The following is a 57671-nucleotide window of genomic DNA, read 5'->3' as shown; positions in this document are numbered from 1 at the left end:
GCGTTAACCCAACACGCGTTCCAGGCGTGCGCCATAGGCCGCTAGGCGAATCCTCCTCAGTTTGCTCCGTGGAGCAGGATCCAGCATATCTAAATTCTCGCTCAATCACGAATCGGACGTTTCCACGTTGCTTCCCAGCTCATTCTTGAGGCGTCAAACCCCTGAAATTCGGTCATTTTGCACCTTTTCACCATCCCGATCTTTTCTCCAAAGGCTGCCGTTTGAACAGATCAATACTGTAAACATGAGTAAAAGAGAGGTATTTCACAGCCAAGACGACCCTCGCCGACTGCCTATCAGCCCGCCCGGGACAAGGAGTATCCCCGGAATCGATGGTCTTTGGGCCGCGAACCTGGACAAAGACAATCTCTTTACCCAGATCGCCGCTACCGCCATAAACCTTTATGACCAGTCGCCGGTCACTGCATCCGCCCAGGGCCTGGAGCGGCTGAAGACCATTGCCCGGCTGCACAGCATGCTGGATGCTGCCGAGGCAGCGGTGTTGGCCGATAGCTACGAGTATTCGGTCGCCGAGACGATCAGCCACGGAACCCAAGAGCCGCTGCTGGATGACCCCGGCACAACGGAAGAAACAGCTGAAACTCATTCTGCCTACTTCTACGGTGTCAATCGCTCCGACGAGTCGCTGATCCGTTCTTCCTTTGTTGCCGAGGCATCGGTGGCAATGCGCTCCTCGGAAAAGAAAGTCCAGGACAAGTTGTTCTTCGCCGAAGGACTGCGCCATCTTTGCGCAGACACTTTGGATGCCCTGAGCGTCGGTGAGATCACGACCAGATCCGCGCAGGAGATCGTCAAGCACTCTCAGGATCTGGCACCCGAGGACGTGGCACTAATGCAACGAACCTTGCTGCCGATAGCGCGGCAGGCCGCTGACTCCGCGATAGCCCTACGTGCCAGGAAAATGCGTGAGCGATTGCATCCAAAGCCCATTGAAGAACGCCACAAGAAAGGTGCGGAGGACCGCAAGATCACCTATTGGCACGAGGCCAATGGAATGAGCGTGATTCAGCTGCATCTGCCGGTGGAAAAGGCGTTGGGCATTATCAATACGGTCAATTGGCATGCCGTACGCAATGTTGATCCAGCTGATAATCGGACCGAACAGCAACGACGGCTGGACATTGTTTGCGATGCGTTGCTCGATGGTTGGCCCGCAACCGAAGGGACCCCGCTCAAAGCTCGTGTAGCTGTCACGATTCCTGCGCTGGAAATGCTGGCCAACCCTAAACGCGCACTAGCTGACCTTGAGGGCTACGGGCCGATCCCAGTAGGGACAGCGCTGCTGATCGCAAAAGACGCCCCGTCTTTCATCAAGGTGCTCACCGATCCTTGGTCAGGGGCAGCTATAGACGTGGGCCGCGAAAAGTACCGTCCGTCCAAGGCGCTGCGTGATCTGCTGCGAAATCGGGATATCGTCTGCCGCTTCCCCGGGTGCAATCGGCCCGCCGAAGCATCCGAGATTGACCACATCGATGCATGGGCAAAGGGCGGGCACACCACGCGCAGCAATACGCATTTATTGTGCAAGCGGCATCAGATGTTCAAGCACGTGCTGGGATGGCAAGCCACCTATCTTCCGGACGGTTCAGTGAACTGGCGCTCCCCCAACGGCATGATCTGTGTTGAGCTTCCCGGCAGCGTCACCAGCGTCCAGAACTTCGACTTCGAGAAGGAGCAGACGCCCATGTTGCCTACCGTCCAGCTCAATGACCGCGTTCGACGCGTACTTGGGTGGCTAGAACCGCCTGAAGAAGCGACCGGCTGAGGACGAACAGCATTTTTGGTCAAGCTCTCTGAGCCATGATTTGCAAGCTGAGAGCAAGCGCACGCCTGCCGATTTTCATCCAAGCGCCAACCTCGGGTAGTATTTTTGGTGACCCCTCGTGTGGTGTCATCCTGTTGAACTCCCCCAGGACCGGAAGGTAGCAAGGGTAGATGGGCTCTGGCAGGTGCATGAGGGGTCTTTTACTTTCTTACGCAAGCCGAATGGAGTCCACGTGGGCGCTGGCCGTTTCGCCCCTAGCCCCTCGGGGCCACTCCACCTTGGCAATTTGCGCACGGCCATCCTCGCTTGGCTTTTCGCCCGCTCCTCGCAACGCAAATTCCTACTGCGCATTGAAGACTTGGATCGTGTTCGTTCCGGCGCCGAAGCCACCCAAATTGCTGAATTATCGTCCTTGGGCCTTGATTTCGACGGCGAAATCCTCCGACAGTCCGACCGCCTTCCGATTTATCTCCAGGCCGTTGAGCGGCTCAAGGCCCGCGGCTTGGTCTATGAATGCTTCTGCTCGCGCAAGGACATCGCCGAAGCCGGAAGTGCTCCGCATGCTGCGCCCGGCGCCTACCCGGGAACCTGCCGCGATCTGAGCGCCAGCGAACGCTCGGCTAAAGCGCAGAACCGTCCAGCCGCCTTGCGACTGCGTTCAGAAGTGAACGAATTTTCTGTTCATGACGAACTATTCGGCGATTACACCGGTGCGGTAGATGATTTCGTCCTGGTCCGCAACGATGGAGCTCCCGCCTACAACCTTGCGGTTGTCGTCGACGATGCGTTCTCAGGCATCGACCAGGTCGTGCGCGGAGATGATTTGCTCTCTTCTGCGCCGCGGCAGGCCTATCTGGCAACGCTACTGGGCTACACGGTCCCGGCCTACGCGCACGTACCGCTGGCACTGAACACCAAGGGCCAGCGCTTGGCTAAACGCGACGGTGCAGTAACACTCGAAGAGATCACCGAACAAGGTGTGCATCCAGCCAACGTTGTGGCGATTTTGCTAGAGTCATTGGGCTTGCCCAGCACAAGTTTGCAGGCAGCTCTGGAAGCTTTCGATCCGGCGAATCTGCCACGTGAACCGTGGACCGTCGAACCATTGAATATTGTCCAACAGCTGATGCCTAAAGCATCAGGCAACTGATAGGGAACCGGTGTGAGTACAGCGCTATATCGCAGATATCGTCCCGATACGTTTGGCGACGTTATCGGCCAGGAGCACGTTACCGCGCCCTTGATGACGGCGCTGGAGAAGAACCGCGTCAACCACGCCTACCTATTCTCCGGTCCGCGCGGTTGCGGCAAGACGACTTCTGCCCGCATTTTGGCCCGTTGCTTGAACTGCGAGCAGGGCCCTACGCCCGTTCCTTGCGGCACCTGCCCAAGCTGCGTGGACCTTGCCAATGGTGGCCCGGGTTCGCTGGACGTCATCGAGATTGACGCGGCCAGCCATGGTGGCGTCGATGATGCCCGCGATCTGCGCGAGCGCGCAACCTTCGCGCCAACTCGCGACCGCTACAAGATCTTCATCATCGATGAGGCCCACATGGTCACGGCGGCAGGCTTCAATGCCTTGCTGAAGATCGTTGAAGAGCCACCGGCGCACATCAAATTCATCTTCGCGACTACCGAGCCGGAAAAGGTCATCGGCACCATCCGCTCGCGTACCCACCACTACCCATTCCGCCTGGTTCCGCCAGAGGCATTGCTGGCGTACCTGCAAGTGCTCTGCGAACGCGAAAGCGTCGCGGTAGCCGAAGGTGTACTGCCACTGGTGATCCGTGCTGGCGGCGGTTCGGTCCGCGACACTCTTTCGGTGCTGGATCAGCTGATCGCTGGTGCCCGCGATGGCAACCTGGATTACGAGACGGCCATTGCACTGCTGGGCTACACCCACTCGACACTGCTCGATGAGGTCACCTTGTCGCTGCACGAATCCGATGGCGCTGGTCTGTTCGGTGCGATTGACCGCATCATCCAGACCGGTCTGGATCCCCGGCGCTTCGTTGAAGACGTGCTGGAGCGCTTCCGCGATCTGATCATCGCCAAGGCCATGCCAGAAGGCCTTGAGAAGATCTTGCGCGGCGTACCCGAAGACCAGCTTGAATCCCTTCGCTTGCAGGCTGGCCTGGTCGGCGCAGGCGAACTATCGCGCTGGGCCGATGTCACCAACAAGGCCCTGAGCGAGATGACCGGCGCAACCTCGCCTCGTCTGCACCTGGAATTGCTGGCCGCGCGCTTGATGCTGCCCGGTTCGCAGAATTCCGACAGCGCTTTTGCCGCTCGGCTGGATCGGTTGGAGCGCCATGCGATGACCGGTGGAGCGCTGCCTGCGCTTGATGAGAACGACGCTGCAAGTGCTGGTGCCTCAATGAACGCCACTCCTAACCCGGGCGCCGCGCGTCAGGGTGCTGCCGCAGTACGCGAAGCCCTGGCCGCCGCCAAATCCCGTCGTGACGGTGCACCCGAACCGGCTGAAGCGCAGGGCGAACCAGTGGCTGGCGAACAGGCCCCACAGGTTCAGCCAAATCATGCCCAGCCTCAACCGCAGGCTCCAGAGGCTCCAGCGCAAATGCAGCAGCCCGTGCAGCACGCAGAACCAGTTCTAGCTCAGCGCACCGAGCAGCCTCAAGAGACTCCGCAGCCAGTACCTGCCGAGCAGGAAACGCATCCTCAGCAGTCCGCGCCATCACAGCCACAGCCACAGCCACAGCCACAGCCACAGCCACAGCCACAGCCACAGCCACATGATGATGATCCAAATGCTCCGCTGGATCCAGGCGCGGCAGCGTCGCTGAACACTGGTGAAGCCGCTGACTGGGGCGCAACTTGGGGTCCAAAGGGCGAAAACTACTCGGTGACCACCGAGGTGCAGCCTGGTCCGAGTATTCCGGCAGCTCGTCCGGAAGGCGTGGCACCATTCAGCTTGGTTCCCGATCCTTCCAGCGGTGAAGACCTGTCATTCGGCACCGGGGTCTCCATTGATGACGTGAAGCAAAATCCTGCCATGGCCGAATTCGCACGTCGTGCAGCTGCCAACCGAACACCACAAGCACCGCAGTCGGCACAGCCACAACAGGCGCCGCAGTCGGCACAGCCGCAACAGGCACCAGAAGCTAGCCAGGCTGGCGTGGGTGCTCAGCGCCATGCTGCCCACCAGGCGCAAGAACAAGCCCAACGCGAACAAGCTGAACGCGAAGCACAACAGCGCGCCGCACAAGAACAAGCCCAACGCGAACAAGCTGAACGCGAAGCACAACAGCGCGCCGCACAAGAACAAGCCCAACGCGCTCAAACACCGCAACAGCAACAGCAACAGCAACAGCAACAGCAACAACAGGGTGCTCAGCAACCTCAACATGGTGCCCCTAGCGGGATGCCGCAGAGCCAGCCAGCACCACAGGACACCGGCTCACCGGTGGCGATGTTCCAGCAAGCGTGGCCAACGATCTTGCAGCAGTTGCAGGGCAGCTCGCGCGTCCTGCATTCCATGGTTGCCACCTATGGCTCTGTGGCAGGCTTCGATGGCCGCACCCTCACCTTGGCGTTCAGCAATACTGGCCCAATCGTGAATCTGCGCAACCGGCCGGATCTGATGAATACGCTGACCGGGGTTCTGTCCCAGGTCACCGGTGCACCGATCGAAGTGGTCCTCACCGAAGGCGGCTCCAACCCCAACGGTGGTGGTTCCCCAAAAGGTGAGCGCCGGCCAATCCCGGCGCCAACCCCAGCACCAACTAAGTTCACCAAGGCTGTAAGTTCTGCTGGGGCGGCTGCGCGCGCTGCGGCACGGGCCCAAGCTGCCGCTCCGGCACCGCAGCAGCGTCCGGTATCCGCTGTGCCAAGCTCGGCACCAGTCGCGCCTGCACCACGCGCCCATGACGGGTACGACAGCTCCTACGATGACGTCCCGCCTCCAGCGGATGAACCCTACTTCGACGAGCCACCGTTCCCGGATGACCCGTACTACGTGCCAGCTGGTTCTGTTCCGGAAGCGCAGCAGGTTCAGCCGCAGCAACAGGCTCCGGTCCCGGCCGTGGCTCCGCAGCCGACCCCGGCAGCGCCAGCACCGGCGCCGGCGGCTAGTGCACCACGGAGTTTCGGTGGACCTCCGGTGGCTCCCAAGCCCCGGATGACTGCCGGAATGACGGCGCGCCAGGCTGAGGGCGGCGTTCCGAACATTGCACGTCCGGTTTCTTCGACCCCGTTGCACCCGGAAAGCACCACCGATTCCTTCGGGAATCTAGCGGTTGGCGAATCCGGGCAGCAGGCTCCACAAGCTATGGCGCCATCAGCTCCATCGGTTCCGGAAACCCCGGCGCCGCGGGCTGCCCAAACGCAGCCGCAGGTCCGCCCCCAGCACCAGGAACAGCCTCGCCAGGAACCGGCCGCACCGCTGCAACCCCCGGCAGCCCCGCAGCCGGCCCCTGAATCCGCTCCGGGATGGGGCGCTCCACAGGCTGAACCGGCACCGGATCCTGCGGATTCGGCACGGGCGGTCTCAGGCCGCATGAGCCGATACCAGCAGCTGATGGACCAGGCGAAGAACGCACCCAGTGCGCCGGCGCCTGCCCAGGCGGCGCGCGGCTGGGGCGGTCCTGCTTCGGCTCCCGCGCCTGCTCCGGTGCAAGAGCCCGAGGAATTTGTCCCGAGCGACGATGATATCGAGGTCGAGGATTCGGCACTGATCGGTGTTCAAGCCGTGGAACGCCTGCTCGGCGGCATGGTCATCGAGCAGCGCGACGTCAACGGGAATGTAGTGGAAATCAAACGAAGCTTATAGCCGGCACCACGGCGAACTGTCGGAGTGAGACACTAGGGTGTACCACGGAACAATTTCACAGTATTGAAGCAAGCTAGAAAGTAGGCGCACGTGTACGAAGGTGCTGTACAGGAACTGATCGACGAGCTCGGTCGCTTGCCTGGCATCGGCCCGAAGTCGGCTCAGCGCATTGCTTTCCACATTCTTGACGCCGATGCCGAGGACATGACCCGGCTCGCCGCCTCGATCCAGCTGGTCAAGGAAAAGGTGAAGTTCTGCGAGATCTGCTTCAACATCTCGGAGCAGGAAACCTGCGCCATTTGCCGCGATGAACGCCGTGATGGCACCAAGATCTGCATCGTGGAGGAGTCCAAGGACGTCCTGGCCATTGAGCGCACCCGGGCGTTCTCCGGCAAGTACCACGTGCTCGGCGGTTCCATTAATCCGCTGGCAGGCATTGGCCCGGAACAGCTGCACATCCGCGAGCTGGTAACCCGCTTGGCCGATGACTCGATCACCGAACTGATTCTGGCCACCGACCCGAATCTCGAGGGCGAAGCCACCGCCGTGTACCTGGTGCGCGCGCTAGCCCCTTTGGGCATCCACATCACCCGGTTGGCCTCCGGCCTGCCGGTGGGCGGCGATCTGGAATACGCCGATGAAGTGACCCTGGCCCGCGCCTTCGAGGGACGTCGCGCTGCCGGCCGCACCGCGCCGGGTCCGGCCCGCGCCAAGGCCCAGAAGCAGGGATCCGAGGAGCAGGCGCCGCAAGATCAGTCCGGAGAAGCTGCAGAGAAGCCGAAAGCCCAGCTATCCGAACCTCGCCTGCTGCACGTTGGCGGTGCGCCGGTTTCTTCCAGCAACGCTGGCGAAGGGCCTTCGCATCCGGTAGTCCCCGAGATGGATAGCCGTCGCAGCCAGTAGTTCTGGTTGCCTTGGAACGCTCTGCACTCTTCCGGTTCGCCGGCTTGAGCGCAGGGCGTTTTTCTATGCCAGCACGGTGATGTGGGGTGAAACACGCTTAGTTGATAATAGTCAACTATCGCCTTATAGTTGATATCAATCAACCATTCAGGCCCTCTATGCCTGACCCTAAATTTTTGGAGCTTCCATGACCGCAACCGCACCGGTCGCCAAGCCCAAGATGACTCACCGCGAAATCCTCACTGCCCTCACGGGCATTTTGATGGGCATGTTCGTCTCCATCTTGGCCAGCACCGTCGTTTCCAGCTCGCTGCCAGTGATCGTCTCCGATCTCAACGGCAGCCAGACCGCCTACACCTGGGTGGTCACCGCCACCTTGTTGGCGACCACCATCTCCACTCCGATCTGGGGCAAGCTCGCCGACCTGGGCAACCGCAAACTGCTGCTGCAGATCTCGCTCGGCATCTTCGTGCTGGCCTCGGCCGCCGCAGGTTTCTCGCAGGACACCAGCTTCCTGATCACCATGCGCGTCGTCCAGGGCCTGGCCGGTGGCGGCGTAGGCGCCTTGGCGCAGATCGTCATGGCCGATTTCCTCTCCCCCCGCGAACGCGGCAAGTACATGGGCCTGTTCGGCGCGGTCATGGCCGTTGGCACCGTGGGCGGCCCGCTGATCGGCGGCTTCGTTACTGACACCATCAACTGGCGCTGGAACTTCTTCATCGCCCTGCCTTTCGCCATCGCTGCGGTCATCCTGATCCAGCGCACCTTGCACCTTCCGGCCATGGCCAAGCGCAAGGTCAAGATCGACTACTGGGGCATCGTCCTGCTTTCCTCCGGCGTCTCGCTGCTGCTGATCTGGATGTCGCTGGGCGGCTCGCAGTTCGAGTGGGCCTCGACGACCAGCTACCTGATGATTGCCGGTGCGGTAATCCTGCTGGCGCTGTTCATTCTGGTCGAAGCCAAGTCCTCCGAGCCGCTGCTGAGCCTGGGCCTGTTCAAGAACCGCACCTTCACCTTCGCGGTCATCGCATCGCTGGCCGTTGGCGTTTCGATGTTCGGCACCTCGGTGTTCCTCAGCCAGTACATGATCATGGCCCGTGGCGCATCAGCCACCATGGCCGGCCTGATGACCTTCCCGCTGATGGGCGGCCTGCTGGTCATCTCCACCATCGGCGGTGCGATGATCTCGCGCACCGGCAAGTGGAAGGCACTGGTTGTCACCGGTTCGGTGCTGATCGTCGTTGGGCTGTTCCTGCTGGGAACCATCCACTACGACACCAACTACGCGTTGGTCGCCGCCTACATGTTCATCCTCGGCGCCGGCATGGGCCTTGTCATGCAGAACATGGTGCTGGTGGTGCAGAACTCGGTCCACGTCAAGGAACTGGGTGTAGCCTCCTCGGCCGTGAACTTCTTCCGCACCTTGGGCGGCACTGCGGGTACCGCAGGCCTGGGCGCCATACTGGCGACCACTGTGCCGAACATGATCGCCGACCGGCAATCCGATTTGGCTGCAGCCCTGGCTTCCCTGGGCGACCAAGCCAAGGAGCTGACCGCAGCATTGGGATCGGGCACCCTGCCTTCAGTTGCAGCGATGCCTGAACCGGTCCGCGTGATCTTCGAGTCCATCTACGGCGACGCAGTGCCTTCGCTGTTCACCATTGCCGCTCCGCTGTCGCTGCTCATCGTCGTGGCTGTCTGCCTGATCCCCAACCAGTCGCTGAAGACCCAGACTGCAAGTGAACGCATGCAGGAGCTGGCTGCTGAGGACCAGGACGCAGCCAAGGCAGAAACGCCAGCTGGCAACTAGGAGATCCGGTGCAGGTTTCAAGCAAAGCCGAAGACGTTCCCGCCGCTCAACGTCCCGATCTCTATGCCTCAGCCGAACAGGAGTTATTTTCACTGATCGCGCTGACGGCGCGTGCCAAGCGGGAACTGGCCACTCGGCTCGACAGCCGGCTCACCCCGGGATACCTGCCCGTGCTCGGGATGATTCTGCGCAGCCAACGCATCACCCAGTCTGAAATCTGCGAACACTTGCTGGTCGATAAAGCTGCGCTATCGCGCATGATCACCAAGCTGGAACAGCTGGCGCTGGTCAAGCGTGAAGTCGACCCGGAAGACCGGAGGGTGTTCCACATCCTGCCTACCGAGCTTGCGGTTGAAAGGTGGCATGAATGCTTCCAAGGGTGGCGTACAGAGCTCCGCTCGCGCATGACCAATTGGGACAATGAGGATCTGTCGGCACTCATCGACCTCCTGAGCCGATTGAATTTGGAAATCAAGTCCCTCTAGAGCGGTCCAATCCCAGGCCGGTCTTCTCGGAATTACCGAGAAGACCGGCCAGGGGCTTTTAAAGCCCACTACATGCACCGGCAGTTCACGGCTTCGCACAGCGCCCTCGCTCAAGGCCCATTCCCCGGCGCCAGACAGCGGCGCCGCGGCCACCTTGTTGTTGGAGCGCGTCAGGTTTCGGCACATGAGCACTTCACTGGGCAGATCAGGGAAAATCGAAATCCGCACTGGTTCAAGCGTGGAGGATTGGGCAGGCATCATGGATGCCGCGGGCCTGCGCGACATGACGCAGAACGAACGGGTTCAGAGGCTGCTTCCGCTGCTGCAGGACCGCAGAAAAGCGGCAGGCTCCTGCGGGCCCGGCGCATCGCTTCGGAGTACCGACAGCTCTAAGTCCGCCATAGACTGTCCTCATGGCAATAAAAAGCAGCAACCTCCCGGCCATCGCCAAGGCCACCGGCATTGAATGGGATCAGTGGTGCGCCAAACTGCGCGCTGGCGGAGCCGATCAACTTACGCACAAGCAGATAGCCGAACTGGCTTTCACCCACATGCCCCCAACCGTGGATACTCCGGGCTGGTGGGCTCAATCCGTGGCTGTTGCCTATGAGCAGCATATTGGCCGACGCCTGCCCGGCCAATCCCAAGACGGCACCTTCCAAGGTTCGGTGAGCAGCACCATCGATGCTGATTTGGATACCACGCTGGAACGCTGGATCGCCTGCGTCCAGGGGCTCCAGGAGTTCAACGGCCACCAGCTTTCCGAACCTGCACGCACCAGCGGCTCAGAGCGATGGCGCTATTGGCGAGCTGATTTCAGCGACGGAACCAAGACACAGGTAGACATTGGCCTCAAAGGTGGAAAATCCTCGGTTGCCATAAACATTACTAAGGCTGAAACACCTGAACAGGTGTCTGGATGGAAGAGCTTTTGGCGACAAATTTTGGCTGAATTCAAGGGGTAGCCAGTGTTTTTCAACAACCTGCATTGAGGTTCCTAGGCAATATGACCAATGGTTACCTTCACAACTAGGACATGTCGCCCCGTAGCTGTCACAATATTTATCTGGTAGATGTCTCGCGCCACAGTTCCATCAAAAACCACCGGCGGCGAGGCACAGCTTTCAACAGGTGGAGTGAGTGCCCATGGGCCTAATTGTTCAAAAGTTTGGCGGTTCTTCCGTTTCAGATGCCGAAGGCATCAAGCGTGTAGCGCGCCGAATTATTGATACTAAGTCCAAGGGCCATGACGTCGTTGTCGTTGTTTCCGCAATGGGCGACACCACCGATGACTTGCTGGACCTGGCAGGCCAGCTTACCGATGATGCACCAGCCCGCGAGATGGACATGCTGCTCTCCGCTGGCGAACGCATCTCGATGTCGCTGCTGGCGATGGCGATCAACCAGCTCGGCGAGCAGGCTGCTTCATTCACCGGCTCGCAGGCAGGCTTGATCACCGACTCCACCCACGGCAAAGCCCGCATCATGGAGGTCTCCCCGCAGCGCGTACGCCGTGCCATCGACCGCGGATTCATCGCCATCGTCGCCGGTTTCCAGGGCATGAGCAAGGAATCCAAGAACATCACCACCATGGGCCGTGGCGGCTCGGACACCACCGCCGTCGCGCTGGCCGCAGCGCTGGGCGCCGATGTCTGCGAAATCTACACCGACGTGGACGGCATCTACACCGCCGACCCGCGCGTGGTCGCCTCGGCCAAGAAGATCGAGAAGATCACCAGTGAAGAAATGCTGGAAATGGCCGCCAGCGGCTCGAAGATCTTGCACCTGCGTTGCGTGGAATACGCCCGCCGGTTCGGCGTGCCGCTGCACGTGCGCTCTTCATTCAGCACCAACGAGGGCACCTGGGTGCTCCCGGATCCCGAAGACAAAATCAAAATTCAAGAGGGAGAACCCTTGGAACAGCCAATCATCTCAGGTGTCGCCCACGACCACTCCGAAGCCAAGGTCACCATCATTGGCGTTCCGGACATCCCCGGCAAAGCAGCACAGATTTTCGGGGTTATCGCCGCTGCGCAGGCCAATATCGACATGATTGTGCAGAACATCTCGACCCGCGGTTCGGGTGCCACCGATATCTCCTTCACCCTGCCGATGACCGAGACCAAGCATGTGCTTGAAGCACTGAACACCGCGAAGCCGGAGATCGGTTTCGAGGAAATCGAGCACAATGACGAGGTTGGCAAGCTCTCGCTGATCGGTGCCGGAATGCGCTCGAATCCAGGAGTCTCCTTCACCTTCTTCGAGGCATTGCACCGCGCGGGCGTGAACGTGGACATGATCTCCACTTCAGAGATCCGCATCTCCGTGGTCACCGACGCCGACAAGCTCAACGATGCAGTACGCGCTATCCACACCGCGTTCGATCTGGATACCGACGTGGAAGCCACCGTCTACGGCGGCACCGGCCGCTAAGCGCCGACAAGCTGAAAAGGAGAACGCCTGCGAAACAATTACTGTTTCGCAGGCGTTCTCCCAATTAACTGCTATTTATTCGGTTCCAGCGTCTTGGTGTAGACGATTTCGCCCAAGCCATTGCGCAGCGTGACGGTGAACAGGTCCTGCTCATCGAGGTCGACGTGGCCGAAGAACTGGCCCTTGCCATCGCGCGGCGACTGGTTGGTGCTGCCAGACAGCGAGAAGTCCACGCGTGGTCCGAAAGTGCCATCCATTTGGTTCGGCCCGAAGGAACCGGCATTGACTGGACCGGCCACGAATTCCCAGAACTCATTGAACTCGCTGAAGGCTGCACGCTCTGGAGAGTAGTGGTGCGCCGCGCAATAGTGCACATCCGCGGTCAGGAAGACGACATTCTTGATGCCGCGGTCCTTAATGGCCTTGAGCAGGCGGGCAAGTTCCAGCTCGCGGCCTAGTGGTGCGCCGTGGTCTGCGTTGGAAATTGATTCCTGCGCCTTGCCGTCCGGAACAATGATGCCCAGCGGCAGGTCGTTGAGAATGACTTTCCAGGTTGCCTTGGACTTGGCCAAGGAATCGACTAGCCAATTCAGCTGCTCTTCGCCGAGAATTGAAGTGGACTTCTCTTCCATTCCGGCGGTGTTCTCGGACTTGTAGCTGCGCATGTCCAATGCGAACAGGTCCATTGCTGGACCACGCGAGATTTTGCGGTAGATGCGTGCTGCCTCGAATCCGGTGCCTGCGCGCATGGCGCGCGGGTCGGCGATCGGCTGGTATTCCTGCCAGGCCTGGCGGCCGCGGGCGGCAAGGGTGTTGATATCGCGCACCGTGTAGCGCTCATCTTCGATGACCTCACCCGGCCACCAGTTATTATGGGTCTCGTGGTCATCCCACTGGGCAATCACCGGAACCTCGGAATACATGGCACGCACGTTGCGGTCCATCAGGTTGTAGCGGTGCCGCCCACGGTACTCGGCCAGGGTTTCGGCCACCTTGGAGACTTCCTCGGTGACCAAGTTGCGCCAGATCTGGCCGTCCGGTTCCACAACTTCTGCGGCAATCGGGCCGTCGGCGTAGATGGTGTCGCCGCTGTGCACGAAGAAGTCCGGCTTGGTTGCATGCATGGCCGCGTAGGCGCGCATGCCACCGATTTCTTCGTTGATGCCCCAGCCCTGGCCAGCGGTGTCGCCGGACCACACAAAACTCTGGGCACGGGAGGCGTCGTGGTTGCGGCGACCGGTCAACGCCGGTGCGGTGCTGAACCAGCCGTTCTGAGTCTCGCCAAGGGTGCCGTTATCGTCCTCGAAACCGATGCTGACCGCGAAACGGGTACCGGCAGGCAGATGCTCGGCATTGATCTTTGCAGTGAAGTCAGTGGCCTCGCGGGCGTAGGCACCGCGCAAAGTCTTGGCGAAGGATCCACGGCCGCGGATGATTTCCCCCGCTTCGTCCACCGCACGCAGCTGCGCGCGCAAGCGGCCTTCCCCGGAGCTGCGAGCCCAGAGTACGGCATTGCTGGCAGAGACATCCCCCATGGAAAATCCGCTGGTCAATCCCAGGCGGGAACGCACGAGTCGGGGACTGCTGGAAGCCAGCGCTGTTCCAGTGGGCCCAACCAAGGTCAAAGCACCTGCGCCAATGGCGCCGGTGAGCAATTTGCGTCGCGAAATATTATTCATGGGATTCAGTGTTCACGACTTGATCAGCCATTTCCTTGAGCCCAGATGAACACCAAGAGAAATCGTTCGTGTCCAGTCCACACCACGAATCCAGAGATCCTGAACTCCAAAGCACGCCCATTACTGGCAGACTAGAAAAATGAGTTCACCTCAAGTCATTTCTGGCCCGCCGTCGGCTGGCCACCCAGTTCCTCCAGCTGTGCGCACTGCAGCCGGCCAGGCGGAAATCGAGGGTATCTGGCAGAACGCATTTGGCGGGATAACATACCGGCTTGGGCAGGGCGAGCCGATGCGCTTCGCCAAGTGGTCGCCGGGATGCCCTCCCGAAGAGGACGGCGATCTCCTGGCTGAAGCCCTGCGCATGCGGTGGGCGGGAGAATTCATCAGAGTCCCCGAAGTGCTCAGCTGCGGACAGCATGCTGGCGGCCAGCTGCTCGTCACGGCAGCATTGCCCGGGCACAGTGCAGTCAGCGAGCTTGGCAAAAGCGATCCGGCGCGATCCGCGTTTGCAGTGGGCGCCGGTCTGCGCCACCTGCACGATCGGCTGCCGGTCGACCAGTGCCCCTTCAGCTGGGATCTGGAATCCCGCATCCAGCACCTGCCTGCCCGGGAGCAAGCTGCTTTGCTGGCTGAAGTCCCGGAGCTTGATCTCGTGGTCTGCCATGGCGATGCTTGCCTGCCCAACACGATCATCACCGACAGCCATGATTTCAGCGCGCATGTGGATATGGGGAAATTGGGTCTTGGAGACCGCTGGGCGGATCTCGCCGTTGCCGCATGGAGCACCGAGTGGAATTACGGGCCTGGTTTCGAACAACATGTCTACGCCGGGTACGGAATCGAACCCGATGAGCGGAAGGCGTCGTTCTACCGAAAGGTCTGGGACGCAACCTAGGAGGCCGAGCCGCTAGCGTGCCACGTAACGGTGCTCGGGACGGCCACGAGTTCCGTATCCAAGCTGCAGCTCCAGGGATTCATTGGCCACCAGCGCCGCCAAATACCGTTGCGCTGTCGCACGGGCAACCCCAATTGCCTCCGCGACCTCGGCGACGCTCATGGGTTCGGTAGCATCCTTGACGCAGGAAAGAACTGCCTGTTCGGTGGGGGCGGCACCCACCGATGCGTTGGTTTCTTCGCCCCCTTGGAGCGCCCGGTACAACCGGTCCACGCCCTGCTGGTTGAACTCCGCGGTCCCGGTCAATTGGCGACGATAGCGAGCCCAGCCTTTGAGCTTGGCGGCCAGGGTCTTGGCCTCAAAGGGCTTGATGATGAACGCCAGTGCGCCCGAGCGCAACGCTTTGTCAATGTTCTTCGGTTCAATCGCCGCGGAAATCATGATCGCATCAACATCGAGTTCTCTCAGCAGCTCGATTCCACTGACATGCGGCAGGTAGAGATCCAGCAATACCAAATCAGGTTTCAGGCTCTGCACCATTTTGGGCACAACACGCGGATCCTGCACAGGCTCCAGGGCCTGGAACCCGGGAATGGCGTTGACCATCTCAGCGTGCAGCTCTCCTACCCGGAAATCGTCATCGACAATTAGCACCCGGTAGTTGCCGCTGGAATTCTCGCTCAATGTTGCGCTCCTTCAATCTCGTCGTTTTCCGTATTGGCTGGCTCGACCAGTACGGCCGGCAATCTTGCTGCGATAACTGCCCCGGAACCATCCGTCCCGCGGTCCGCTATCCAGACGTCCCCGCTGCGGGCTTGGGCGAGCCGTCTGATCAGCGGCAATCCGACGCCATGGCCATGATCACCGCCCAGATGGGATCCGGTGCTGACGTCCCGGGTGAAGATATCCTCGTCGGTGGTAATGCCGGGTCCAGAATCGGCCACGGCTATGTGCAAGGTGTTCCCTTCGGAGAGCAAGTCGATTTCCACCCAGGGTTCTGCATCTGTGCAAAGAGCTGCAGTGAAGGCGTTATCCAGCAGATTCCCCAGGACTGCGGTGGCGTCTTGGGCATCGTGGGCCGAGGCGATGTGTCCGAAAAGCATGGATTGGGCAGACACTCTCAGTTCTATGCCTTGTTCGTGGGCGCGCACCGCCTTCGCCGAAATAAACGCCGAGAGGTAAGCGTCCTGGATGGCCTCCAGCCCGGGAACCTGAGCGATCTTCGGCCCGGATTCCATCACCTCACGCAGGTAGTCTTCTGCCTGTTCGATCTTGCCCAAGTTGATCAGCCCGAGGACTGCGTGCATCCGGTTGGCGAATTCATGGCGCTGGGCGCGCAGCGCATCGGCCATGTCCTGGACTGCATCGAGTTTGGTGCCCAGCGCTTCAAGGGTGGTGACATCATGGAGCAGCACGACCAGTCCGAGGTCCACTCCGTCACGGTCGACCTTGGTCACGCGGGCTATGAGCGAGTTGCCATTGGCCGCAAAGCGCACCGGTGCCGGGTCGCATTCCTTGATCGCCCTGACCAGCCGGTGATCCAAACCAGCGGATTCAAAGTGGCGGCCGACCACGTCTTCCAATTCGGTGCGGTGCGGCAGTCCCAGCAATTGCCTGGCGGCCCTGTTGCGCACGGTAATCCGGCTATCGGCGCCAATGCCCATGACACCTTCGGTAACACCGTAGAGCACGGCCTGCTGGTCCCTGACAAGCTGGGCAATTTCGGCCGGTTCCAGCCCAAGGGTCTGGCGCTTCAAACGGCGTACGGTGACTCGTCCGGCAAGCACTGCCAAGGCTGCGCAAATCACCGCAAGCAATACAATCCAGGCGAAGGACCCAAGCAGTGCCCCGGTCAAGGAGTCAGTGGTCACGCCCACGGAAACCTCTCCGATGACCGCACCCGCGTTACTGTAGACCGGGACCTTGGCGCGCACCGATTCACCAAGGGTTCCGTGTTCCCGGGAGACCGCTTCAATGCCTTCCAGCGCCACCGGGTCAGTAGAAACCATTTGGCCCAGTTCCTCGGGGTTCGGATGGCTCAAGCGCAGTCCGCGGTCCTCGGTAATCACCACGAAATACGCTTGCTCTTGCCCAATGACAGCGCCTGCCAGTTGCTGCAGTTTTCCATCGGCGAGCGCCTTGGCATCCAGCTCGTCCAGCTTTGCATAGTGCGAGACCTGCTCAACTACTTCCGGCAAGACGGCCACCGAACGAGCTATGGTCAGCGAGGTATCTTCGGCCTTTGAATAGACGCGGTCATAGCTGGCGAAAAGCGTTCCGGCGGTAACGAGAACAATCAGAACACCTACGACCAGAAATTGAAGCCGCATGATGCGTGATGCGAAATGCCGGGTGCCGGCGCCAGAACGGAACATGCCACCCAGCATAAACCCATCTTTCCACTCTCGTGATTTTAATGAGCAAAAAGTTGGCAAAGAACTTAAGCCTTCAACAATAAGCACAAGACGCGCAAAGTGAGCACCGACACGTACCTTGAATGGGTGCCCCTCCTAGCTTGTGGGGACTAAGGATTCACTCACACTGAAATGGAGGTCGGGTCAATGCTCGTTGTACTCGGATTCCTCATGGTCGCCACCTTCATGGTGCTGATCATGACAAAACGCATGACGCCGCTGCTGGCATTGATTCTGGTTCCAACCATCTTCGGCTTGTTCACCGGTGCTGGATTCGGCCTTGGCGACATGGTCATGGACGCGGTCAAGGACATGTCCAGTACCGCAGCCCTGCTGATGTTCGCCATCATGTACTTCGGCATCATGATCGACGTCGGCTTGTTCGACCGATTGGTCTCCGGCATCCAGAAGCTAGTGGGCAACGACCCCGCCAAGGTCGTCATGGGCACTTCGCTGCTCACCGGCGTAATTTCCCTCGATGGCGATGGCTCGACCACCTTCATTGTGGTTACCGCGGCTCTGCTGCCGATCTACCAGCGCCTGGGCATGAGCCCTGTGGTCCTGACCTGTGTTGCAGGCCTGACCAATGGCACGCTGAACATCGTTCCCTGGGGCGGCCCAACGGCCCGCGCGGCAGCGGCACTTGGCGTTGACGCCTCGGAAATCTTCGTGCCGATGCTCCCTGCGCTGGGAATTTCCCTCATTGTCATTGCCCTGTTCGCATGGCAGATGGGCGTATCCGAACGCCGCCGCTTGCAGCGCGAGCGTCCGGAAATCTGGGGCACCGAACTCGGTGGCGGCAACGTTTCCACCCCAACCGGAGGAAAGAGCCCTGCTGGCACTTCCCCTGCCGGAGGCAACCTGGCCGTACTGGAATCCGTGGCTCGCAAGGGCGATGGCACCGAAGCTTCCACCTTGGACGGCACCGTCCTGGATCCGGATCGCGAGACCCTGCGCCCCAAGACCTTCTACTTCAACCTGGCACTGACCGTCGCCATCATGGTGCTGCTGGTAGTCGATGTCACTCCGTTGCCCTACCTGTTCATGGTGGGTACCGCGATCGCCTTGATCGTCAACTTCCCCAAGGTCTCCGACCAGGTGAAGATGATCGCCGCGCACTCCAGCGAAATCATTGCCGTGGTCTCCATGGTGCTCGCCGCGGCAGTGCTCACCGGCGTGCTCTCCGGCACCGGCATGGTTGATGCCATGAGCCAGTGGCTGGTGGATGTCATTCCTACCTCCATGGGTCCATACATGGCAGTACTGACCGGGCTGATTTCGATTCCAGCTACCTTCCTGATGAGCAATGACGCCTTCTACTTCGGTGTCTTGCCAGTTCTCGCCGAAGCCGGCGCGCATTTCGGTGTACCAGCGGTGGATATGGCTCGCGCCTCCATCACCGGACAGCCAGTGCACATGCAGTCTCCGCTCGTTCCAGCCATCTTGCTGCTGGTGTCGCTCTCTCGTGTGGACTTGGGCGATCACCACAAAAAGGTGCTGTGGCGTGCGTTGGTGGTCTCCTTGGTCATGCTCGCTTCGGGCATGCTCCTTGGTGTCATCCACATGGGCTAACGCCCCAGGACCAAAGGTCCGTCGTCAGCCAGGCTCCGTGCCACCCGGACATTTCCAAGCGGGTGGCACGGAGTCCGGTGTTTAACCCGGGCTGACCCTGTTGGCAGCCCGCCGGAGGCTGCCGCATGCAGCTATTCGAGCACCCAGTTGCTTCTTCCCGCCAGCCATTGACGGTCTGCACAGGGCGCCGGTTCAGCAAGCACAGTTTCCCGTGAAAAACTGGAGGCAGGGCAAGACGTGCACAGCGCGTGCTTCCCCTGGACCGGATGGACACGCCACTGGGCCACACCGCGAATTCGACCGTCTTCTCCCGACGCAAAGGAAGGCTCCAGCGCATGGAAAGAGAACCTCTGGACAACAGCATCTCCCTGGCCCAGCTCGAAGCGGTTGTCATGATTGTGGACTATGGTTCCTTCACCGCCGCCGCGGATATCCTTGGTATCTCCCAGCCCTCCTTGTCCCGGCGCATTAGTGCGTTGGAGCGCACTCTTGGCATGCCCGTGTTCCGGGCCGCTGGAAGGGACATGGTGCTGACCGAGGTTGGCCGGAGCATCATTCCTGCCGGCCGCCGCGCACTGCGTGAAGTCGCCGCGATCGGAACCATTGCCTCTTCCACGCGTGCATTGGCCACCGGATCCCTGCGCATCGCGGGGTTGCCTTCCCTGGTTGGAGGAATCATGCCCGAATACATCGGCCCCTTCCATCGCCAGCACCCCGGTGTCCGGATAGAGATCCTGAGCGTGGAGGACGACGAGCAGCTTGCCGATGCGCTTCGCCTGAATCGCGCCGATGTGGCTTTTGGCGTGAACGAGCGCATCCCCGCGGACCTCATCGGCAAATCCCTGCGCGATCAGCAATTCTCGGCGGTCGTATCCGAGGATACCGAGGTGGACCCGGACACTGGGCTAAGCACTGAATTGCTCAATTCCCTGACTCTGGCCACCCTCCCCCAGGGCACGTCGATTCGCAAGATCACCGACGAAGTTTACCGGAGCTTGAAGGCCACCGCTCCGCGGCTCATCACCACAACGCAACGCGACGCATTGGTCCATCTGGGCATCGCCGCCGGCGGCATCACCTTGGTTCCACGGATCATGGCCAGCACCGCAGTGATCTTCGGCGGCAAGCAGGTCCCGCTGAGCTTGCCAGCCAGCAGGCCCCTGGGCGTCATCTACCGCCGCGAAGAATACCGCAATCCGGCGCTGGGCGAATTCCTCGAATACCTCTGAGACAGAGATCTCCAGGCGGTTTCCGCTCTCCTGAACCTGCGCGCGAAATCGGCCTTTCATGCGCTGCATGCATGGCTCTAATCAATCATGCTATTGGTTCCAGCGGCGTTCCACGTGGTCAGCTTGATGGGTAATCCGGCCATGGTCCTACCAAGGAGAGCAAGATCGTGAATTCCCAACGAACACCTTCCTCTGCCAGGCGTAGTTCCAAACGGCCGCGGCGCCGGGTAGCTGCCATCATTGCAGCGGCGCTGGTGCTAGCAGTAGTTGTGCCGACCAGCATTGCCTTCCTGCGCCTGCAGGGAAATATTTCCGTCTCGGCGCTCAGGGCGTCTGAAGCGGATGTCCCGGACTCCAGCGAAGGCCTGAATCTGCTGGTGCTCGGTTCCGATAGCCGGGATTTCAGCTCCACCGGCTTCGGCACGGATAACGGTTCCCGACGCAGCGATTCCATGCTGCTTGTCCACTTGTCGCCAGGCAACGAGCGCATCGAGGCGGTCCAGATCCCACGCGATACCGTATTGCAGCGCCCGGCCTGCGCGGATACCGGGTCCGGCGCCTATGCCGGAGGATACGGCATGATCAATTCTGCGCTGAATTACGGTCCCGCATGCTCTGTCGCCGCGGTGGAAACGCTCACCGGAGTTCACCTGAACCACTTCATTGAGGTGGATTTCGAGGGATTCATTTCAATCATCGACGCACTCGACGGAGTCAGCGTGTGCCTGGCCCAGCCAATGACCGATCCGAAAGCGAACCTGGATCTTCCAGCCGGGCTGCAGGAGCTGGACGGAACCGATGCGCTTGCCCTGGCCAGGACCCGCCATGCCGTTGGCGATGGAAGCGACCTCGCTCGGCTCGGAAACCAGCAGAAGGTCATGTCCGCAATAGTCCAGCGTGCCACCAGCAAGGAAGTTCTCGCACGCCCGGACCGGCTCTACTCTTTCCTTGACGCGATTACCTCCTCGATGACCGTTGACCCGGAACTGAGTTCGCTACCGGAACTTGCAGGATTGGCTGCGCGGGTCAAGGACGTTCCCACGGACAAGATCACCTTCATGACCATGCCGACCCAGCCTGCACCATCAAACGCCAACCGGGTTGTCCCGGCTCCCGACGCGACCCTCATCTTTGAACGCATCAAGCAAGACATCCCGGTGAATCCGGATTCCGAGTCCGAATCCGGCTCCGAATCCGATGCAGGAGAAACTGCCACGGCGAAAACCTCCGCCCGGCAGCTTCCTGTCAGCATAGCCAACGCAGCGCGAGTGAGCGGACTGGCCGGCAAATTCGCCAACGAAGCCACGGAGCAAGGCTTCACCGTCACTTCAATCACTACCGCGGCGTCCTTGCAGGCGCAAACACGGCTGCTGATTCCGGATACTGATGCAGCCAGGAAAACAGCCGACGCATTCGCCAAGGCAGTCGATCTCGACATCGAGGCAACAGTCGCCGATGTCGAAAGCATCGAATTGATCCTGGGCCAGGATTACCCAAACCTGGGGCGGCCAGAAAAGCAGCCCGTCAAGGTGAACAGCCGCAAAGCAGACCAGAAACTCTGCGGCTGAGCCGGCCCCAAGGGCAGGCCGCGCCACCGGAAAATCCTGCCATGCCGCGATGGCTGCCAGGCGAATCTCCGTTTGCCCGCGGCTGTTGGCCTTCGTATTCCGGCTGGGCTGCACCTGCCAATTCCGTTTGACCGCGTCCCTTGCAGCGAGGTGATTCACAGTGAGCATTGCAGGCATCAATGGCAATGAATTCATCGTGCTGGCCATTTTGGCGGCCGTGCTGCTCGGACCTGAAAAATTGCCGGACTACGCAAGGAAACTAGCCACGCTGATTCGCGAGTTGCGCCGACTCGCCTCTGGTGCCCAGGAACAACTCCGCGAGGAGCTTGGCGAGGATTTCGCGGACATGGATCTGAAGAAGTTCGATCCGCGGCAATATGATCCTCGAAGGATCATCAGCGAAGCGCTGCGAGATCAACTCGAAGAGCCGCCTGCCCAAGGATTCCCGGATTCTGCCCGCTCAAGGGGACCCGAGACCAGGAGTTCATCATCACCGCCAGAACCCTCCGGTCCGGCCCCTTTTGACGACGAAAGCACTTAGGACGCCACTGCTCCTTGCCGCAAGTGTCCGCTGGCCGCGCGAGCAGTGAATACGGATCCGGTGGACAGGATTCATTCATCGCAGTCCCCAAAGCTCCACCCGGTTCCTTCATCCGGATCGCACGGATTCCGGCATCTATCCGCAACCGGTCCAGCTTCGCTGATTCGCCGGCCAACCGTGATGGCCGGCGAAAAAGGATTCCCGGGATCGGCCACCAGCCTGCTGCCGGCCTAGCTTGCAGGCATGCCGGCGCTCCAATTCGGAACGGTATTTTTCCTAGTAGTGCCTTCACAGCAATTCAGGGAGCAGGCGCCACTGCCCGGGCCCAGCGCTTTGCTTCCGGCGATGGTCGATGACTCCGGCTGCTCGCCACGCACTTGCGCTGCCCGTTCCAGGACCAGATCGACCAAGCCGCTGACAAACGACGGTGAGGTGCCAACACTGCCGGCACGGAGAAACGCCATCCCCAACTCGCGCGCGGTATCTGCCGCTTCGGTATCCAGATCGAATTTGACCTCCATGTGGTCCGAAACGAATCCGAGGGGTACAACCAGAACGCCCTCAGTTCCAGTTTCCGCAAGCTCGCGCATGCGGTCATTGATGTCCGGTTCCAACCAGGGAGTGTGCATGGATCCAGAACGGGAGCAGTACACCAGTTCGGCATCCAGCTGCTCCTCACCAGCTAGTTCCCCGCCAATCCAGGCCATGAGCTCCTCATGCTGCCGCTGGTAGCCGGCGGTGAACTTCTGCGATGATTCTTGCATCGCAGTAGGGATCGAATGGGTGACATATAGGATCTTGTGCCGGTTGCCGTCCAGGCCGCCGACGAGCTGCTTGAATTCCTTCAATCCCTTCCGCACGCAGTCCAACTGCGCATGAGCGAATCCCGGATGATTGTAGTACTGCCGGACTTTATCGATCACCACCTCGAGGCCCTCTTCTTGCAGTGCCGCCACAGTTCCGGCGAAATCCTCACGGTATTGCCGGCACGAGGAATATGAGGAGTAGGCCGACGTATCGATGGCCAGGAACCTTCTCGAGCCGTGCCTGCGCGCATGGTTTCCGACCACTTCGGTGAGGTACGGTTCCCAATTCCGGTTCCCCCAGAGCAGTGGCGTATCGATGCCGCGGGCTGCGAATTCCTCTTGAACGGCTTGCTGCAAAGCCTGGTTCTGCTCATTGATCGGAGATTTTCCGCCGAACATGTAGTAGTGCTCGCCCACCTCTTCAAGGCGCTCGTCCGGAATCCCTCGTCCCCGGGTAACGTTTTGCAGGAAGGGCAGAACATCTTCGGGCTTTTCCGGCCCGCCAAAGGACATCAGCACAACTGCATCAAACGGCGCTACCTGCATGTTTCCCATCGGGATCGTCCACGCTTTCTTCTCGGGCAACTGCCGCCATGGGCAAAATTCCCCGGAGCTGGCAGTCGCAAGCAATTACCTAGATTAGCTTTTATCTAGCCAAGCTAACAATAATTGCTTTGCCTCCTAATCGCCAGCGGGCGTCGCCGACCCCTAACGACTGCCCAGGCTATGAGCCAGTTCCAGCTCAATGCGCTCATTGCGGAACTGATGACCGGCATCGAGCAATTTGCGCGGGACAATTTTCTGATCGGCCATGGCCAGAAGGTGGGACCCTTCGGCTCCCAGCAGCAATTTGGGAGCCGCGGCAGGAACCGGAATGATGGCAGGCCGCCGCACTGCGCGCGCCAAGGCCCTGGTGAATTCGGCGTTGCTCACCGGCTGCGGTGCCACCGCATTGACCGGACCTGCCAATTGCGAATCCCAGAGCGCGCGATGGTAGATGTCCAGCAGGTCATCAAGCCCGATCCACGAAAGCATCTGCTTTCCCCCTGCAAGGGGACCGCCCAGGCCTGCGGAGAATACAGGACGCAAAACGGCGAGCATCCCGCCTTTGGGGCTCAGCACGATACCGGTCCTGATCTGCACCCGGCGCATGCCGCTGTCCCCGGCATTCGCCGCACGTTCCCAGCGGTCCACCACGTCAGCCAGGAAATCCGGAGTCCCGGCCCGCGGGGAATCGGTCTCGTCCAATGGGTGCGGTCCGGCTGAAGCACCGTAGAATCCGATGGCCGAAGCGCTGATGAAGGTCCGGACACCTGAACGTGACGCCAGCAGGGCAAGGGATCGGGTCGGTTCGATGCGGCTGGAGAGAATTGCCTGCCGATGCGCTTGGCTGAACCGGCCGAAGATGCTGGCTCCGGCCAAATGGATGACCGCGTCGCAGCCATCGAGCAGGCCCGGGTCAGGATCCAGCGGATTCCAGCGCCGTTCGCTTGCCGATTCCGGCTCGTGCCGCACGAGCTTGACGACCCGGTGCCCGCCGGTGGACAAGAAGGCGCACAAAGCCTGTCCGACTAATCCGCTTGAACCGGTCAGCGCTATCACCAGCGGCTTCAACCCGGCCTGCGCCGCCCGCTGGTGTGCGGCAAAATCGTCTGCCAGCTGGCGGTGGCGGTATGCAAGCATCGATTCGATCTGCCGTCCTGGCATATTCGACTGGATGCAGTCACCCACGGTCGTGCACTGCGCGCCCGCGGGCTCGAAGTAATGCTCATGCCGCCACTGCACCACCCGGGCAGGAAGGCCGCGAACCCCTTCGGGTTCAAGCTGGTCGACGAAACTGCGGTTCTCCGCGAACCCCTCAGGCTGGTGCTTGGCATTCCACAGCACTCCGCCGGGAAGGCCCAGCACGGCCGTCCCGTCCTTCAGCGAACCGGCTTCTTCAATGACCTTCAGCGGAAGCCACGGTGGCAAGAGCCGCTGCATGGCCCCGGGTCGCGAGAACCAGTCAAAGACAACGGATGCAGATGCCGGAAGTTGGCTGGAGCGCTCAGTGTTCATGGCCCCATCCTAGAGGCTTCAGGCAGGCCGGTTCCCGAGGATGGGAAATTGCTGGATTCCGTCGCAATGTCTGGTCCGGCGCCGCAATGAATCCCTCGGTTTCCTGCAGCACGCTATCCCGGCAGACTTGGAGCAGGAACAAGAACTTCTGGACAGAGCTTGATTGCGGACAACTAACGGACCGGCTGTTGCCCGAAGCGGCTGCCAATGCAACCAGAAAGCTAGGCATACCATGCAGGAAGATAGTCGAAGGGAGGATCCTCGCCCACCCGCCCGTCGATGGCTTCACGCAAGAGATCCGCATGCCCTGCATGCCGCCCATACTCTTCAATCAGGTCGCAGATGATTCTGCGTATCGACGCATGCTTGCCTTCGAAGGCCAACCCCGAGCCCGTGTCCAGCTTCCTTTCCTCGATAACGGACTGCTGGATTCCTCGGCTTTTGGCCACGGCCCGGTCGTAGCGTTGATAAAGATTCTCCGGATCCTCTTCCAGATCAACCACGAAGTGCTCGCGCCCGTTGGCAGTGAACCCAAGGAGGACTTCAGGTCGTTGCCCGGCAATGAAGTAGGTGAATTTCTCATCTTCGACAAGGGCAAGATGCTGGAGCAATCCGCCCAGGCTGAGCTGGCTGCTGGGCAACTTGGTTGCCAGCTGTTCGATGTCCAGCCCGTCGGCCTTGTATCTGAAAGTGGCGCGCAGCCTGTCAAGCATCCCGAACAGATGCTGCTGGTCGGAGCCGCTCATTGGCGGTTCCCAGGGAGGCAGGATTTCCATGGCGTACCCCTTTGCGAGAAGTGTGAGTTGGCGTACCAAACTGGTTTCATCGGCCCATGAATTGAATAATTAGAAGTATGCCTCTGACCGCCGCCATTTTGGAACCCTCGCAGTGGATGCCGCATGCCGCTGAGCATGAAGCACGGGCTCGGGCCTTTGGCGAACCTTTCGTGGAACGGCGGATGAAGGGCAAGAAGCATCCCATCGAGGACTTCCTGTTCACCTATTACACGCAAAAGCCGGGCCAGCTCTACCGCTGGCATCCAGGGATGAACGTGGTTCTAGCCGGAGACGCGGCCCAAGAACGCGGCGAGTGGAAGTTCTACCGCAGAGTCCAAACCGGCCACGGTACGGGATACCACTTCGATGCGGAGGCATTCGGCAAGGCGCGTGCCCGGGCCATCGAGTTCGCCCGCATCATTCTGGCCGGCACCGCGCAGCGGCCAGGAAACTTCTCCTGCTTCGGCCTGCATGAATGGGCGATGGCCTACAAATCCGAGGCCAACGGCATCCGCCATGAATACCTCCCGCTGCGCTTGGGTGCGCAGGGAACCGACGAAGTGGTGGAAACACACAAGATCCGTTGCACCCACTTCGATGCATTCCGCTTCTACACTCCCCAGGCGATCGAGCTCAACGAGCTGCAGCCGACCAGGGAAACCCAGCGCGACCTGGAACAGCCCGGTTGCCTGCACGCCAACATGGATCTGTACAAGTGGGCCTATAAGCTCTCCCCTGCGGTGCCAAGCGACTTGGTCATGGACTGCTTCGAGCTCGCCTGGGACATTCGCACCATGGATATGCAGGCGTCCCCCTATGATCTGGGCGATTGGGGCCATGAACCCATCCGCATTGAAACTCCCGAGGGCAAGGCCGCGTACGTGAGATTGCAAAAGGAATTTGCCCAGCGTGCCGACTCGCTGCGCAATCAATTGCTGGAAGTCGCCAACAACCTGCCAATCTTCCCGGAAGACTAGAACTTATTCGCGGCCGCAGGCAAGATTGATCCATGGTTACTGCACGGGGCCTTCGCCTGATTCCGGCCGGTATCGCGCTCGGCTGCGTGAGCCTCTCGCTGGCTTCCTGCGCCACCAGCATCGGACAGGGGCCGCAGACCCAATTGGAAATCACCATTCGCGATGACGGCAGCGAAATTTCACAGCAGTACTCCCTGGAATGCACCGGCGAACAAGCCGCTGAATCCAGCACATTGCCGAACGCATCCAAAGCTTGCTTGCAGCTCGAGCTTGAACCCGGTGCCATTGCCGGAGAAGTTGATCCCCAGGAAATCTGCACCGAAATATACGGTGGACCGCAACGGGCCGAAATAAGCGGAACCCTGCACGGCGAGACGGTGAATACGAGCTTTTCCCGGCATAACGGCTGCGCCATCGATCGTTGGGATGCCGCCTCGTTTCTACTCGGTTCCGTGAAAACATGAGTCGATAACCCCTGAATAACTGCGCGGAGAAACTAGAATAGTAAGACTATGGAGTTTTTCCTGCTGGTTATCGCGCTGCTATTCGCCACGATCCTGATTGTCGGCATCGGGGAACGCATTAAATTGCCCTACCCGATCTTGATGCTGATTTTCGCGACGCTGGCAGGTTTCTTGCCGTTCATGCCCGAAATGCATATTGAGCCCGAGCTGATCCTGCCGATCTTCTTGCCGCCTTTGCTTTTCGCTACGGCCCAGCGCAGCAGTTGGTCGGTGTTCCGCTTCCGCTGGAAGGCCCTGATCCGGCTGGCCGTGGTGCTCATCGTGGTGACAGCAGGCACCGTGGCCGCTACCGCGCTGGCCTTCTCCCCCATCGCTTCCATTCCGCTGGCATTGGCGTTGGGCGCAGTAGTGGCCCCGCCTGACCCGGTCGCGGTGGATGCAATTGCCACCAAGGTGAAAATGCCGCGGCGCCTGACGTCCCTGCTGGAAACCGAGGGCCTGTTCAACGACGCAATGGCCATCGTGATCTTCCAGTTGGCCGTCCAGGCAACCCTGAATGGCTCGGAAGTCGGACTCGAAATCATTCCGCAGTTCCTGCTCGGTGCCGCAGGGGCGGTAGTCCTGGGTCTGGCCATGGGCTGGGCCATCGGCGCCTTGAACCGCTTCGTTCCCAACCTGGCAGCGCGTTGCGCGGCCACCTTGGTGGCACCTTATGCGGTCTACATGATTGCGGAGGAGCTGCATATTTCAGGGGTCATCGCAGTGGTGGTGACGGCCCTTGAAATGGTGCGGCGGGACCGCCCCCAGGACTCTGCCGAACGCCTAACCCGGCAATCCTTCTGGGAAGTGCTCGAGCTGCTGGCCACCGGCCTGGCTTTCGGCTTGATGGGCATCGAGATGAACCAGGTGATCCAGGAGGAAGGCAGCAACCTGATCGGCTTCATCCCGGGCATCGCCGCGATCTGCTTCGTGGTCATCGCAGTGCGTGCGCTGTGGATGCTGGCGACCTACTACCTGCCCAACCGCAGCAAGCCCAAGATTCCTGCGCGCAAGGATGCGCTGGTGCTCACTTGGTGCGGCATGCGCGGGCTGGCGACTTTGGCCTTGGCCCTGGCACTGCCCAAGGTCGCAGCGGATGGATCGGCCATCGAGGGACGCAACTTCGTGGTGGTCGCCGCTTGCTCCGTCTTGCTGTGCACTTTGGTGCTCCCGGGCCTGACCTTGCCAGCGCTGATGCGCGTGCTGAAGCTGCGCAACAACGAGCAAGATGCCAAGCGTGCCCGCCGGGCCCTGGCCCGCCGCGCCGAGGCTGTCGCACTGGCGGCGCTGCGCAAGAACGTGCAGCTCGAAGAGCTGCCGGAGAATTACCAGCAGGCAGTGCGCCGGCGCATGAACTCGCTGCATACCATCCTGGCCAAGGACCCGGATCCGCACGATGCGATCTCGGACGAAAAGTACACGCAGATTCGCGCGGTGATCGCCAAGGCCGATTCGATCCAGGCCATCGCCCTGGAAGCCGCCCGCGACGAGCTGCTCAAGGCCCGCCGCGAACCGAATATCGACCCGCACATCGTTGACGAGATTGTCGGCCGCCTTGACCGACGCACCGCAACCCTGGATCGCTAGGCGGCCTTGCGCTCCAGCTTCACGATGACTTCGTAGTGGCTGGTCTGCGGGAACATGTCCATGACGCGAGCCTGCTGCGGAGCGTAGTTCTCCAAACGCTCCAGGTCCCTGGCCAGTGACTTCGCGTTGCAGCTGGAGTAAATGATGTGCTGGACATCGGACTCGTTCAGCCACTTCGATAGCTCTGCGGAGATACCGCGGCGCGGAGGATTCACGATTACCGCCTCTGGCGCCCAGCCGGCACCCAGCGCGAATTCGGTTGCGTCTTGGACCCTGAAATGGATGTCATCCAGCTCCATGGTCTTGGCGCTGGTCTTTGCCGATTCAACGGCTTCCCCGCTGGTCTCGATGCCGTACACGGTACGGTCCTCGGTAGCGCAATGCAGTGCGAAACCACCCACCCCGCTGTACAGATCCCAAACGCTTTCGGGGTTGGCATCGTTGATCCATTGGCGGGCCTGCCGGTACAAGGCGGCAGCGATCTCGCTGTTGGTCTGGAAGAAGCCCTGGGGGCGCAGGTGCATCGGTACGCCGTTCAGCCCGAATTCCAAGGTGGTTCGGCGGGTAAGAATGATTTCTTCTTCGCCTTCCAGCACTGCCTTGTGCTCAGGCAAGAAGTTCACCGACACCACGCTGTGGCGTGGAAGCTGCTCAAGGAATTGCGGCAGCGAATCACGCAGTGCCACAAAATGCTTCTTGGTGCGCAATACCCAACGGACCATCACCGAACCGGTATCCGACAGGGTGAGAATCACATGCTTGAGTTCGCCCTTGCGCTTGGGAACGTCGTAGGGAATGAGCTTCAGATCATGAATGAACTGCTCGATGACCGGGAATACGGCACGTAGCGGTGCTGCGATGACTCCGCAGTTGCGCAGATCGACACCGTGGCCGTCGGCATCCAGGATGCCGATGGTCGGCTGGCCGGTGGTTCCGGAAATGACCATTTTGGCTTTGTTGCGGAAGCCCTGTTCGCTGCTGGCTTGGGGCGGAAGGAATTCCAGGCCCGGGAAGCCGGCCAGCAGCTGCTGGCAATCCGCCACCTTAGATTGCAGTTGCTGGGCGTAAGGCACCGTCATCAAGGTGCATGAGCGGCAACGGGAGGCAGAAAAGTAAAGGCATTCCATGGTGCTTATGATTTTAGCGAAGATCGGCCGGCACCGAGCACAGAGAAATCTTGGCGCTGATTGACCGCAAATTTTCAGCTTTGGCCGCTAAGCTCTCAATTGATCAAAAGTTACTGAGCAGAATCCCTGCATGATGCGAAAGCCATACGGGGAAGGGTTGTTTAACCGCGAAAGGACAGATGGCACTTCATACCGGGCTATCCACGCATCGCCGTGGCATTGCATTGCTTGCACTCCCCCTTGCTGCCGTGATCGGCGCCTGCACGAGTTGCGCCGCTTCTTCACCCCAGGCTCATGAAGTTTCTTCCACCCCGGTTCCCGCCCCGTCTTCCAGCAGTGCCACCGAAAAATCCCTGCCCGCTCCGAGCAAGGCCGCAGCAAGCTCCAGCGTCCCGCTTCCGGCTCCAACCGGGAACAATGCCACTGCTCCCACCACGACTCCGAGCAATTCAGCCAAGCAGCCCGCCGGCACTCCGGCCAAGCCCGAAAGCTCCAAGACATCGCTGTCGCCCCTGGCCTCGGGTGCCAACACTGGTGCCTCCATCAAGGCGCTTCCCAGTTCAGCGGCCGAAATGTCCAAGGCCACCACGCAGCTGTTCGCTGCAGTGAATCGAGGCAAGCTGAAGGACGTCAAGTCAGCACTCAAGGATGGAGCTGACCTCGACGCGCAGGACGAGGCCGGTCGCACCGCGCTGATGCGTGCAGTCATCAACAAGAACCCTGCCATCGCCAAGACCCTCTTCGAAGCAGGCTCGGATCCCGACAAGAAGGACGACTTCTACGAGTCGCCGTTCCTGCGCGCGAGCGCCAATGGCCAGGTTGAAACGCTGAAGCTTCTCATTGACGGCGGGGCCGACCTCACGGCGGTAAATCGCATGGGCGGGACCGCCTTGACCGTCGCCAGCGAGAATGGCCGGGTTCAGGCCGTGCGCCAGTTGCTCCGCACCGATATCCCGGTAGACCAGGTTAATGACCTGGGCTGGACGGCCCTGCACGAAACCATTGTCCTGGGCCAGGGCACCGCCAATGCCATCACCATCGCGCGTTTGCTGATTATCAACGGGGCAGACCCGCATTTGGAGGACCACTCCGGTTCTGATGCATTCAAGCTAGCGCGTGAACGCCAACAGAGCCAGATGCTGACCATGCTGCAGGCCGCAGCCAAGCGCTGAGTCCTAGAGGGCGTCGAGGTAGAACCAGGCGCCGTCCTGCTTCACGAAGGTGCTGACCTCATGCTGCTGCGCTTCATGCCGGCCGTCGCGATAGTTGGCAGCGAATTCAACCACCCCGCGGGAGGCCGCCGCGCCGCCAGCACGGGTTGAAATGATCTCCAAGCCGGTCCAGCGCATCTGCGAATCCACGTCCAGTTCCTTGGGCCTCGTGCTCTCATGCCAGGTCGCCAGCAAATACTGCGACAGCCCCAGCACGAAGGCGCTGTAGCGTGAGCGCATCAGCTGCTCCGCGGTCTGCGGCAGCAAGGAGCCATCTTCCCTTCCGTCATGCAAGGGCTTGCAGCAGTTTTCGTAGGACGGCTTCACAGCGTCCAGGGCTCGGCAGGCGCAGACGGTTTGACTAGCATTTTTCACAGTTTCAGCATACGCGTCGAGCGCGCTTCGACAACCCGTGAGCCTAAGATCACATGACTTAAACCGCAGGATATCGGTGCTATCGCGCACAGGGACGTTTTCCCCATCACATTCACGGGTAGACTATGAAGGCAAGCTCGCGGAGCGCCAAATCCCCCTGGTGTGAGACGGCATCTCCGTGTGGCATTTAACTTAACCTCGCCAACAGGAGATATGCCGGATGCCCCGCATCGTTGTAGATGTCATGCTCAAGCCAGAAATCCTTGACCCTCAGGGCAAGGCCATCGCGGGAGCTCTTCCCCGCCTAGGCTTCACCTCCTTCGAAGCTGTCCGCCAGGGCAAGCGCTTTGAACTGTCCGTGGACGGCGAGGTGACCGAAGAAATCCTCGCCCAGGCTCGCGAGGCTGCAGAAACCCTGCTTTCCAACCCGGTGATCGAAGATGTCGTCAACGTCGAGGTATTCGAAGACTAATGAGCGCCGAACTTCCCCTGATTGGCGACTATTCAACGCCAAGCACTGCACTTTCCGGAGCGCGCATCGGCGTGGTGACCTTCCCGGGCACCCTCGATGACCGCGACGCCGCTCGCGCCGTGCGCGCAGCCGGTGCCGAAGCGGTGTCCCTGTGGCACGCCGACACCGACCTGCAGGATGTCGACGCCGTGGTGATCCCCGGCGGCTTCTCCTACGGCGACTACCTGCGCGCCGGCGCGATCTCCCGCTTCGCACCGATGATGGCGAAGATCGCAGATGCCGCGAACTCCCATGCCAAGCTGCCCGTGCTGGGCATCTGCAACGGTTTCCAGATCCTCACCGAGTCGCACCTGCTGCCCGGATCGATGATCAAGAACGACCACTTGAAGTTCATCTGCCGCGATCAGCTGCTGCGCGTGGAGAACAACCAGACCGCATGGACCAACGGCTTCGAAGCAGGCCAGGAAATCACCATCGTGCTGAAGAACCAGGATGGCCAGTACGTGGCCGACGAGAAGGTCCTGGACGAGCTCGAAGCTGAAAACCGCATCGCGTTCTCCTACGTGGGCTGGAACCCGAACGGCTCGCGCCGCTCGATCGCCGGCGTGAGCAACAAGGCCGGCAACGTTGTCGGCCTGATGCCGCACCCGGAGCACGCCATTGAGGCCGGCTTCGGCCCGGACCACCGCGGCACCGACGGGCTGGCATTCTTCACCAGCGTTCTGACCCACCTTGTTGGAGGCAAAAAGTGAGCCAGGAAGCCACTAAGGAATTCAATATCGACACCGTCGATAACGCAGCGGGCACCCCGGATGTAGAACTGCCATGGGCAGAGCTGGGCCTGAAGGACAACGAGTTCGCCGAGATCGTGAAGATCCTGGGCCGTCGTCCGACCGCCGCTGAATTGGCCATGTACTCGGTCATGTGGTCCGAGCACTGCTCGTACAAGTCCACCAAGAACCACCTGCGCCAGTTCGGCCAGAAGGTCACCCCGGAAATGAAGAAGGACCTGATGGTCGGCATGGGCGAAAACGCCGGTGTCACCGACCTGGGCGACGGCTGGGCCGTGACCTTCAAGATCGAGTCCCACAACTCGCCTTCCTACGTCGAGCCGTACCAGGGTGCCGCTACCGGCATCGGCGGCATCGTGCGCGACATCATCTCCATGGGCGCCCGCCCGATCGCCGTGATGGATCCGCTGCGTTTCGGCGCGATCGACCACGAGGACTCGCAGCGCGTCGTGCACGGCGTGGTCTCGGGCATCGGCGGCTACGGCAACTCGCTGGGCCTGCCGAACATCGGCGGCGAAACCGTCTTCGACCCGATCTACCAGGGCAACCCGCTGGTCAACGCACTGGCCGTGGGCGCACTGCGCCACGAGGATCTGCGCCTGGCCAACGCCTCGGGCGTGGGCAACAAGGTCGTGCTCTTCGGTGCGCGCACCGGTGGCGACGGCATTGGCGGCGCGTCGGTGCTGGCCTCGGAGTCCTTCGACGACACCAAGCCCTCCAAGCGCCCTGCGGTGCAGGTGGGCGACCCGTTCGCCGAGAAGGTGCTCATCGAGTGCTGCCTGGAACTGTTCAAGGCCTCGCTGGTCGAGGGCATCCAGGACCTGGGCGCCGCAGGCATCTCCTGCGCCACCAGCGAACTGGCTTCCAACGGCGAAGGCGGCATGCAGGTCGAGCTGACCAACGTGCTGCTGCGCGATTCCACCCTGACCCCGGGCGAAATCCTGATGTCGGAGTCCCAGGAACGCATGATGGCCGTAGTCACCCCGCAGAACATCGAAGCGTTCGAGGCCGTCATGGCCAAGTGGAACGTGGAGTACTCCTGGCTGGGCGAGGTCACCGACACCGATCGGCTGATCATCACCTGGAATGGCGAAGTCATCGTGGATGTGGACCCGAAGACCGTCGCCCACGACGGCCCGGTCTACGACCGCCCGTATGCCCGCCCGCAGTGGCAGGATGCGCTGCAGGCTGACACCTTCAAGTCCTCGGAAGCCGGCGCCAACCTGCCAGCTACCGGCGAAGAGCTGAAGGCCGCCGCCCTGGAGCTGATCGCCAGCCCGAACATGTGCGACAAGTCCTGGATCACCAACCAGTACGACCGCTACGTCGGCGGCAACACCGCGCTGGCCGCCCCGGATGATGCCGGCGTGATCCGCATCGACGAGTCCACCGGACTCGGCGTGGCCATCGCCACCGATGCCAACGGCCGCTACACCTACCTGGACCCGTATGCCGGCGCCCAGCTGGCGCTGGCCGAGTCCTACCGCAACGTCGCCACCTCCGGTGCGATCCCTGCGGCGGTTTCGGACTGCCTGAACTACGGCTCCCCAGAGGACCCGGATGTCATGTGGCAGCTGGCCGAGGGCATCCGCGGCCTGTCCGATGCGTGCATGGAGCTCGGCGTCCCGGTCACCGGCGGCAATGTCTCGCTGTACAACCAGACCGGCGACAAGGCCATCCACCCAACCCCTGTGGTGGCGACCCTGGGCAAGTTCGACGACGTCGCTCGCCGCACCCCTTCGGGCTGGCGCGAAGAGGCCGACGGCCAGGCCATCTACCTGATCGGCACCACCGCCGATGAGCTGGACGGCTCGGAGTTCGCCAACCTGCGCGGCCACCTCGGCGGCCTGCCGCCAAAGGTCGACCTGGCTGCCGAGAAGGCACTGGGCGCAATCCTGATCAACGCCAGCCGCGACGGCATGATCGACGCCGCGCACGACCTGTCCGAGGGCGGCCTGCTTGCAGCGCTGTCCGAGATGGTCCTGCGCTACGGCGTTGGCGCCCGCGTGGCCCTGGACGAGATCAAGCAGCGTGACGGCATCGATTCCTTCACCGCGCTGTTCTCGGAGTCCCAGGCACGCGCCTTGGTTGCCGTTCCACGCAGCGAAGAGGTCCGCTTCAACGACATGACCAGTGCCCGCGGTGTCACCGTGGCCCGCATGGGCATTGTCGATGCGCAGTCCGGCGTCCTGGAAGTCCAGGGCGAGTTCACCGTTTCGGTGGACGAGCTGCGCGAGGCTTCCGAGGGCACCATGAAGAAGTACTTCGGCTAGTTTCTGGCCCACCCCTGGACGGCGGTTCTCCTCATCGAGGAGAGCCGCCGTTTTGCATGCCTGGATGATGTGGCGCTAAGCAGTGCTCCAAGGTCTGCTCCAGCCCCGAGTCCGATGCGTTCTGGCGCCTGTGCGGCTGGGCTGGAGACCGGTCGAGGCGCAATCTCCGGATATAGTTGACACGTCAATAACTTTGAGTCATGATTGATGCATCAACAAAGTTCTGGACTACAGGGAGCACGCAATGAACGCCTTCGAGAACATCGAATTCGGCCTCGACACCTTTGGCGACGTACCCAGCGACAAGTCAGGCAAGCTGGTAACCCATGCCCAGGGCATCCGCGCCACGGTCCAGGAAGCCATCGCGGCCGATCAGGCCGGCGTCGATGTGATCGCTGTCGGCGAGCACCACCGCCCCGAATACGCCATCTCAAGCCCCGAGACCGTTCTGGCGGGCATTGCCACGGCGACCGAGCGGATCCGCCTCGGATCCGGCGTGACCGTGCTGTCTTCCGACGATCCGGTCCGCGTCTTCCAGCGCTTCGCTACTGTGGATGCCTTGTCCAACGGCCGTGCCGAAGTCATGCTGGGCCGCGGCTCCTTTACCGAGTCCTTCCCGTTGTTCGGCCATGACATGGCTGACTACGAACTGCTCTTCGACGAGAAGATCGACCTGTTCCACAAGCTGCTCGACGAAAAGCCGGTGACTTGGCAGGGAACCAAGCGTGCAGCGCTGACCGACATGGAAGTCTTCCCGAAGACCGAGTCCGGCCGCCTGAACACCTGGGTGGGAGTGGGCGGTTCCCCGCAGTCGGTCATCCGCACGGCGCACTACGGATTCCGCATGATGCTAGCAGTCATCGGCGGCTCCCCCGAGCGTTTCGCACCCTACATCGACCTGTACCGCCGGGCCAACGACCAGTTCGGGCACCCAACCCTGCCGGTGGGCCTGCATTCACCTGGCTTCGTCGCAGAAACCGACGAGTTGGCCCGCGAGCACATGTTCGACGCCTACAAGGAGCAGCGCGACCGCATCGGCGCCACCCGCGGCTGGAGCCCAATGAGCCGCGGCGAATTCGAGCACGAAATCAGCGAAGGATCGCTGTACGTGGGCTCTCCGGAAACCGTGGCGCGCAAGATCGCCAAGACCATCAAGACCTTGGATATCGGCCGTTTCGATTTGATCTACTCGGGCGGCGCAGTAGAAGCCAGCGCCCGCCTGCGTGCAGTGGAACTCTACGGCGAGAAGGTCATCCCGTTGGTGCGCGAAATGCTTGCCGAGAGCTAAACCCGGATTCGAAGACATGCCTGAAGGAGAGAAAATGACACAGCAGACCATCGGCATCCTGGGCGCCGGGAAGATCGGCACGGTCCTGGCCCGCCGCGCCCTGCAGGCCGGCTACAAGGTGCTCATCGCCGGTTCCGGCGACCCCGGCGCCATTGCCCTGACCATTGAGATCCTGACTCCGGGTGCCGTGGCCGTGGATCCGGCAACCGCCGCACGGGAAGCCGACATTGCCATACTGGCCTTGCCTCTGGGAAAGTACCAGAATATTCCGGCTGCCGAGCTTGAAGGCAAGCTGGTTATCGATGCCATGAACTACTGGTGGGAAACCGACGGCATCCACGAGGACCTGAACGACCCCACGGTGTCCACCAGCAAGTTGATCCAGGAGTTCCTGCCAGGTTCGCGGATCGTCAAGGCCTTCAACCACATGGGCTACCACGACCTCGAGGACGAGTCCCGTCCAGCCGGCGCCGAGCGCCGCAAGGCCATCGCGATCGCCGGTGATCTGGGCGCCGACGTCGATCAGGTAGCACTGATCGTTGATGATTTCGGCTTTGATCCGCTGCCGATCGGCCCTTTGGCTGAAGGCTTGCGCCTGCAGCCGGGCCAGCCTGCTTTCGGCGCGAACAAGCCGCGGGCCGAGCTCGCCGAACTCATCGATGCCGCGCAGGTCCAGGCCTCAGCCTAGCTGCGCGAGCACCTCGTTCAGCGCTTCGGTGGACGAGGGGTGGGTGAAGATCTGGTCGCGCAGTTCAGCGGCAGTCATGTGCTGCCGCATGGCCAATGCCACCAGGTTGACCACCTCCTGGGAGTCCACGTGCATCAGCGCCGCTCCGAGGATCTGGTCGCTGCGCGCATCGATGACGAACTTGATGATGCCCCGCGGGTCGCCCACGATCTTGGGGCGCGGCATCGCGGCGATCTCGGAAACTTTCTTCACCGCGATCTTGGCTTGGAACCCCTGCTGCGCTGCCTGCTCTTGGCTCAAGCCAACGCGAGCCAGCGGCGGAGTGGTGAAGATGGTGTACGGAACAGCAACCCGGTCCTTGGTGCTGCGTGATCCGTCTCCCAGCAACTGGCTGGCCAAGACCCGGTGGTCATCGAGCGAGACATAGGTGAACTGGGGTCCGCCGTTGGCATCGCCCAGGGCATAGATGCCCTCGACATTGGTGGCCAGGAACTCGTCAACCGCGACTTCCCCGCGGGAGCCCGTCTGGACCCCGGCGGCTTCCAGCCCCAGACCGGCAGTATTCGGCACGCGCCCAAGCGCAATCAGCACGGCATCCGCCTGCAGCTGGTGCACCTCGCCCCGACGCTCGTAGCTGACGGTGGCGCCTTGCTCGTCCTGGCTGATCGAACGCACCGAAGCCGAACTGATGATCTCGGCTCCGGCATCTTCCAGGCAGGCCTGGACTTCCCCGGCCACATCCGGGTCTTCCTTGGACAGCGCACGGCTCCCGCGATCCAGCACGGTGACTTTCGATCCGAACTGGGCAAACATCGAGGCGAACTCGATGCCGACATATCCCCCGCCCACCACAGCCAGGGCCTTGGGCAGCTGGGCATGCTGGATCGTTGTGGAGTCATGCACCCGCCCGCCGATCTGCGCTCCTTCGATGTCCGGGATCGCAGGTAGCGCGCCGGTGTTGATGATGATCTTCCCTGCGCTCAGTTCCAGCTCTTCGGAACCGGCACTGACCTTGATGCTTCGAGGCCCGGTGAATGCGGCCTTGCCATTGACCACCAGCACCGACTCCAGGTCGTCGAGCATGGAGAAATTCTTGGCGCGCATCATGGCGGTGAGCTTGTCCCGGCGCTGGACGGCCTCCTGGAAGACCTGCTGGTCGTATCCGGCGCCATCCCGGGATTCGGCATCATGGATCAAGGCCTTGGTCGGCACGCAACCGATATTGATGCAGGTGCCGCCATACATCTGGGAGGACTGCTCGATCACCGCCACCCGCTGTCCTGCCTTGGCCAGGGTACCTGCCAGGGTCTTGCCGCCTTTGCCCCACCCGATCACGATCGCATCGAGCTTTCCGTCCGCGTTTGCCGAACCCACGATAATCCCCTAGCTGTCGCCGTCTTGTCCTAGCACGAGTCTTGTTCCCGCAGGCCGCTTCCGTCAACCTTTGCCCGGACAGCCCGGAGATGAAAAATGGCGGACCACACCCTTTGCAAGATGCGATCCGCCAGTTACAGGACGCTCACCTGGCTATTGGCCGGCACGGCCACGAGCAGCTGATTCGATGAGGTTATCGCCGGGCAGTGCAGCACCCGAGGCCACTGCCTCGATCCAGGTAGCGGTCGGGGCCACCGCAGCCCAGCTGGAATTCAGCACGGCCATCAGGGTTTCATGCACCTGCTGGGCGGGGATGGAACCGGCAGCGTTGACAATTTCGATCGCGCCGGTAGCATCGGAGAGCACTTCCACGGTGAACCCCAGCGGTTCGGCAGCCGCGGCAGAACCGATCACGCAGTTATTGGTCATGTAGCCCACCAGGGTCAACGTGGTGATTTCACGCTCGCGAAGCCACTCTTCCAGGCCTGTACCCGCGAAGATGCTGGCATAGTTCTTGGAGAATTGGTGCTCTGCAGCTTCCATCCGATCCTGGATCTGCGGGTGCAGGGCATAGGTAGCGGATTCCGGGGCAAAGACGGGGAATCCCTCGGGCGCTTGGTGCTGCACGACAACCACCGGGATCCCGGCCTTTGCCGCTTCGTCCATGGCATTGGCGATGGTGGCTACCGACTGCTCGCGATCCGGGTACTGGATCTGCAGCAGGCCATCAAAGTATTCCTGCTGTGCGTCGATGACGATTAGTGCTCTGCGTGGTGCGGACATAGTGAGTTCCTCTTTCCGATGTGTCGAGATGGCGCCATACGGCACCGGGTGTTTCAGGTTTTATTTAGCCGGCCGGTAGTGCTGGGCCATGAGCTGCACGGTTTGCACCGCTGCGCCAGGGGTGTGGCTGCCAAGGACCATCATCAACTCATCCGCTCCGGTCCGCTGCTGCAGCGCTTCCAGGCGCTGGGCCACTTCGGAAGGCGTGCCGGCCAGGGTGCGGTTGGTGTACATGTCAATGATCGCTCGCTCATTGAGCGTGGCCGGATATCCTGCGACCTCCTGGGCGGATAGCAGTGCAAAGGGTTCACGCTTGAACATCCGCAGCATGGCCATCGCCATGGTCGAGGCCTCGGCACGGGCGTATTCTGGATCCTCGGCCGCGATGACGCTTTGGCTGATGAGCACGTACGGACGGTCGAGCACTGCCGAAGGCACGAAGTTCTCGCGGTAGATGCGCAGCGCGGTGTCGATATCGGCATCGCCGAACTGCAAGGCGAAGGCGTAGGGCCGGCCCAGCCGCGCGGCCAGCTGCGCCGAATACGGCGAGGAGCCCAGGATCCACAACGGGGTCTGCGTTTCCGGTGCGGGCAGGCGGTTCTGCTCGTTCTGCCACGGGCCGGGCACTGCATGGACTTCGCTGTAGGGGTGCCCTGCAGGGAAATCATCATTCAGGAATCCCACCAGCTCGGCCAGTTGCTCGTCGAAGGTTTCGTTGGCTCCGGTTCCGCGGCGCAACGCGGCCGCGGTGGCCCCATCGGTACCTGGCGCGCGCCCGACACCCAGGTCGATGCGCCCCGGAGCCAGCGCTTCGAGCATGCCAACCTGCTCCGCGACCACCAGCGGCGCATGGTTGGGCAGCATCACTCCACCCGCGCCCAACCTGATCCGCTGGGTGTCGGCGGTGAGCCGGGCCATCATCAGCAGCGGCGATGCCACGGACAGCGCGGGCATGGCATGGTGCTCGGACATCCAGAAACGGTGATATCCGGATTGATCCGCAGCCTTGGCGATATCGATGGTGTCCTGGAGGCCATCTTGGGCGGTTTGCCCTACACCGGGTCCGCCTCCGGTGTGAACCGACAGGGCGAAGGGAGCGGAGCCGAATCGTGGCACTGGCTGCAAGGCCAACCTCTTTTCTCATGTTATTTCTACTTTTTACCGTGATACACACACTAGCAGGTGATCACGGTAAAGCAATACTGATACCATGAGGAACATGTCCCAGATGCCCCTTCCCCCGAGCCCCGGAACCGCGCAGCACTGCAGCATCGATCTGGCCAACAGCGAAATCCAGCTGCCTGGCGGCAAGAGCTTCGACGCGCTGGCTAGCCCGGCGGACACCACGCAATGGCTCATCGTGCGGGGTCTCGTGCCCCAGGAAGCGGCGCTGCAAAGCTATTGCCAGAATCGGCTGGTCACCCTTCGCAGCCAGATCAGGAAAGCTTTCCATGCCATCGCCACGGGCACACCCGTGGCCCGGGAAGTGCTGCAGGGCATCAACGCCGCACTGCTGGCAGCACCGAGCACCCCATTGCTGCACCATGAGCCGGGCAAGGGATTCTTCCGCGCATTGGAACACCCCGCCACGCAATTGACCGAGCACGCCATGTCGCGACTTGCCGAGGACGCCGCAGCACTTCTGAGCAGCGAAGAAGCGGGCCTGCTGGCCCAATGCGAAGCCGAGCCATGCACCCGCTACCTGCTCAAGACCCATGGCCGCCGGCATTGGTGCTCCACGCGTTGCGGTGATCGCGTGCGGGCGGCCCGTTCGTACGCCAAGAAGAAGAGCCAGCAGGATTCTTCTGCCGCCTAGCCCATGGCCTGAGGATTCCCGCCGGCGACGCAGCCGAGCACCTTGCATGCCGCGGCACGTGCCAAGCAGCATGGAACACTAAAGGCTCCCACCATCCGTAGATGCTGGGAGCCTGAGGAACTGCGGGCGGAACGCCTAGATCTTCTTGACGATGGAAGACTTCAGTTCCATCTGGCCGAAGCCGTCCACCTTGGCGGCGATATCATGGTCGCCAGAGCCTTGGACCAAGCGGATATTGCGCACCTTGGTTCCGGCCTTCAGCGCACTCTGCGCGCCCTTGACCTTCATGGTTTTGGTGATGCTGACGGTATCTCCGTCCTGCAGCGCATTGCCGACAGCATCCTTGATCACTGCTTCGACAGCTTCGGCTACTTCGGCCTCAGCGTTCCATTCATGTGCGCACTCTGGGCAGACCAGCAGGGCATCCATTTCGTAGGTGTACTCGCTGGAGCATTCAGGGCACGGTGGCAAGGTATCAGACATGAAGCTGATTTTAGTGAGCGGATATGCCCCATGTCGAATGAATCGGATATCGAATAATCCCCGGAATTCCGCGCTGGAAATGGCACGAACCCCAGGCCTTGAACACTTCCTGCCCTCCAGCTTGAAATTACTTGTTTTCCACGCCGGATATACCCCATACTCAGGCATACAGGCTGGTGCCCACACCGGCCGGGTTAGGGGCACACCATGTCTAAGCACCACAAGTACAAGAGCTACGGTCCGCAGTACACGGTGACGCCAAGGGAAGGGCTCACCCTGGAAATCCTCGCTCAGGCCGAAAAGGCCGGGGCAAAGGCAGGATACGCGATGGCCAAAGAGCAGCTGTACCGGAACATCGGCAACAGCTCTGTGATCAACGAGCAGGAAACCGACGAATTGCTGGCCGCTGCCGAACGTGCCGGCGCCGCGGCGGCACTCACCGCGGCACGCAAAGTCCTGGATAAGACACTGCGCACCTCGTTCAAGCACTACCACCACTCAACGGCGCAGGGGCCCGCGCAGCAGCTTGCCCCGCAGCCATTTGCTCCTGCGCAGACGCGCAGCTACTCGGAAACCTACGAGGAGCCCTTGGCCCAGCACACCCCCGCCTTGGGATATCTGGATCCGTCAAGGGAAAAGGTGGATCAGCACATTCTGACCATCACCCGGGTAGAACAGCTGAACGACCAGATGGTGCGCATCATCGCTGGCGCCCCCGATCTGGATGGCTACCGTTCCAACGGGGCGATTGATGAATACGTGAAAGTCTTTGCCGCTGACCCCGCCCTCGGATTAGAGCCTCCCTATGATCTGCGCGCCTTGCGGCAGCGCCTGCCCCGCGACCAGGTTCCGCGTTCCAAGTCGTACACGATACGTTGGATCAACGCGGTTGTGCCGGAAATTGCGATCGACTTCGTAGTTCATGGGGAGCCTGGGACTGTTGGCCATTGGGCCGGGACAGCGCAGCCCGGGGACCCACTGGTTATTTCCCCCTCACGGAGCAAGTCATCATTGTCGCTGAATGCCGACTACTACGTGCTGGCCGCGGATGAAGCAGGCATCCCGGCGATCTGCAAAGCCCTCGAAGCATTGCCCTCGGATGCGCGCGGTCTAGCGTTGCTCGAAGTTGCCGATCAGAACGCAATGTTTGACGTGAAACATCCTCCAGGCGTTGATTTACGCTGGCTGCCGCGTGACGGCGTTCCGGCGGGCCGCAGCTCACTGCTGGCCGATGAGCTCCGTTCCTTGCCGCTGCCCCCTCTGCGGCTTGGGCTAATCGCTCATGCCGAGCGTTCCACGGTTAAAGAGATCAGCCAAGTTGCGCGGCACTGGCACCTCGACAAGCGTTCCTCCCACATTTCCTCTTACTGGACCCTGCGCGAGGGGAGATTACGCCGCTAAAAGCTGGATCAGAGTGATCCGCAGCATCACAACGGCACGCACAGGGACAAGCTCTTTAACTCCGGATAACCTTGGAAGCATCGCATCCGCACTGGTTATCCGAGGAGTGTCCATGGCTCAGCCCGATTGCACCAGCAATTTCGCGCGCTTTCTCGGCGGTGTTTTGCTGATTGCCCTCGGACTCGTCCTGATGCTCAACTCGGCGAGCGCGGTCCGGCTGATCATTTGGCTGCTGGGCGCTGGCCTGTTGATTGCGGGCCTGGTGCGCCTTGCCGAGGCTCAACAGGACTCCGTTCGCCGCTGGCCAGTGATGCTTTCGGGCGGCCTGCTGGTGCTCAGCGGGGTCGCCCTCCCGCTCTGGCATCGCGCCAGCTTGCCGGTCCTGGCTTTGGCGACTTCACTGGTTCTTCTCCTGGGCGGAGTGCTCAGACTGGCAGCGGTGCTCCGCGGGCAGCGGCAGTATTCCTTCCGCGGCGCTCTCACAGCACTTGCCGGTGTCTTTGGCGCGGCTCTGGTGATGTTTTGGCCCAGGCTTTCCTTGTGGGTGCTCGGCGTCGCTTTCGGCGGCTGGTTATTCCTTTTGGGAGTCCACTGCTTGTGGTCTTTTCTCCGGCCTCGCCTTCCGGCAATTCCTGGCTGGCTCCGCACTGCGCGTAGCGCTAGCCTGACAGGATTGAGCGCCATTGGCCTCGTCGCCGTGCTCGGGCTCGGAACGATCACCGCTTTTCTGCATAGCCAAAGCGATACGGCCGCCGCGGATGATTTCTATTTGCCGCCAGCTAGCGTTCCTGCTGCCCATGGCCAGTTGCTGCGCGCTGAACCGCTGGCCAAGAGCACTCCGCCGAACACTCTCGCCTGGCGAATTCTGTATACGACGCAAGGTCACGATGGCTCTCCTGCAATAGCTTCGGGCGTGGTGACCGTGGCCGAGTCCGCCACGGGAACCCTACCTGTCATCTCATGGGCCAATGGGACCAAGGGCGTCATGTCCCAGTGCGCGCTGTCCATGGGACCGAATCCTTATGATGATGGTCCAGCTGCTGCCCGTGAAACCATGTTGGCTGGCGGATGGGCAGTAGTCGCTACCGATTACGTCGGCTTGGGCACCGCCGGCCCTCATCCCTATTTGATTCCGGCTGCCGAGGCGTACGCGGTGCTTGACGCGACTCTTGCTGCAGGTCAGCTGCAAGACCTGCATTCACGAGGAGTCCGGCTAGGACAGTCCAGCGTAGTGTGGGGCCATTCCCAGGGCGGGCATGCGGCTCTGGCTACGGCTGAAGCCGCCGGGGACTACGCTCCGAACCTGGAGATTCTCGGCATCGCCGCCATGGCCCCGGCAACCAACCTTCCGGAATTGGCCGAGTCGGTTGCTGATACCGCGGCGGGAAAAATCATTTCCAGCTACATTGCCGCCAGCTGGAACCAGCTGTATCCGGATCTGGGCATCGACGAGCGGTTGACGACCCGTTCTCGCATGGCGGTAAACCAGCTATCCCAGAATTGCTTTTCCGGTACGGGCGCGCTGACCGGGTTGGCCCAGGCCAGCCAGCTCTTCGAACCGATTCTCAGTTCCGAGGCTCTCGACGGCCAGCTGCACTCGGTGCTGAAACGCAATTCGTCCATCGTTCCGGCGGGCTACCCGGCGTTCATTGCCCAGGGCGCTGCTGATTCATTGGTCTTGCCCTCGATGCAGCGCGAGTTCTTCAGAAGTTCTTGCACCCCGGATGCCCAGATTGGTTACCTCGAGTACTCCGGACTGGACCACATGCCGCTCGTCGGGGCAGACTCGGCACTCAATGAAGATCTTGTCGCCTTCACCCACTCGCTGCTTGAGGGGAAGCCAGCTTTCCCTGAAGGCTCCACCCTGTGCAGGAAATAACCGTTTGCGATGCCACTCTGATTCCTTTTGTTCTTGTACCAGCGCACGGGCCCGTGTCTGTGGAACATAAAATAGGTTCGGAAAGACTTCCAGTAATTCATTGCCGTTCAATGCCGCCTAGCCATTTTCTGGCCGTCGGCCCAGGAGAATCCTAGTGCGTCCCAGCTTGTCCCGAATCGCAGTTGCCTTGTGCCTTGGCATCTTGGCCTTTTCCCTTGGCTCTTGCGCGGCGTTACCTGACGAGCAAGGGAGAGATGCGGGCACCGCGGCATTTGAAGCCGGGCATTGGCCACGCACCTTGACTGATTCAATGCATGACCCCATACGGATCCAGGCAAAACCTGAACGTATCGTCTCGACCTCGGTAGGACTCACGGGTTCACTGCTGGCCCTGGACGCGCCGGTCATTGCCAGCGCAACGGCGCCGGCGGGGCCTGATACCGATGGCGACGGTTTCTTCAAGCATTGGGCTGATGTTGCCTCGGACCGCAAAGTTGATCCGCTCTACGAGATCGGGAAGTTCGATCTGGAAGAAATCGAGGACCAGAAACCCGACCTCATCATCGTGGCGGCAACAGGAGCAGACTCCGAAGTCGACAACGTAGGTGCGCTGAGGAAGATTGCACCAACCATTGTCGTGGACTACGCAGATAAGGACTGGAACGAACTTTCAAAGTTGCTCGGGGAAGCCACTGGTACCGAAGAACGAGCAGAGCAGAACACTGCAGCCATTAACGAACGGGTTTCAGCACTGAGAAGCATGCTGGCAATCCCATCCGGAACCACGGCTTCAATCATTTCCTACGCAGCCCATGGCATATCCCCGATCGCTAAAACCACCGGGCCGCATGCGCAGCTGTTCAGAGGACTCGGCTTCACGGTGGTATCCACGCCAAAGAAGTTCGACACTTCCACACAGCCAAGGGAAGATTTCAGTTTCGTCAGCTACAGGGATCTGCCAGCAACGCTCACTGGAGATGCCACCTTCCTCTTGGCCGCAAACAAGAAAGCGACCACGGCATTTACCTCGGATGAATCATTAGCCCAGCTGCCATCGGTGCAGAGCGGCAGCGTCTTCCCGCTCACCACTGCCCACCTTCTGGACTACTACGCAACCCAGAAGATCTTGGACTATTTCGAACACGATTTTCCAGGTCTGGGCTCTTCTGAGCTCGAGTAGCAGCATTCCTTGAAGCCGGTACATCCGACCTCACGCCACAACACGGATCATGGACGGCTAAATGGTCCGCTCCACTGCCTATAGTTCAAGTCAGAGCATCTTCTAGCTCAAGCACCAGCCACCTTAGGAGTAGTACTACCGCATGCGTTCGCTGCGTCGCACCTTATCTTTGTTCGCCCTCCTGTCCACCCTGGCTCTGAGCTCGTGCTCTTCATTGGAGACCATTGAGTTCCCGCCCCTTCCTGATGCCCAAGCCGCACCGACGCCAAGCACCGCAGAACAACTTGATATCTACGCAGAATCCCTTGAACTGCTCAATGAAGTTACGGTCAAAGGCCGCGCACCAAAAACCGGCTACGACAGAGCGGAATTCGGCAAGGGATGGAAAGATCCGGACCGCAATGGATGCGATGCGCGCAACGACATCCTCTCGCGCGATTTGGTGGACGTGACATATAAACCGGCCACGCGACCCTGCGTTGTATTGAGCGGAACGTTCGATGATCCCTACACGGGCAAGACCATCGAATTCAAGCGCGGCCAAGGCACCAGCACCTCCGTGCAAATCGACCATGTTGTCGCCCTGTCCGATTCCTGGCAAAAGGGCGCGCAGCGCTGGGATGCCGAGACCCGCTTGGAATTTGCCAATGACCCGCTGAATCTGCTGGCTTCCGATGGCCCCACTAATGCTTCCAAAGGCGACAAGGACGCGTCATCATGGTTGCCACCCAACAAGAGCTTCCGTTGCACTTACGTCTCGCGGCAGACCCAGGTAAAAGCCAAATACGACGTTTGGATGACCAAGGCAGAGCACACCGCGATCGGGAACATCCTCAAATCCTGCATCTAGCAGTCAGGCAGCTTCGCCGGGCCTCATAGCCGTACGCAGGACATCGCACGGAAACATCCACCTTAAGGCTTATCGTCAAATCGATGGACTTGTGGCAAAATGGATATTATTCAACACGTTAGCGATTATGTTCTGCGATGGCTTGGCCTGATCCTCTACTGCAAGGGCGCATGATGAAGACACGAATCCCCGGAGTCCTCCTACTGGTTTCCAGCGTGTGCATCTTCAGTTTTGCACTGACCACCACGCAGCGCGAGGCAGCCACTGCCTGCTGGGTCGTCTCCACCCTCATGTTCATTGGAGCAGCCATGCTGCTGCTGAGTGCGATCCTTGGAACTTCCACCGTCACCGCAGGTGACCCGCGGCATAAGCGTCAGCAATAACTGCATACTCCTCTAATCAGAAGCAACCTCTTGGCCTATGGCTGGGAGGTTGCTTCTGTTGAATAACCGACAGTACTTGTACTTCTGCACCTAAATTTAACGCCAAAGCATCGACAGGTTCATTCAGATGCGATAGACATATGTCTTGTCACACTCGTCACTTTTAGGAGTACCCATGCCTGCATTCAGGCAGATAAGAAAACTCGGTCTCGCTTCGCTGGCAACGATTTCGCTGGCCGCCACCGGTGCCGCAACAGCTCAGGCTACATCCACGCACAGTGCTTCCCTGTCGCCAGCTGCGGGTACTGAAGCCGTCACCATTGATCTAGTTGGCATCAATGACTTCCATGGCCGCATTTCTGCTGACAGAAGCTCTGCCGGCGCTGCTGTGCTGTCCGGTGCTGTAGATGGAATGCGTGCAGAAAACGAAAACACCCTATTCGTCTCCGCCGGCGATAACATCGGCGCCTCAACCTTCGCTTCCGCCTCGCAGGATGACGAACCAACCATCGCTGCCCTGGGTGCTGGCGGCCTGGATGTCTCGGCAGTAGGCAACCACGAGTTCGACAAGGGATTCGCGGACCTGACCGGACGCGTCATCGACAGCTACGCCGATTCCAGCGGTGTCAACGGCGCAGACTTCGCACTGGGCGCCAATGTCTATGAAAAGGGCACCACGGCTCCTGCCCTCCAGGAATACGCGATCCGCGAGATCTCCGGTATTTCCGTGGGCTTCATTGGCACCGTTACCGAAGACATGCCTTCACTGGTTTCCCCAGCTGGCATCGCCGACCTGGATTTCGGCAGCGAACTGGAAGCAGCGAACCGTGTAGCTGAGCAGCTCTCCGATGGCGATGAAGCGAACGGCGAGGCAGATGTAGTGGTGCTGCTGACCCACAACGGTTCCGCTGGCGATCAGTGCGCAGATATTGCCGAAGAAGACAGCGCCTATGGCGAGCTCGTTCGCGAGGCCAGCAACGAGATCGACGCGATCTTCTCGGGCCACACCCACCAGTCCTACGACTGCGAAATCGCGGGCCGCCCGGTGATCCAGTCCCACCAGTACGGCACCACTTTGGGCAAGGTTTCCTTGCAGGTAGATCCTGAGACTGGCGAAGTCACCGAGGCCGCTACCGAGCGCATCGCCTTGGCAACCGAGGGCGCTGACGGCGAATGGGTGGGCAACTTTGATGCCAATGCCGAGGTCGCAGAAATCGTTAGCGCCGCTGAAGCGGAAGCTGAAGTGGTCGGCAGCGTGAAGATCGGCGCCATCTCTGAAGACATCCTTCGTGGTGGAGAAGAACCCGGCCAGGACCGAGGCGTTGAATCCACCCTGGGCAACACCGTAGCCGACATCCACCTATGGGCTACCTCTAATGAGGATTTCGCCAGCGAACCAGCCGAGATCGCATTCATGAACCCAGGCGGCCTGCGTGCCGACCTGCTCTACGGCCAAGATGGCACAGTGTCCTACAAGGCCGCAGCCGAGGTCCAGCCATTCGCCAACACCCTGATCACTTTCAACCTCACCGGGGCGCAGATCCGCGAGGCCTTGGAGCAGCAGTGGCAGCCTGCAGGATCGGAACGCAACAAGCTGCATCTGGGTATTTCCGAGGGTCTCGCCTACACCTACGTCGAGGACGCTGCCCAGGGCGAGCACATCAAGGACATCACCTTCAAGGGCGAGCCACTGGACGAGGAAGCAACCTTCCGTGTCGCAGCCAATGCATTCCTGGCTACCGGTGGCGATAACTTCGCCGCGTTTGCCGCCGGCACCGATCATGCTGACTCCGGCCAGATCGATTTGGACGCCACCGTGAACTACTTCAAGGCACATGACGTTGTTGAGCCGGCTCCGCTGGGCCGCGCGGTCCTGCAAGAGCCTGTTGCACCAACGCAGTCGCCGGATCCTTCGGATGAGCCAACCGGGGATCCAACTGATTCGCCGGAACCATCTGAGGATGCAACCGACGACGCGACCGAAGAACCTACCAGTTCGCCAGTGCCAACTGGGGACGCGACCCGGTCCCCTGACTCGTCTGGCGAGCCTAAGGATGAGCAGAAGGATGATTCCCAGAACCGGGACTCCGAAGACCTAGCTGATACCGGATTCGGCACCAGCTGGATCGGCATCGTCGCCGGTGTCGTTGTCCTGGCAGGCATCGCCTTGGTACTGATACGCCGCTTCGGCAACAAGGCCGGACGCTAGAGCCCAAGGGCAAAGATAAAGGCAAAGGGAAGAACCAAGAGGTTCTTCCCTTTGCCATTGTCCCAATAACTTAGTCGATGACCAGTTCGCCCATGGAATCCCAGCCTTCGCCGTCTACCTTGCGGGAAACGATCTTCGGGGTGGAGACCAGGTGTGGTCGCATGGACTCAAGACCGGCTGCGAAGTGGGCGGAGTTCACGTGGTTTGCCGCGGCTTCGTCATCGCGGAAGGCCTCAACCAGGACGAATTCGTTGGGGTCTTCGACGCTCACGGACCAATCGAAGAAGATGTTGCCCTCTTCGGCGCGGGTTGCCGCGGTGAATTCAGCGACATGGCCCATGAAGTTCGGGGTGGATTCTGGCTTTACTTGGTATTTAACAACGATGAAGTACATGTCTCTAGTCTAGGGTTCCCTTGTTAATTGCGCCTTGCAAACGAATGTATTCTTTATCCCTTTGAGGCATGCCGTCGACCACTAAATCGTATGAATCCTCGATGAGCTCGCCCATCAGTTGCGGGTCGAGTCCTGCACGAACCGAATTCCAGTGCTTCTTATTCATGTGATAGCCCGCGGTGATCTGCGGATGCTCGCTGCGCTGCTGGTCTGCCAGAGCCGGTTCGCATTTCAGGTTCAGCACTAATTCGCCTTGCAGGTGCATGAGCAGCCCAAATATTTTGCCTTTGCCCGGATCACTGCCCGCCACCTTGAATACGGTGCTGTCAGGGCCGAAGGGGTAATCGGCGTAAGCGCACGGCATGCGCAGGCACAGCTGCGCCCACGCATTTTCCAATTCTTCTTGCCCAGCTGTTGTTGCCATCAATGCCTCACTAGCGAAATGGGTACTCGATCTTGGGGCAGGTATCCATTACTACGTCCAGTCCCGCATCCTTGGCCCGTCGGGCGGCAGCTTCGTCAATGACGCCCAGCTGCAACCACACCGCCTTCGCTCCTACGGCAATGGCTTGGTCAACGATGTCTCCCACCTTGGAAGAGTTCACGAAGCAATCCACCACGTCAATGGGGCCTGGAATGCCAGCAAGCTTCGCGAAGCCCGGTTCGCCCATTACAGTTTCCGCGCCTAACGACACGGGAATAATCTGCATCGACAGTTCATCACGCAGGAAACGGGCGATGGACGGAGCTACGCGAGCTGGGTTGTTGGTCAGCCCGACAACCGCCCAGCGTCCAGGCGTGCTCAACAGCCTGCGGATTGTTGCCGAATTATTTACGTGCTGCGTGTCCATGCACGACACCATACCGCGTTGCTGGCACTTTTGGCGTCCAGGTACTGAAGTACGTCCAATTGGCAGGAACCGCTCACACCGCTGGCCTTCCAAGCGTTCGGAATTCACTGCTGCAGCTGAACCGCTTTCCCAGTGGCTGCCGCGCTGTTCTGCGAGAACGTCCCGCGGTGCTTCGCCGCCGGATGATGCGCGGGCAGGTAATCGCCACGGCCAAAGACCTTCTGGCGCAGGCTGCCCTCTGCATATCCACTTTGGGCCAGGCCACGGCGGCGCAGTTCGGGCAGCACTCCGTCAATGAAGTTGTCGTAGGAGCCGGGAAGAACATGATTCATCACGTTCAGGCCATCGATACCAGCATCCTGCCAGCGTTCGAGCTCATCGACAATTTGTTCCGGGGTCCCCGAAATCTGCTGTGCCTTGGCGCGGTAGTAGGCCAAGTCGCGCAGGGTCGGATTGCCGCCGGGCACCGAAGCCCGGGCTGCTTCAAGTACTCCCTGCGCACCCTCGGTCTGGATCTGGCCGATCGGGGTATCCAGGTCCAGTCCGCCCAGATCCACTCCGATACCGCCGCCGATGTGCGCGATGATGGCGTCCAAGTCCAGGTACTCGTCGTATTCAGCTTCCAATGCCTTGGCTTCAGCTTCGGTGGAACCAACGAGGAAGGACAAGCCGGCAAAGACCTTGATGTCATCGCGGCCGCGTCCGGCAGCAGCCAGGTGCTCGATCAGCTGGGCATTCTTCTTCGCCACGTACTGTGCGTGCGGGGCAAAGAGGAAGGTCGCCTCGGCGTGAGTGGCCGCGAACTGCGAACCGCGTGCCGACGAACCCGCCTGGAACAGGAACGGGGTGCGCTGGGCACTTGGCAGTGCCAGGTGCGGACCGTCAATGGAGTAGTAGTCGCCGCGGTGGTTGATTTTGTTGACCTTGGCCGGATCTGCGTAGATTCCGGAAATCTTGTCGGCCAGCAAGGCGTCCTCTTCCCAGGAGCCCTCCCACAGCTTGTAGGCGGCGTCCACGTATTCTTCGGCCCAACCGTAGCGGTCATCATGCCCGACCAGTTCTTTCCCGCCGAAATTGCGGTGCGCATTTTCCAGTACGCTGGTGACGATATTCCAGGCCACACGCCCCTGCGAGAGATGATCCAGGGTGGAGATCTGCCGGGCAAACTGGAATGGATGGGATTGGATGACCGAGCTGGTCATCGCCAGGCCGATGTCCTTGGTGCTGGCGGCCAATGCCGAAAGCAGGACCAGCGGATCATGGCTGGGGACCTGCAGTCCCTTTCGTACGTGCGATGCCCAACCACCCTCATGCTCGCCGTAAAGGCCAACCACGTCAGCGAAGAACAGCGAATCGAACTTTGCCTCTTCCAGCTTCTTGGCCAGGTCAACCCATAGGCCCAGTTCATGGAACCGATGCTGCTGCGCTTCGGGGTGGCGCCACATTCCGCCAAGGATGTGGCTGGAGGTGTTCATCAAGAAGGCCGAAAGCAGCAAGCGCGGGCGTTCGTTGAACGTACCCATGATTATTTTCCTGCCTTTGCTTCGCCGATCGAGTTCAAACCAGTAGGAATGGTGCCGTTGATGAAGTAGTCCCCCACCGAGCGTGCCTTGAAGGCCACCGGATTGTGGGTGGCCACCGTGCGGGCATTGCGCCAGAAGCGGTCCAGCGACTTGGAGGACGAAATCGCCGAGGCCCCGGTGACGTCGAAGAGCTCGCTGGTGGCGTCCAGGACCAGCTTCGGCGTGGCCACGTGGGCTTGCTGGACGGCAAGCTCTGCGCGCAGGTAGGCCGCTTGCGGGTCCAAGCCCAGATCTTCGTCGAGCGCCGAATCCAGTTCCCGGGCTGCGGTGACCACGATGCTCTCTGCAGCGAAGACATTGGCCGCCAAACGGCCGACAAGTTCCTGGATCTGCGCGTCATCCTTGAACAGCGCGCCGGAGCCGGTGTTGAAGGTTCGCGTGCGGTTGGCAACGATGCCTGCTGCGGCATTGCGGGCCCCCTTGCCGATACCTGCCAGTACGGCGAGCAGGCACAGCTGGAAGAAGGCAGGTTCGAGGGTGGAAGCTATCTTGCGCTGAATGATATTGGCTTCTTCCACCGCAACGTCAGTGAATATCGCGGTGCCGGTACCGGTCAGCGGCTGGCCGAAGCCATCCCAGTCGTCAAGGATCTCCACGCCCTCGGCATGGCGATCGACGATGGCGTATTGGCGCCCCTCAATCCCGTCGGTGGTCGCCATGACCACTACCCAATCGGCGAAGATCGAGCCAGTGGTGTAGTACTTCTCGCCGCGCAGCACCCAGCCTTGCCCGGCCTGGACCAGCTTGGTATTGGTGGTGCCAAGGGCATTGCCGCCACGCTCGGTCGCAGCGTTGCCGAAGATTTCCCCGGCAAGCACACGCGGGAACCAGCGGTCTTGGAACTCTGCCGGCTGCAGGGAGATGGTTTCGACGAAGGAGAAGTGGCTGCGCAGCAGGTGCGCCACATTCGAGTCCGCCGCGGCCAGCTCGATCAGCAAGCGGAACAGATGCTCGTGGCTGATAGGCGAACCGCCATGGCTTACTGGCACACGCAGCGTGGTGAAACCGGCATCCTTGAGCCACTGCACCTGCTCGAAAGGCAGGATGCGCTGCTGCTCGCGTTCGGTAGCGCCCTGCGCGACACGGGTGAACACTTCGTTGAAGTGTGCCAGCAGTTCCTGGTAAGCCGCTTCGGTATGCTGCTGGGACGAAGGGCGGAAAATTGCCAAGGCTTCAGCGCTCATGGTTGCTCCTTTATGATCTGGGAAATGGTTTGGAATGGCTAGGCGCTGCGCGTGCCGGCCAGTTCGCGAAGTACGTTGCCGGGATTCGCCGCAAGCAGCGTTCTGGTGTACTCATGCTGGGGGTTGGAGTAGACCTCTTCGACAGTGCCCGACTCGACGATTTGCCCTCGGCACATCACGCCGACGCGGTGACTAATCCGTTCCACTACATGCAGGTCGTGGGAGATGAACAGATAGGTCAGTTGCTCTTCACGTTGCAGCTGGTCGAGCAATTCAAGGATCTGTTCCTGGGTCAGTACATCCAATGCACTCAATGCTTCATCAAGAACCAGAACTTTTGCGCCGCTAGCTAGAGCACGGGCTATAGCTACCCGCTGGCGCTGGCCTCCGGAAAGTTCACCCGGACGTCTGCCAACCAGCTGTTCAGGAAGGTTCACTTGTTCCATCAGCTGCGCTGTACGCTTCGCACGCCAAGCACTATCACCCAGGCGGTAGTTGACCATTGGCTCAGCGATGATCGAGCCGATTGCCTGGCGGGGGTCAAGTGCCGAGTCAGGGTTCTGGTAGACCAATTGCGCTTCCCGCCACAGATCATAGCGCTGCTTGCCGCTGATGCCGGCAACTTCTTTTCCGTTGACCAACACCGAACCTTCGGTGGCTGGGTGCATTCCCATGATGATTTTGGCTGTAGTGGATTTTCCTGAACCCGATTCGCCGACCAGCGAGAACGTGGTGCCTCGCTGCACTTCAAAACTGACGTTGGAAAGAACTTGGTGTTCGTCGCGGCCTTTGCCGAAGACCTTGCTGAGGCCATCCACAGTGATTGCCATATCCTCCGAGTCTGAAGGTTGCTGTCGATCCTGATGCGCATAGGCCTGATCGAGCAGTGCCTTGGTATATGGTTCGGTGCTTTGCGCTACCAACGCTGGAACGCTGCGGTCCTCCAGGATCCGGCCAGAATTCATCACCAGTACGCGGTCCGCAATGTCAGTCGCAACAGCAAGATCATGGGTGACAAAGAGGACTGTGGTTCCCCTCTGGCGTGCCAGTGACACGAAAACTTCCAATACCGTGCGTTGCACGGTGACGTCCAAGGCGCTGGTTGGTTCATCAGCGATGAGCAGCTGAGGGTTCAAGGCAAAGGCAATCGCAATCAGCACGCGCTGCTTCAGGCCACCAGAGAGTTCGTGCGGGTATTGGTCCAGTCGGCTTTCCGCACGGTCGATATCAACGCTCTCCATCAGCTCAATTGCCTTGGAACGCCATTGCGCCTTGGGAACTGAACGTGACGGATGCAAACGGAAGACTTCAATGATCTGGGAGCCAATGGTCTTCACCGGATCCAGAGAAGCACCAGGATCCTGTGGAACTAATCCAATGCCTGCGCCACGAATCGCACGCCAATCGGCCATGGAAAGATTAGTGACTTCTGTACCGCCGAAACGCACGCTTCCCTTGACCTTCGCGCTTTGCGGCAATAAACCGATGAGTGTCTTGGCCAGGGTGGATTTGCCCGAGCCGGATTCACCAACAATGGCAATGATCTGCCCCGCGGGGACTTCCAAATTGATATTGTCAGCAGCTACTGTGCCCTGGTCGTACTGGACCGTTAGATCTTCAATGCGGATCGCTGCTGAAGAAGCGTCGTTCGTTGCGTTCATGGTCTTGTCCGTTCATCAAAGAGTAGGGCTAGAAGCGGAATGCCTTGTTGATGGCACGTCCCAGTACTGCTGTCAGCATTACCGCCGCCACGATAACCAATCCCGGCAAAGTGGTCAGCCACCATGCCACCGAAAGATACTGGCGTCCTTCGGAAATCAGCAGTCCCCATTCAGGGGTCGGCGGTGGCGAGCCGAAGCCCAGGAACCCCAAACCGGAAATTGCAAGAATCGCAGCACCCAGATCTACAGCCAGCAAGGAGAGAACCGGACCGATGATGTGCGGGATGATGTGGCGACGTAGCACAGTGAAGTATTTGCCGCCGCTCATCAAGGCCGCCTGCACGAAATCGCGTGATCGGACCCTGAGCACTTCAGTGCGCACGAGGCGAGCGAATGCCGCGATCGAAGCGATACCCACACCTAGGCCCAAGGACAGCGGTCCCGGTTCAGTTGCGGTAACCAGAATCAGCGCGATCAGGAAGGCAGGAACTGCCAGGACAACATCGACAAAGCGCATTGCAACGGTGTCTGCGAACCGTCCGGCGGTCGCCGCCAGCAGTCCGAGGACCGAACCCACTACGCTTCCAACCAAGCAAGCCAGACCGGCGGTCAGCAGTGTCTGGTGAGTTCCGTAGACAACTCGGCTGTATACGTCACGCCCCAGATGATCTGTTCCGAACAGGTGCTCCGCATTTGGCGCTAGCAGTTTGTCAGCCGGCACACCCGTAATTGGGTCTTGTCCAGTAAAGAACGAAGGGAAGAAAGCCCACGCCGCAAATAAGAACAGCGGAATGAGAACCCACCAGGCAGCTAACCAGCGTACTGCTGGATTACGTTGACTGGTTACAGTGCTGGTTGGAACTTGGCGCTGATCTTCATTGGCCACTGATCCAATGTGCTTGGTCAAGAGAGTCATTAGTCCTTCTTTCCTTATGCAACCAGCGAGCGGGTTGACCTGCTTGTCGAAGCGACGATTCGCGGATCAATCTGAGGGTGGATGAGATCTACCAGCAAGTTGACCCCCGTGAAGACAATGGCTGTCAGAAGCACCAGTCCTTGGACCAATGGGATATCCTGCGCGGTAACTGACTGCAAGATCAGCTGGCCTAATCCTGCACGCGAAAACACCGTCTCCGTGATAACCGAACCAGCAAGCAGAGCGCCAATGGTGATACCCGCAATGGCTAGTGCGGCAGGGGCCGCGTTCTTCAAGGTGTGCCTGTAGAAGATCCACGCTTCGCTGGCGCCTTTGGCTCTCAGCACGTCGATGAATGGCTGCCTATTAACTTCCTGCACGCTTTTGATTAGCACCTGGGCGATCGGAGCGCTCAGGTGCACGGCGAGTACGAAGATAGGCACTGCCAGCGACATGAATGAGCCGTCCGGGAACAGTGACATCACTCCGAGCTGCACTGCCAGCAGCTGCAGGAGCACCAGGCCCAACCAGAAAACAGGAATGGACACCATTAGCGGTGGCAGATTCAGCAGCGTCTTGCGCAGTTTTTCGCCCTTGGACAGGCTCGCCGCTGAGGCGATGATCAGGGCGAATACCACCGACAAAACGAATGCGCTGCCAGCCAGAATCAGGGTGGATCCAGCTACTTCACCGATTCGATTCGCTACTTCCGAACCGCTGGACAAGGAATATCCGAGATCTCCGCGAAGCAATCCCAGCAGCTGCGTGAAGTACTGCACGAAGACCGGCTGGTCGTATCCGTAGTACGCCTTCATCTGTGCAATGGTGGCCGGATCCGCGGCTGAGTCAGTGCTCAGGAAGATCGTGACCGGGTCATTCGGCAAGGCCTGCACAGCGATGAAAACCGCCGTGTAGGCCAGCCAAATGACCAATATTGCCTGTCCCAATCGTTTTGCGATGTAAATGCCCATGAGCTCGGTTCCTAGCCGTCGTTCTTCCAAGCACCTTGGAAGATTGGTGCGGTACCGGAAGTGAATTCAACGTTGGCGGAGTTATTGGCCCCATAGACCTGAACTTCGTCCCAAAGAATCAAGGTCAAGGCTTGGTCAAGCACCAGGGTACGCTGTTCTTCTTCCACCAACTTCAGGTGCTCTTCTTCGGTGGTTGCTGACTGCTCTTCGGCGAAAAGCTTGTTCAGTTCAGGATCGGCGCGAAGTGTCTGATTGTTGTTCGCAGTTGCGTAGACCGGGCCCAGTCCGCCGTATGCGAACTGGCGGGTGCCGAAGAACTCCACTTTGTCGTCGACAAGCGCGTTGGTCAGGAAAGTATTGTCCGCCGCGCGGTTGACCAGCTGGACGCCAATCTCTCGCCATTGCTGTTCAATCAGTTCGAACGCTGGCTTGATGACCACGGAGTTATTGGAGGTGGAGACCGTTACTTCCAGTTTCTTTCCGTCCTTCTCGCGAATGCCATCCGCGCCCGGCTTCCAACCGGCTTCATCCAATAATTGCTTGGCCTTTTCTGGGTTGTACGCCAGTTCGGAAGATAGGTCTACGAAACCTGGAGCCTTATGGTTCAGGATCGATCCGGAGATGACGTAGCTATCCGAGAGAACGGTTTCCTTAATGGCCTGGCGGTCGATTGCAATCTGCAGCGCTTGGCGGACTTTGACGTCTTCAAGCTTTCCC

At 60.5% G+C, this 57671-nt stretch carries 49 protein-coding genes, 1 tRNA gene, 1 other RNA gene and 1 pseudogene (2 of these 52 running past the window's edge); 30 read left to right on the top strand and 22 right to left on the bottom strand.

What is annotated here, in order from left to right; all coding sequences use genetic code 11:
- A tRNA-Ser gene (locus M2368_RS12230) sits at positions 1-56 on the bottom strand; it reaches 29 nt to the left of the window's first position.
- A gap of 89 nt (positions 57-145) precedes the next feature.
- Between M2368_RS12230 and M2368_RS12225 the strand changes: the two genes are divergently transcribed.
- From M2368_RS12225 to M2368_RS12185, 9 genes and pseudogenes are all read left to right on the top strand, one after another.
- Entirely contained in the window at positions 146-1786 is a 1641-nt protein-coding gene (locus M2368_RS12225) for an HNH endonuclease signature motif containing protein (RefSeq protein ID WP_146112294.1), read from the top strand.
- Between the two features lie 107 nt (positions 1787-1893).
- Positions 1894-1990: signal recognition particle sRNA small type (ffs, locus tag M2368_RS12220), an RNA gene on the top strand.
- Between the two features lie 28 nt (positions 1991-2018).
- Positions 2019-2936 (top strand): tRNA glutamyl-Q(34) synthetase GluQRS, encoded by a 918-nt coding sequence (gene gluQRS, locus M2368_RS12215; protein ID WP_105657999.1) that lies wholly within the window; start codon positions 2019-2021, stop codon positions 2934-2936.
- A gap of 12 nt (positions 2937-2948) precedes the next feature.
- Positions 2949-6575, top strand: coding sequence for a DNA polymerase III subunit gamma and tau (locus tag M2368_RS12210; RefSeq protein WP_498724540.1), 3627 nt, complete (start codon positions 2949-2951; stop codon positions 6573-6575).
- A gap of 90 nt (positions 6576-6665) precedes the next feature.
- Positions 6666-7256: pseudogene (recR, locus tag M2368_RS12205) on the top strand (recombination mediator RecR); the annotation flags it as partial.
- Between the two features lie 409 nt (positions 7257-7665).
- Positions 7666-9288, top strand: a complete 1623-nt coding sequence (locus M2368_RS12200) for an MFS transporter (protein ID WP_105657996.1) — start codon at positions 7666-7668, stop codon at positions 9286-9288.
- A gap of 8 nt (positions 9289-9296) precedes the next feature.
- Positions 9297-9773 (top strand): MarR family winged helix-turn-helix transcriptional regulator, encoded by a 477-nt coding sequence (locus M2368_RS12195; RefSeq protein ID WP_105657995.1) that lies wholly within the window; start codon positions 9297-9299, stop codon positions 9771-9773.
- Between the two features lie 413 nt (positions 9774-10186).
- Positions 10187-10738, top strand: coding sequence for a hypothetical protein (locus tag M2368_RS12190; protein ID WP_332488429.1), 552 nt, complete (start codon positions 10187-10189; stop codon positions 10736-10738).
- Positions 10739-10919: 181 nt separating this feature from the next.
- Positions 10920-12206 carry an aspartate kinase gene (locus tag M2368_RS12185; protein WP_105657993.1) on the top strand — a complete coding sequence of 429 codons (1287 nt, stop codon included), beginning with the start codon at positions 10920-10922 and terminating at the stop codon, positions 12204-12206.
- A gap of 71 nt (positions 12207-12277) precedes the next feature.
- Here the strand turns inward: M2368_RS12185 and M2368_RS12180 are convergent, their stop codons facing one another.
- Positions 12278-13885: an alkaline phosphatase D family protein gene (locus M2368_RS12180; protein ID WP_332488426.1), complete on the bottom strand. Its 1608-nt coding sequence runs from the start codon at positions 13883-13885 to the stop codon at positions 12278-12280.
- 139 nt (positions 13886-14024) lie between these two features.
- Here M2368_RS12180 and M2368_RS12175 point away from each other — a divergent pair, with 139 nt between their 5' ends.
- Positions 14025-14780 carry a phosphotransferase gene (locus M2368_RS12175; protein WP_332488424.1) on the top strand — a complete coding sequence of 252 codons (756 nt, stop codon included), beginning with the start codon at positions 14025-14027 and terminating at the stop codon, positions 14778-14780.
- A 12-nt stretch (positions 14781-14792) separates the two neighbouring features.
- On the opposite strand, the gene M2368_RS12170 is transcribed toward M2368_RS12175, so the two are convergent.
- Positions 14793-15464, bottom strand: a complete 672-nt coding sequence (locus M2368_RS12170; RefSeq protein WP_105657990.1) for a response regulator — start codon at positions 15462-15464, stop codon at positions 14793-14795.
- On the bottom strand, positions 15461-17155 hold the full coding sequence (locus M2368_RS12165; protein ID WP_332488422.1) for a sensor histidine kinase: 1695 nt from the start codon (positions 17153-17155) through the stop codon (positions 15461-15463). Before M2368_RS12165 ends, M2368_RS12170 begins: the two co-directional genes overlap by 4 nt.
- Positions 17156-17341: 186 nt before the next feature.
- On the opposite strand from M2368_RS12165, the gene M2368_RS12160 reads away from it, so the two are divergent.
- The 4 genes from M2368_RS12160 (at position 17342) to M2368_RS12145 (ending at position 22104) form a co-directional block, all read left to right on the top strand.
- Positions 17342-18766 carry a CitMHS family transporter gene (locus tag M2368_RS12160; protein ID WP_105657989.1) on the top strand — a complete coding sequence of 475 codons (1425 nt, stop codon included), beginning with the start codon at positions 17342-17344 and terminating at the stop codon, positions 18764-18766.
- Positions 18767-19101: 335 nt separating this feature from the next.
- Complete coding sequence (locus M2368_RS12155; protein ID WP_105657988.1) at positions 19102-19995, top strand: LysR family transcriptional regulator; 894 nt, start codon at positions 19102-19104, stop codon at positions 19993-19995.
- Positions 19996-20162: 167 nt separating this feature from the next.
- On the top strand, positions 20163-21563 hold the full coding sequence (locus tag M2368_RS12150; protein WP_332730624.1) for an LCP family protein: 1401 nt from the start codon (positions 20163-20165) through the stop codon (positions 21561-21563).
- A gap of 160 nt (positions 21564-21723) precedes the next feature.
- Positions 21724-22104 carry a twin-arginine translocase TatA/TatE family subunit gene (locus tag M2368_RS12145; protein WP_286134254.1) on the top strand — a complete coding sequence of 127 codons (381 nt, stop codon included), beginning with the start codon at positions 21724-21726 and terminating at the stop codon, positions 22102-22104.
- A gap of 230 nt (positions 22105-22334) precedes the next feature.
- Here the strand turns inward: M2368_RS12145 and M2368_RS12140 are convergent, their stop codons facing one another.
- The 3 genes from M2368_RS12140 to M2368_RS12130 all read right to left on the bottom strand — a co-directional run bounded on the left by M2368_RS12140 (position 22335) and on the right by M2368_RS12130 (position 25744).
- Positions 22335-23465, bottom strand: a complete 1131-nt coding sequence (locus tag M2368_RS12140) for a ferrochelatase (protein ID WP_498724539.1) — start codon at positions 23463-23465, stop codon at positions 22335-22337.
- Between the two features lie 153 nt (positions 23466-23618).
- Complete coding sequence (locus M2368_RS12135) at positions 23619-24968, bottom strand: TIGR01777 family oxidoreductase (protein WP_105657985.1); 1350 nt, start codon at positions 24966-24968, stop codon at positions 23619-23621.
- Positions 24969-25189: 221 nt separating this feature from the next.
- Entirely contained in the window at positions 25190-25744 is a 555-nt protein-coding gene (locus tag M2368_RS12130; protein WP_105657984.1) for a DinB family protein, read from the bottom strand.
- 77 nt (positions 25745-25821) lie between these two features.
- Between M2368_RS12130 and M2368_RS12125 the strand changes: the two genes are divergently transcribed.
- From M2368_RS12125 to M2368_RS12115, 3 genes are read left to right on the top strand one after another with little or no spacing between them, the layout of a single operon-like run.
- Positions 25822-26721, top strand: a complete 900-nt coding sequence (locus M2368_RS12125) for a 3-methyladenine DNA glycosylase (protein WP_105657983.1) — start codon at positions 25822-25824, stop codon at positions 26719-26721.
- A gap of 32 nt (positions 26722-26753) precedes the next feature.
- Complete coding sequence (locus M2368_RS12120) at positions 26754-27185, top strand: hypothetical protein (RefSeq protein ID WP_105657982.1); 432 nt, start codon at positions 26754-26756, stop codon at positions 27183-27185.
- A gap of 48 nt (positions 27186-27233) precedes the next feature.
- The gene (locus M2368_RS12115) at positions 27234-28811 is read left to right on the top strand and encodes a cation:proton antiporter (protein WP_105657981.1); all 1578 of its coding nucleotides are present in this window, start codon (positions 27234-27236) and stop codon (positions 28809-28811) included.
- On the opposite strand, the gene M2368_RS12110 is transcribed toward M2368_RS12115, so the two are convergent.
- Positions 28808-29938 (bottom strand): methyltransferase domain-containing protein, encoded by a 1131-nt coding sequence (locus M2368_RS12110; RefSeq protein ID WP_105657980.1) that lies wholly within the window; start codon positions 29936-29938, stop codon positions 28808-28810. The two genes, M2368_RS12115 and M2368_RS12110, sit on opposite strands and share 4 nt — an antisense overlap.
- A gap of 179 nt (positions 29939-30117) precedes the next feature.
- Between M2368_RS12110 and M2368_RS12105 the strand changes: the two genes are divergently transcribed.
- Positions 30118-31110: an ankyrin repeat domain-containing protein gene (locus tag M2368_RS12105; RefSeq protein ID WP_105657979.1), complete on the top strand. Its 993-nt coding sequence runs from the start codon at positions 30118-30120 to the stop codon at positions 31108-31110.
- 3 nt (positions 31111-31113) lie between these two features.
- Here M2368_RS12105 and M2368_RS12100 read toward each other — a convergent pair whose 3' ends face one another.
- Positions 31114-31524 (bottom strand): YchJ family protein, encoded by a 411-nt coding sequence (locus M2368_RS12100; RefSeq protein WP_181148880.1) that lies wholly within the window; start codon positions 31522-31524, stop codon positions 31114-31116.
- Between the two features lie 220 nt (positions 31525-31744).
- On the opposite strand from M2368_RS12100, the gene purS reads away from it, so the two are divergent.
- From purS to M2368_RS12075, 5 genes are all read left to right on the top strand, one after another.
- A complete protein-coding gene (purS, locus tag M2368_RS12095) occupies positions 31745-31996 on the top strand; it encodes a phosphoribosylformylglycinamidine synthase subunit PurS (RefSeq protein ID WP_102598679.1) in 252 nt (83 codons plus the stop codon).
- A complete protein-coding gene (gene purQ, locus M2368_RS12090; RefSeq protein ID WP_402697504.1) occupies positions 31996-32748 on the top strand; it encodes a phosphoribosylformylglycinamidine synthase subunit PurQ in 753 nt (250 codons plus the stop codon). Before purS ends, purQ begins: the two co-directional genes overlap by 1 nt.
- A complete protein-coding gene (gene purL, locus M2368_RS12085) occupies positions 32745-35060 on the top strand; it encodes a phosphoribosylformylglycinamidine synthase subunit PurL (RefSeq protein WP_105657977.1) in 2316 nt (771 codons plus the stop codon). The genes purQ and purL overlap by 4 nt, the downstream gene beginning before the upstream one ends.
- A gap of 244 nt (positions 35061-35304) precedes the next feature.
- On the top strand, positions 35305-36348 hold the full coding sequence (locus M2368_RS12080; protein WP_105657976.1) for an LLM class flavin-dependent oxidoreductase: 1044 nt from the start codon (positions 35305-35307) through the stop codon (positions 36346-36348).
- A gap of 16 nt (positions 36349-36364) precedes the next feature.
- Entirely contained in the window at positions 36365-37036 is a 672-nt protein-coding gene (locus M2368_RS12075) for an NADPH-dependent F420 reductase (protein WP_105657975.1), read from the top strand.
- Here M2368_RS12075 and M2368_RS12070 read toward each other — a convergent pair.
- The 3 genes from M2368_RS12070 to M2368_RS12060 form a co-directional block, all read right to left on the bottom strand.
- On the bottom strand, positions 37028-38410 hold the full coding sequence (locus M2368_RS12070; RefSeq protein ID WP_105657974.1) for an FAD-dependent oxidoreductase: 1383 nt from the start codon (positions 38408-38410) through the stop codon (positions 37028-37030). The two genes, M2368_RS12075 and M2368_RS12070, sit on opposite strands and share 9 nt — an antisense overlap.
- A gap of 153 nt (positions 38411-38563) precedes the next feature.
- Complete coding sequence (locus tag M2368_RS12065) at positions 38564-39193, bottom strand: isochorismatase family protein (RefSeq protein ID WP_105657973.1); 630 nt, start codon at positions 39191-39193, stop codon at positions 38564-38566.
- Positions 39194-39253: 60 nt separating this feature from the next.
- Positions 39254-40309 carry an LLM class flavin-dependent oxidoreductase gene (locus M2368_RS12060; RefSeq protein WP_332488435.1) on the bottom strand — a complete coding sequence of 352 codons (1056 nt, stop codon included), beginning with the start codon at positions 40307-40309 and terminating at the stop codon, positions 39254-39256.
- A 103-nt stretch (positions 40310-40412) separates the two neighbouring features.
- On the opposite strand from M2368_RS12060, the gene M2368_RS12055 reads away from it, so the two are divergent.
- Positions 40413-41009 carry a CGNR zinc finger domain-containing protein gene (locus M2368_RS12055; protein ID WP_133834332.1) on the top strand — a complete coding sequence of 199 codons (597 nt, stop codon included), beginning with the start codon at positions 40413-40415 and terminating at the stop codon, positions 41007-41009.
- A 135-nt stretch (positions 41010-41144) separates the two neighbouring features.
- On the opposite strand, the gene M2368_RS12050 is transcribed toward M2368_RS12055, so the two are convergent.
- Entirely contained in the window at positions 41145-41492 is a 348-nt protein-coding gene (locus tag M2368_RS12050; protein ID WP_332595209.1) for a zinc ribbon domain-containing protein YjdM, read from the bottom strand.
- Between the two features lie 207 nt (positions 41493-41699).
- Between M2368_RS12050 and M2368_RS12045 the strand changes: the two genes are divergently transcribed.
- The 6 genes from M2368_RS12045 to M2368_RS12020 all read left to right on the top strand — a co-directional run bounded on the left by M2368_RS12045 (position 41700) and on the right by M2368_RS12020 (position 49394).
- Complete coding sequence (locus M2368_RS12045) at positions 41700-42893, top strand: siderophore-interacting protein (RefSeq protein ID WP_426735735.1); 1194 nt, start codon at positions 41700-41702, stop codon at positions 42891-42893.
- 112 nt (positions 42894-43005) lie between these two features.
- Complete coding sequence (locus tag M2368_RS12040; RefSeq protein ID WP_426735737.1) at positions 43006-44772, top strand: lipase family protein; 1767 nt, start codon at positions 43006-43008, stop codon at positions 44770-44772.
- 154 nt (positions 44773-44926) lie between these two features.
- The gene (gene fepB, locus M2368_RS12035; protein ID WP_332595207.1) at positions 44927-45952 is read left to right on the top strand and encodes a Fe2+-enterobactin ABC transporter substrate-binding protein; all 1026 of its coding nucleotides are present in this window, start codon (positions 44927-44929) and stop codon (positions 45950-45952) included.
- Positions 45953-46094: 142 nt separating this feature from the next.
- The gene (locus tag M2368_RS12030) at positions 46095-46802 is read left to right on the top strand and encodes an HNH endonuclease family protein (protein WP_426735740.1); all 708 of its coding nucleotides are present in this window, start codon (positions 46095-46097) and stop codon (positions 46800-46802) included.
- Between the two features lie 170 nt (positions 46803-46972).
- Complete coding sequence (locus M2368_RS12025) at positions 46973-47185, top strand: hypothetical protein (protein WP_105657967.1); 213 nt, start codon at positions 46973-46975, stop codon at positions 47183-47185.
- A gap of 175 nt (positions 47186-47360) precedes the next feature.
- Positions 47361-49394 (top strand): bifunctional metallophosphatase/5'-nucleotidase, encoded by a 2034-nt coding sequence (locus tag M2368_RS12020; RefSeq protein WP_426735742.1) that lies wholly within the window; start codon positions 47361-47363, stop codon positions 49392-49394.
- A gap of 70 nt (positions 49395-49464) precedes the next feature.
- Here M2368_RS12020 and M2368_RS12015 read toward each other — a convergent pair whose 3' ends face one another.
- The 9 genes from M2368_RS12015 to M2368_RS11975 all read right to left on the bottom strand — a co-directional run.
- Positions 49465-49788, bottom strand: a complete 324-nt coding sequence (locus M2368_RS12015) for a putative quinol monooxygenase (protein ID WP_105657965.1) — start codon at positions 49786-49788, stop codon at positions 49465-49467.
- Positions 49789-49792: 4 nt separating this feature from the next.
- Positions 49793-50212 carry an MmcQ/YjbR family DNA-binding protein gene (locus tag M2368_RS12010; RefSeq protein WP_105657964.1) on the bottom strand — a complete coding sequence of 140 codons (420 nt, stop codon included), beginning with the start codon at positions 50210-50212 and terminating at the stop codon, positions 49793-49795.
- 10 nt (positions 50213-50222) lie between these two features.
- Positions 50223-50639, bottom strand: coding sequence for a CoA-binding protein (locus tag M2368_RS12005; RefSeq protein WP_498724538.1), 417 nt, complete (start codon positions 50637-50639; stop codon positions 50223-50225).
- 104 nt (positions 50640-50743) lie between these two features.
- Positions 50744-52162, bottom strand: coding sequence for an NtaA/DmoA family FMN-dependent monooxygenase (locus M2368_RS12000; RefSeq protein ID WP_498724537.1), 1419 nt, complete (start codon positions 52160-52162; stop codon positions 50744-50746).
- 2 nt (positions 52163-52164) lie between these two features.
- Positions 52165-53406: an acyl-CoA dehydrogenase family protein gene (locus M2368_RS11995; protein WP_498724536.1), complete on the bottom strand. Its 1242-nt coding sequence runs from the start codon at positions 53404-53406 to the stop codon at positions 52165-52167.
- A gap of 38 nt (positions 53407-53444) precedes the next feature.
- Positions 53445-55067, bottom strand: coding sequence for an ABC transporter ATP-binding protein (locus tag M2368_RS11990; RefSeq protein ID WP_133834323.1), 1623 nt, complete (start codon positions 55065-55067; stop codon positions 53445-53447).
- 28 nt (positions 55068-55095) lie between these two features.
- Positions 55096-55983 (bottom strand): ABC transporter permease, encoded by an 888-nt coding sequence (locus M2368_RS11985; protein ID WP_133834322.1) that lies wholly within the window; start codon positions 55981-55983, stop codon positions 55096-55098.
- 14 nt (positions 55984-55997) lie between these two features.
- Complete coding sequence (locus tag M2368_RS11980) at positions 55998-56954, bottom strand: ABC transporter permease (protein ID WP_133834321.1); 957 nt, start codon at positions 56952-56954, stop codon at positions 55998-56000.
- Between the two features lie 11 nt (positions 56955-56965).
- Positions 56966-57671 carry the end of an ABC transporter substrate-binding protein gene (locus M2368_RS11975; protein ID WP_388024584.1) on the bottom strand. It continues 926 nt past the right edge of the window, so only the last 706 of its 1632 coding nucleotides appear in the window; the start codon falls outside the window, past its right edge — the gene reads right to left on this strand; it ends in the stop codon at positions 56966-56968.

Origin of the sequence: Arthrobacter sp. JUb119, assembly GCF_024807995.1 — a bacterium.
GTDB lineage: Bacteria > Actinomycetota > Actinomycetes > Actinomycetales > Micrococcaceae > Glutamicibacter.
Note: the sequence above shows the minus strand (reverse complement) of the source record. Positions and strands in the feature narration are given on the sequence as shown.

Coding starts and splice junctions, on each gene's coding strand:
- M2368_RS12200 (WP_105657996.1), top strand. CDS start 7,666: ATGACCGCAACCGCACCGGTCGCCAAGCCCAAGATGACTCACCGCGAA.
- M2368_RS12190 (WP_332488429.1), top strand. CDS start 10,187: ATGGCAATAAAAAGCAGCAACCTCCCGGCCATCGCCAAGGCCACCGGC.
- M2368_RS12185 (WP_105657993.1), top strand. CDS start 10,920: ATGGGCCTAATTGTTCAAAAGTTTGGCGGTTCTTCCGTTTCAGATGCC.
- M2368_RS12180 (WP_332488426.1), bottom strand. CDS start 13,885: ATGAATAATATTTCGCGACGCAAATTGCTCACCGGCGCCATTGGCGCA.
- M2368_RS12175 (WP_332488424.1), top strand. CDS start 14,025: ATGAGTTCACCTCAAGTCATTTCTGGCCCGCCGTCGGCTGGCCACCCA.
- M2368_RS12165 (WP_332488422.1), bottom strand. CDS start 17,155: ATGTTCCGTTCTGGCGCCGGCACCCGGCATTTCGCATCACGCATCATG.
- M2368_RS12160 (WP_105657989.1), top strand. CDS start 17,342: ATGCTCGTTGTACTCGGATTCCTCATGGTCGCCACCTTCATGGTGCTG.
- M2368_RS12155 (WP_105657988.1), top strand. CDS start 19,102: ATGGAAAGAGAACCTCTGGACAACAGCATCTCCCTGGCCCAGCTCGAA.
- M2368_RS12140 (WP_498724539.1), bottom strand. CDS start 23,465: ATGGGAAACATGCAGGTAGCGCCGTTTGATGCAGTTGTGCTGATGTCC.
- M2368_RS12135 (WP_105657985.1), bottom strand. CDS start 24,968: ATGAACACTGAGCGCTCCAGCCAACTTCCGGCATCTGCATCCGTTGTC.
- M2368_RS12130 (WP_105657984.1), bottom strand. CDS start 25,744: ATGGAAATCCTGCCTCCCTGGGAACCGCCAATGAGCGGCTCCGACCAG.
- M2368_RS12125 (WP_105657983.1), top strand. CDS start 25,822: ATGCCTCTGACCGCCGCCATTTTGGAACCCTCGCAGTGGATGCCGCAT.
- M2368_RS12120 (WP_105657982.1), top strand. CDS start 26,754: ATGGTTACTGCACGGGGCCTTCGCCTGATTCCGGCCGGTATCGCGCTC.
- M2368_RS12115 (WP_105657981.1), top strand. CDS start 27,234: ATGGAGTTTTTCCTGCTGGTTATCGCGCTGCTATTCGCCACGATCCTG.
- M2368_RS12110 (WP_105657980.1), bottom strand. CDS start 29,938: ATGGAATGCCTTTACTTTTCTGCCTCCCGTTGCCGCTCATGCACCTTG.
- M2368_RS12105 (WP_105657979.1), top strand. CDS start 30,118: ATGGCACTTCATACCGGGCTATCCACGCATCGCCGTGGCATTGCATTG.
- purS (WP_102598679.1), top strand. CDS start 31,745: ATGCCCCGCATCGTTGTAGATGTCATGCTCAAGCCAGAAATCCTTGAC.
- purQ (WP_402697504.1), top strand. CDS start 31,996: ATGAGCGCCGAACTTCCCCTGATTGGCGACTATTCAACGCCAAGCACT.
- M2368_RS12080 (WP_105657976.1), top strand. CDS start 35,305: ATGAACGCCTTCGAGAACATCGAATTCGGCCTCGACACCTTTGGCGAC.
- M2368_RS12075 (WP_105657975.1), top strand. CDS start 36,365: ATGCCTGAAGGAGAGAAAATGACACAGCAGACCATCGGCATCCTGGGC.
- M2368_RS12065 (WP_105657973.1), bottom strand. CDS start 39,193: ATGTCCGCACCACGCAGAGCACTAATCGTCATCGACGCACAGCAGGAA.
- M2368_RS12055 (WP_133834332.1), top strand. CDS start 40,413: ATGTCCCAGATGCCCCTTCCCCCGAGCCCCGGAACCGCGCAGCACTGC.
- M2368_RS12050 (WP_332595209.1), bottom strand. CDS start 41,492: ATGTCTGATACCTTGCCACCGTGCCCTGAATGCTCCAGCGAGTACACC.
- M2368_RS12045 (WP_426735735.1), top strand. CDS start 41,700: ATGTCTAAGCACCACAAGTACAAGAGCTACGGTCCGCAGTACACGGTG.
- M2368_RS12040 (WP_426735737.1), top strand. CDS start 43,006: ATGGCTCAGCCCGATTGCACCAGCAATTTCGCGCGCTTTCTCGGCGGT.
- M2368_RS12030 (WP_426735740.1), top strand. CDS start 46,095: ATGCGTTCGCTGCGTCGCACCTTATCTTTGTTCGCCCTCCTGTCCACC.
- M2368_RS12025 (WP_105657967.1), top strand. CDS start 46,973: ATGATGAAGACACGAATCCCCGGAGTCCTCCTACTGGTTTCCAGCGTG.
- M2368_RS12020 (WP_426735742.1), top strand. CDS start 47,361: ATGCCTGCATTCAGGCAGATAAGAAAACTCGGTCTCGCTTCGCTGGCA.
- M2368_RS12015 (WP_105657965.1), bottom strand. CDS start 49,788: ATGTACTTCATCGTTGTTAAATACCAAGTAAAGCCAGAATCCACCCCG.
- M2368_RS12010 (WP_105657964.1), bottom strand. CDS start 50,212: ATGGCAACAACAGCTGGGCAAGAAGAATTGGAAAATGCGTGGGCGCAG.
- M2368_RS12005 (WP_498724538.1), bottom strand. CDS start 50,639: ATGGACACGCAGCACGTAAATAATTCGGCAACAATCCGCAGGCTGTTG.
- M2368_RS12000 (WP_498724537.1), bottom strand. CDS start 52,162: ATGGGTACGTTCAACGAACGCCCGCGCTTGCTGCTTTCGGCCTTCTTG.
- M2368_RS11995 (WP_498724536.1), bottom strand. CDS start 53,406: ATGAGCGCTGAAGCCTTGGCAATTTTCCGCCCTTCGTCCCAGCAGCAT.
- M2368_RS11990 (WP_133834323.1), bottom strand. CDS start 55,067: ATGAACGCAACGAACGACGCTTCTTCAGCAGCGATCCGCATTGAAGAT.
- M2368_RS11985 (WP_133834322.1), bottom strand. CDS start 55,983: ATGACTCTCTTGACCAAGCACATTGGATCAGTGGCCAATGAAGATCAG.
- M2368_RS11980 (WP_133834321.1), bottom strand. CDS start 56,954: ATGGGCATTTACATCGCAAAACGATTGGGACAGGCAATATTGGTCATT.